The organism is Pseudomonas sp. B21-028, assembly GCF_024749045.1.
In the GTDB taxonomy this organism is placed as follows: Bacteria; Pseudomonadota; Gammaproteobacteria; order Pseudomonadales; family Pseudomonadaceae; genus Aquipseudomonas.
Genome location: NZ_CP087184.1, coordinates 1,832,665 through 1,890,335, shown reverse-complemented (window position 1 = coordinate 1,890,335; position 57,671 = coordinate 1,832,665). Strand labels below are relative to the sequence as shown.

Sequence of the window (57,671 nt, the reverse complement as noted above, 5' to 3'; positions counted from 1 at the left end):
AGCGGTGACCGCCTGTTCTCCACCGCCGGCATCCACCCCCACAGCGCCAGCGACTGGACCGCCGACAGCGCCCGGCATCTCAAGGACCTGCTCAAGCAAAGCCGCGTCCGTGCCGTGGGAGAATGCGGACTGGATTTCAACCGGGACTTCTCCCCTCGCCCACAACAGGAGAAAGTCCTGGAAGAACACCTCGCCCTGGCGGCGGAACTGCAACTTCCGGTCTTTCTTCACGAACGCGACGCCGACCAGCGCTTGCTGGAGATCCTGCGGGATTTCCGCGACCGTCTGCCGGCCGCGGTGGTGCATTGCTTTACCGGCGAGAAGAAAGCGTTGTTCAACTACCTCGACCTGGACCTGCACATCGGTATCACCGGCTGGATCTGCGATGAACGCCGCGGCACGCATTTGCATCCGCTGGTACGCGAGATCCCTCGCGGCCGGCTGATGCTCGAAAGCGATGCTCCCTACCTCCTGCCCCGCACCCTGCGTCCCAAACCCAAGAACGGTCGCAACGAGCCGGCCTACCTGACGGAAGTCTTGCGGGAAATCGCCTTGCATCGGGGCGAAACCCAGGAAGACCTGGCGTCTCATAGCACGGCATGTGCGCGGGCGTTTTTCGGGTTGCCCACGATCTCCTGAGCCCAGATCCCTTGTGGGAGCGAGCCTGCTCGCGATAGCGGTGTGTCAGCTTGCAAGTCAGTGGCTGACACTCCGCTATCGCGAGCAGGCTCGCTCCCACAGGGAATCCGGTCAGCCATCGGCTCTGTTGACCCACATCAAAACTCCAGTCGCCGAAATAGCGGCAGAATAATGGCACCTTGCCAAAACTGTTTCCGCTATCAGAGAAGACCTTCCATGGGTGCCTGGCTTAGCAATATCTCGCTGAAATACAAATTCTGGGCGGTCAACGCGGTCGCCTTCGTGACCACCTTGCTGCTCGTGCTCTACGCGGTGCAGCTTGAACAACAAGCTCGCAATCAGGCGGCCCGGGAGAAGACCCATGCCCAGGCGCGTCTGCTCAGTGCCTGGCCGGTCGGGCAAGCGCTGCCCAAGGCCGATCACCTGCTGGCTTTCCAGCAAGGCCAAGCGCCCACGTTCAACGATCAGTCATTACCTTCACTGGCGCAGGCGCGGGGCTGGGTCGATCTGGATCCCAAACCGCTGGTGGGCAATCAACCGTTGTTGGGCGCTGAAATCATCCAGCGCGGCGACGGCCAACAGCTCGCCGTCCTGGCCCAGGGTGCAAGCCTGGGCCAGGTATTCGGCGAGCGTTTCAGCCAATACGCCATGGCGGTGTTCGTGTTGATGCTGGCCATGCTGGGCGCTTCGCAATTGTTGATCCGCTTTCTGTTAAGCCAGCTCAACACCCTGAAGGACGTGATGCTGCATGTGGAGAAAACCGGCGATCTGTCCGCCCGCGTGCCCCTGTCCTGCGAGGATGAAGTGGGTCAGATGGCCGCCGCATTCAACGCCATGCAAGCCGGCTATCAGCGGGTGGTCGATACCGTGGCCAGCACCGCCCGCCAACTGGACAGTGGCGCGGCACGATTGGCCTCGAGCATGAGCGAGGTTCGCCACGGGATGCTTGGGCAGCAGAGTGAAACCGATCAGGCGGCGACGGCGATCAACGAGATGTCCGCCACGGTGTATCACATCGCCCAACATGCCGGCGCCACTCGCGACCTGTCGAAAGCCGCCGACACCCTGGCCGGCAATGGCCGCGAGGTGGTCAATCGGGTGGAGCAGTCAATCACCGGCCTTTCTTCCGGGGTGCAGCAGACCGCCGAAATGATCCAGCGCCTGGCCGAAGACAGTCAGAAGATCAACAGCGTGGTCAGTGTGATCCACAGCATCGCGGAGCAAACCAACCTGCTGGCCCTCAACGCCGCCATCGAAGCGGCGCGGGCCGGGGAAATGGGTCGGGGGTTTGCCGTGGTGGCCGACGAGGTACGCAACCTCGCCAAACGGGTGCAAGTCTCCACGGATGAAATCACCACCATGGTGTCGGCCCTGCAGGCGGGCACCCAGGACGCGGTGGACTTCATGCAGGAAAGCTCCTACAAGGCCGACGATTGCGTACAACAGGCCCGCGAGGCCGGCGAGGCACTGGCGCAGATCACCGGGGCGGTGGCCCAGATGCGCGAGAGCAACACCCAGATCGCCGTCGCGGCCGAGCAGCAAAGCCAGGTGGCGGAAGAAATGAACCGGGCGGTGGTGGGCATCCGCGACGTGACCGAAAACACCGTGCGCCAGACCGTGGATTCGGCCACCACCAGTCATGAACTGGCGACCCTGGCGGGCGAGCTGAGCAAGGCGATTGGACAACTCAGGCTCTGAAACCGTCGTCGCGGGCAAGCCTTGCTCCCACAAAGGGAATGTGGACCTGTGGGGAGGCAAGCCTTATTCCACAAAGGAAATGTGGACCTCTGGAGAGGCAAGCCTTATCCCACAAGGGAAATGTGGACCTGTGGAGAGGCAAGCCTCATCCCATAAAGGACACACATGAACCTGTGGGAGCAAGGCTTGCCCGCGATTGCTTCATCCGAAAACTGACACTATCGCTCCCATAGCCAACCGCGATTCGCCGCCCTGCCCCGCCATGCCTATTCTTGTATCAACAGATGTCAGGCATAAGGAGCAGCATCATGCACAAACGTCACCCCACCCTTAAAGGCTGGCAATGGCACGCCTTCAACCCGGCGTACCCGGCGTTGCACTTGATCGCCGTGCCCTTGCTCATCATCGCATCGCTGCTGATCATCTCGGGCACGCTCAACCTGAACCTGGCGGACATCAGCATTGGCATCATCGCAGTATTCGCCTCGCTGGGACTGCTGCGCCACCCTCACTGAGCGCCCACGTACCTCAGCCGAAAATCGTCACCGTCTGCCGGCTCATGGCGATCAGGCGGCCATCGGCGCTCCAGAACTTCGCGGCGACGTGACCGTAGCCGTCCTGGGCATACTCGATCTCGGCCAGGTACTTGCACCAGTCCAACGTCGTGAGCGCCAGCACCGGCTGGACGAATTCGATGGTCCAGGTCAGCGTGCTACCCGGCGCCATTTGTGTCAGGTGAGGCAGCAGCGCGGGCGGCCAGGCATCCACCAGTGCGAGGATATGGGCTTCATTGAGCGGCTCTTCCTTTACATCCCCACGCAACCGTACCCAGCCGCCCATGCTGCGGGACTTATTGCCGGTGAACGGCAGGCCGCCGACACTCCAGCACATCGCCAGGTGCCGCATGAATTCCGGCGTGCCGCCCTTGATGTAAGGCAGCTCCTGGCATTGCTCGACGCCTTTGAATTCAGGCGCGGGATCGGCCTGCACCGCCACCACGGAGGAGCGCGATGCACCGAAGCTGCCTTGCACCACCGTCACCACCTGGCCGTTCTGCACCGCGCGCCCCTGCACCTGGCTGACCGCCTTGCCTTCACGCAGCACCTCGACTTCAAAACTGACGGGCACGTCCGGTTCGACCGGGCCAACGAAGGTGATCGCCAGCGAACGCACCGGACGGTCCGCCGGCACTCGCGCACGCATCGCCTCATACTGCAGCGCCGCCACCAACCCACCAAAAGTGGCGCGTCCCTGGCCCCATTCAGGCGCGATGGTCACGGCGTCTGGCTGACGGCGCACGGCATCGATCAAATCGGAAAAGCGCATGGCAACCTCGAAAGCATGGGAGAAGGATGAAGGAATCTTAACCAGCCGGGATAAACGACACAGCGCTCATTCCGGCCAAAGAGGCTGACAGATAGGCCGCCGCGCTGGAATCTACGCACAGACCATTTGTGGGAGCGAGCCTGCTCGCGATGGCGGAGGGTCAGTCACATGGATGCAAGCTGACCCGACGCTATCGCGAGCAGGCTCGCTCCCACAGAGGGATAGGGCGTGGTGTTTTCAGGATTTCTCGAAGCAGCTCGCGATCAGCTTATCGAGGACCTTGTCAGCCTTGGCTTCGGCCTGGGTCATGGTGGTGCGCCAGATCGGCACACAGGGTTGCAGGTCATGCTCCTGTTCGGCCCGGGCCAGCCATTGCCAGCAGTCGTGCCAATCGCCGAGGGCGCCTTGGGCGGACTTGAGTCGTGGCATGGCTGCTTCCGGCAAGCGGTCGAGTTCCGGGTAGGCTTCGATCGCATAGCGCACGCGCTTGATCAGCAGCCGCAACCGGTGACGATCATGGGCCGGGTCACGCAACGCTTCACCGAGTTTTTTCCATTGTTTGTCCAGGCGCTTTTCAATGCGTTTGCGCAATCCCTTGAGCAGGCCCTGACGCTGGGCAGCGCGAATAAAGCGCGGATAGGCATCGAGAATCATCAACAGCTGCGCCAACTCGCGGCTGGCGGCCACGGCCGGATAAGCTTCGGCCATCTGCAGCTGGCGCCGTTGCGCCGCATCGGTGTTGCCGTGCTGCTCAAGGTAGGCCGCCAACACTTCCCTGTCACGTAACGGCGTGGTCAGGGTACCGACCGCCGAAGCAGCTGTTTCCAGTTGTTCGACACCTGGCAGGCCGCGCAACGGGCGAAGCAGGCTGCGCAAACGGCGAACCGTGGTCCGCAGATCATGCAGCGCTTCGCTGTCTGTGTGGGCATTCAAGCGGGCCTGACAGGCCAGCAGGCGGACTTCCAGGCCGAGGATCCGGGCCACCAGCCGATCAATCATGGGGGTCGTACTCCGTACGCAGATGCAAGCCTCAAGCTTCAAGCTGCAAGTAGAGGCGTGTCGCCTGCTTCTCTCTTGCAGCTTGTCGCTTACAACTTGCCGCTGCTTTTTTATCGTCCCGCGCGGGACTCGCGGATGTAGAAACGCGCCTTCTCGGCTTTCCTGGAGCAGCCTTCGAACGCTTCGAACTGTTGCTGGGTCTTGGCACCGGTCAGCAGCGACAGGGCCTTGGAGTAACTGACAGTACCGGCAAAGCCTTCGGCCTTGGCGAGGTCCAGTTCATGCCAGGCAGCATCGAGCTGGCTACCGCAGCTGTCACGATAAGCTGTTTTGCCTGCGCAACCGGCCAGGGCCAGAACCATCAGGGATGCTACTAGGGGCAGGCAGTTCCGGGCTTTCATCATTACACCTCAGTCAGGTCAAACAGTCGTGCTGGTAAGACGGTCGCAAAGGCGAAAAGTGCCTTGAGCCGAGCGCCTTAATTCAAGTGTGGGCGAGCATACAAAAATGTCACACCAGCGTGTCAAAAAACGACGCCTGTGCCACAACGATTGAGCCGGGCCCTCGATAAGTGCATTGTTGAAGTCTGTTCGACAAGAGGCCGGGTCATGACAAAACGTGTCGCATTGGTATTGGGTTCGGGCGGCGCCCGGGGCTACGCCCATATCGGGGTGATCGAGGAAATCGAACGACGCGGCTACGACATTGCCTGCATCGCCGGTTGCTCGATGGGTGCTGTGGTGGGTGGGATCTACGCTGCCGGCAAGCTCAGGGATTACCGCAACTGGATCGAAAGCCTGGATTACCTGGATGTCCTGCGGCTGGTGGATGTCAGTTTTCGCCTCGGTGCGATCCGCGGTGAAAAAGTCTTCGGGCAGATCCGCAAGATCGTCGGCGAACTCAATATCGAAGACCTGCGCATCCCTTACACTGCAGTGGCCACGGACCTGACCAACCAACAGGAAATCTGGTTCCAGGAGGGTTGCCTGCATCAGGCGATGCGCGCCTCGGCGGCGATTCCCAGCCTGTTCACGCCAGTGATGCAAGGCAACCGCATGCTGGTGGATGGCGGCCTGCTCAATCCGCTGCCGATCGTGCCAGTGGTGTCCAGCCACTGTGACCTGATCATCGCAGTCAATCTCAATGCCACGAACCAGCGACAGTACAGATTGCCGGTGATCCCACGTCCCGCCGCGTTCAGGAGCCGATTCGACAATCTCATCAGTTCCCTGGGGTCGAAATTGCCATTTAGGCGCAAGCAGGCCGAGCAATTGTTACTGCTGGAGCAGGAAGCGTTGAAGGCCGAAGCCGGCGAAATCAACCCGTGGCTCGAATCCGTAGAACCCGAAGGCCAGCAACCGGCTGCCGCGCCCGAGGCTGAAGGCGCACCGAAGTCCGCTACCGGTTCGTTCATCATCGACAACGTCGGCCCGGCCTCGTTGTTGGACTTGATCAACCAGAGTTTCGAAGTGATGCAGACCTCGCTGGCCCAATACAAAATCGCTGGGTATCCGCCCGATGTACTGATCAACGTGCCGAAACGGGTGTGCCGGTTCTTCGAGTTCTACAAGGCGCCGGAGTTGATCGCGTTGGGACGCGAGATTGCCAGTGACACCCTGGATCGATATGAGAGTGAGCAAAGCTGAAGCTACACCTAACCCTGTGGCGCCCGATTAGATTGGCGCATCAGCCTCACCTCCCAACAACAATATCCCCCGCCTCGGTCACAATGGACCGGGGACGAGTCGGGTCACACGTCAGATAGATAAGCAGCGCGACAGCCAGCAGCAATGACACCCGTCCGGGACATTCATGGGACTTCTCCGTCGTGCGGCGCCGCGCCGTGTGTGGAAGGAGCGATGGCCGAGCTCCAAGCTGACCGCGCTATTAGCCAGAACAGGGGTAGTATTGAACCACTGCGAGCAACCCTCGCTCATAAGTGATAGGCGTGGATTGGGTGAACGACACCCACTGGCCCGCCCTCAAGGAGAGTCCTATGCCCTGGTATGCCTGGCTGATTTTGATAGTTGCAATCGGCTCGATCGTCGGAGGCCTGATGATGCTGCGCGACACCGCCAACAAGGTCGAACTGACTGACGAGCAACGCAAGCGCGTGGCCGAGAGGAATGCGGAGATGGATGCGAAGGAGGCCAAGGATCGTTGATGGCTTGAGCTGCGCACCGCTTCCTGTGGCGAGGGGATTTAGCGGGACGGTGCGAAGTTTCGCTAAATCCCCTCGCCACAAAGGAAAGTGTTACTTTTCCCATTCCGCCTTGGCAATCTGCAAGCCATGCAACCCCTTGTAGGCCGCCCGCTCGGGCTGGCTCCAGCCTTCGAGCAACGCATCCTCCAACCGATAGATCTCCACCCCCAGGGGACGGCAGACGCTGAGCGGATCCTGAGCATCCGGTCCCCACATTGCCAACGACAGGTCACCGCCAGGGCAAGTGGACAAGGCGCAGAGCAGATCGATCTCGGCAAAAAACTCCAGGTAATCGCCCTTCTGCGCCGGACAGGCCTTCATGAAGTACATGTCGTCATGGTTGAGCCCGGTGCACTGGAAAATATTCAACACATCGTGCACGTCGAACTCCGTAAGACCATGAGGCAATACCGCGCGGGTCAGGTTCGAATGGCAGTGATGATGGAAATCCTCACCGGTCAGCATCCTGTTCACATACGGATCACAGCGTGTACCCAGCAGGTCATGCAGCCGTCCGCCATGCTCATCGATGCCGTAACCGGCCAGGCTGTCATCGGTGATGGTCACCAGCGGCCGCAAAAACGGCAGGTTCGACCACAACCGATCATGGGTACTTACGTGGGCGCCCTGAAGCTGACGAGTGCGGGCCGCCCATAAACGCTCCCGTGGATCATGAGCGTTCCAGACGTTGAAATCGCCTACCTGCGGACCTACCGGGGTGGTGACGCGAAACACGTGTCCGGCCGGCACATGCCAGGCACGGCCTGTGCGGATCGGCACTTCGAATTGCTCGATCAGCGTGCGTTTGTCCTGCTGGGTGCGGATCCGGTCGTAGAAGGGCTTGTCCACCTGCAAGGCTGAGCCTTTGCTGACTTGATAGGCGGCTGGGTAGTCTTTATACATGGCGCAGGTCCTTGATCAGTGTTTATTGACGGGAGTCAGCAACTGCAGAAGCATTTGCTCGGAATCGTCGAGATAGAGGCTCATCGCTTCATGCGCCGCCTGTTTGTCGCCTTCAGCCAGCCAGTCATGGATCTGCCGGTCGCGGGCCAGCCAGGGCGCCTGGAAACGTGGTTCATCAGGCGCCGAGAAAAACGCCAGGCGCAACTGCGCAACCACGCTGGTGAAAAACTCGTCGAGTAAAGGGCTACCCATCAACCCGACGACATGTTGATGAAACGCCAGGCTGTGGGTCCCCACCGCGCGCCAGTCCTCACGCTCCCGGGCCAGCTCGGCCGCCTCGAGCGCCTCGTGCATCCGGTTGGATCGATACACGCCCAATGGCTGACTGTTAAGGATCGCCTGAAGCTCCAGGGTGCGACGAACCTTGAACAGATCCCGCACATCGTCACCGCCCAACCTGCGGACCATCACCCCTTTATTGCGCACATAACGGGTCAACCCCTCCTGCCCCAAGCGATGCAATGCCTCGCGGATGGTGTTGCGCGAGGCGTTGTAGGCCGAGACCAGATCGTTTTCTACCAAGGCCATGCCAGGTAGCAAGCAGCCTCCGATGATGTCGGCGCGTAGCTCCAGGGTGATCTGGTCGGCGAGGGAAAGTCCCGTGTTCATGTTCAATGTCTCAGGATTGTTCAACAATCGGTTGGTAGTGAGTAATCATGATCTGTGCCAAGTTCCACGTTTTGTCGGATCGACGTCGAATCGTCGCCTTGGTTTCGTATCCGCCAGAATGCAAAAGGCCAGTCATTTGACCGGCCTTCCTCGCTATCTCACTTCAATTCACTTCCAGCTTGTCGAGATTCCTGTCCAGGATCGCCTTGCCAATTCCCTTGACCTCCAGCAATTCCTCGACCGAGGAGAACGCTCCATTTGCTTCCCTGTATGCAACAATCGCCTTCGCCTTGGCCTCGCCTATACCCGCCAGCTCGCGCTGCATCGTAGGGGCATCCGCCTCGTTAAGGTTCACTCTGGCGTCTTGCGGCTTCGCCGAGATGTCCATCGCTTGTGGCGGTGTCGGTGTCTCGGGTTTGGCTGAAGGTGCAGCAATGGCGGCAATAGAGGCGCTGGTCAGCAGGGCAAAGACCAGGGAGTAGAAATAGCCTGTACGCATAAGTGACGCTCCATGACATCGTTAAGAGAGAAGCAGCTTTTCCGAAGCTGCCTCTCAAACTTAGGCGATGATGAATCGCTGTCAAAAATGTGTACGTTACAGGTTATGTAATAATCAGGGCTCAAGGCGTCGTTGCTGGTAGATCCAGTCGACAATCTCACCGTCCGGGGCATACCCGCTGACAGTATCCCGAAGCAATTGGCGGACCCGGGTGTAGTCATCGTGCTCAATCGCGGCCAGCAGCTCAGCCAGCCTGGCCTTGAGCACATCCCAGGGAAGATGATCTTCATTGGCACTCATGATCATGGGATGCTGGGTGGCAACAACGTTGTCACCAATCAGCAACTCCTCGTAAAGCTTCTCACCGGGCCGTAGGCCCGTGAACTTGATTGAAATGTCGCCGTGGGGATTCTTCTCCGAGCGGACACTCAAGCCAGACAAGTGAATCATTTTCTCCGCCAGTTCGACAATTCTTACCGGTTCGCCCATATCGAGAACGAACACATCGCCACCCAGCCCCATCGAGCCTGCCTGAATCACTAACTGTGCTGCCTCGGGAATCGTCATGAAATAACGCGTGATCTTCGGGTGTGTAACGGTCAACGGCCCGCCGGATTTGATTTGTTTATGGAACAAGGGGATAACCGAACCGGACGATCCCAACACGTTGCCGAACCTGACCATGGTAAAACGAGTCTTGTTAACTCGAGATACATTGGCGTTGTCGCCGAACAATACGGGCGCCAGCTCACGACTGAGGGCCTGCAACGTCAACTCCGCGAGCCGCTTGGTACTGCCCATCACGTTGGTGGGGCGTACGGCTTTATCAGTGGAGATCAAGACGAAGTTCGATACACCTGCCTGCAATGCAGCCTGGGCGGTGTTCAACGTTCCGATCACATTGTTCAGAACGCCCTCGGCAATATTGTGCTCGACCATGGGGACATGTTTATAAGCAGCAGCGTGATAGACCGTATCGACATTCCAGGTCTTCATCACATCCAATAGCTTGGCCTGATCCCGTACCGAACCCAATATGGGCAGTAAACGAACAGACAGGGACTCCCGAGTAGTCCGTGGTTCAAGTTCGGACAAAATGCTGTAAAGGTTGAACTCGCTATGTTCATACAACAGTAGTGTGGTGGGTTTGAGGGCCAGGATCTGCCGGCAGAGCTCCGAACCGATTGACCCGCCTGCCCCGGTGACCAGAACCGACTGCCCGGTGATGCAATGCTCGAGCAAATCAGGTTGCGCAGGTACCGGGTCACGTCCGAGCAAGTCCGCGATATCTACTTCCTGAATGTCATCAACCTTGACGCGGCCACTGGCCAGGTCCATGAAACCCGGGACACTACGTACATGCAGCGGGAACCCCTCAAGCAAGGTCAAGATCTCTCGACGACGACCACGAGACGACGAAGGTATTGCCAGTAGGATTTCCTGCGCCCCCGTTGCATCGATCATCTTTTGAATCTGCTTGGGCTCGTAGACCTGAAGCCCGGCGATGACACGGTCTGCGATGCTGTTGTCATCGTCAATGAACGCGACTGGCCGCATTACCCGCCCCATGCGCAACGCTGCCACCAGTTGGTTTCCCGCGGCCCCGGCCCCATAAATAGCAACCTTGGGCAAGCCGTCGTTACGGTTGGTAAACGGGACATGCTGGGCAGCAGTGAACCAGTCTCCCAGGAAATACTGACGCATCATCAGCCGAAGGCCGCCAATCATGATCAGGCTCAACCACCAGTAATTGAAGATGATCGAGCGGGGTACGACCGTTTTATGGTTGCTGTACCAATACACCACCAAGGATAACAGCAGGGCAGAAAGGCTGACCGCTTTACAAATGGTAATCAATGCGTCGTTGCCGAAGTAACGCATGACGGCGCGGTACATGCCGAAACGGATGAAAATCGGAATGGCGACCAGCGGGGCGGATACGAAAAGCCAAAGGTGCGTTTCGATCGGAGTGGCTAACGCCTCGACTCCGAGACGAACCACAAATGCGAGCCATAGCGCGACCCAGACTAGGATTACGTCTGTAGCTACCTGAATCGCCCGCTTGTGGCGTCTTGGCAATCCCAGCAACGCTGTTCTTAATTTACCCATAAATCCTTCATGCACCACGGCCTCTCCTAAACCCAATCCGATCTCAATGGACGCGGCTCCGTCATCGAACGATGGACACCCCATAAACAAAAAATGCGAATTTTTACCTTTAAATCATGCCTTCTCAACACGCCAGCATGAGATGCTGACGGCCAGCAGTACCGAAGGCACGTAGGCAATGATTAAAGCCAACATTCTATCCACATTCCATAATACGACACATGCTGCCAGCGGCAACAACCAGAACATATTAATCGACGCCACCGCCGCCGTCACCGGTAGATGCCGACCATATTGGTGGGAGGCAAACTGATAAGCATGGATCCGATGAGCCTCGTAGATTTTTCGCTTCGTAGCAGAAGTCGTAATAAAGTAACAGTTGCATCGACAATAACGACATCTAGCAGAATCAACCAGACCCAAAGCAGCCTGGATGACACCCGAGCCGTCTGTAGCGCTAGCAGGCTTAGGAGAATGCCGACGAACGCGATCCATAAACCCCACCATCCAGCGTAAGACTTTAGTTTACCGTAGTATCTCTGGTGTCCAGTTCTACGGCAGCAATGCTTCGTAATCGGCCATCGACTGCGCATATGGCATGTCTTTCAAGTATGTGACGCAGTCACGACTAGAGGTTTCATTTATTGATACCAACAGCCCATCCGACTCTTGTTGTAGCTTCTGCTTGTCGCAGCTCTAAATATGTGACGAACGGCGTCAAAAAATTTTTTATATAGCAATAATTGTTTTGTTTTTTGGCTCGGCAGATACGGACCATTATAACGGTTTTCGTTGTGATGTTTGCCATAGACCTGAGCTATGCGATTACCAGACCAACGTTGCACATTAGCGTTGCGAAGATAAAGATAGGCGATAGCTTAAACGTGAATTGGAGCGCCGTGCTTTGCTGCGCTTGCACTCGAATCCATTTGTGGACGAGGTTTGCGTTAAGGTTATGGCTGAGGGCGATGCTGTCAATCGAGGCGCCGGGCTGGGCACACTCTTGAATGACCTGAGCCTTGAAGGATCTGGAATAGAAACGGCGTATTGGCTGCATGATATACCCGCTTAAAAGGCTAGAACTGGGTGCCCACTTAAATTTAAGTGCACACCATGTCCTCGCGTTGCGGGGTTGGATAGATGACTTGACCGGACGCATACAATCGTAAGTATGCTGGCGGCATTAATCTACGAATGAAAGGAGTCGCCAAAGAGTGGCGACTACTTCTGCAGAAATAAGAAAGTCTCTACATTTCATCGGTCGCCCATGTTTTGATCAAAAATTCTTTATGCCATTGGCACTTGGTATATATTGCACGTGCAAAACTAAAATTCATCTCTGCGTGGATCTTTCGCTTTTAACGAAAATAGCTGCCGCAAGGACCGCGGGCAGCATACCATCGCAACATAGCTTTTTGATGGCTTAACTGGCGTGCTCCTGCGGTAATCACGAGCTATTTTCGTACAGAGCTTAGACTCGCTTGATCGCGAAGATTCCCAGGCTTAGAGGCCGCGTAGATAGCCAACGCCGCGGGAAGCATCAAGTATGTAAAGTACTTCCCTACAATCAAAAGCAGTATTGATGTTGCGAGCAGTGAAATAGCAATATTTGAGTGGTGCGTTGAGCTACCAAAAATATAATTTACACACCCCTGAATGAGCGGAAGGAAAGCCAATAGAGTAAAGAATAACCCACCAACGACACCTGTTTCTTGCCATACCGACATTACATTATGAATATATCCGCCTTCTTCATATTCGCCGTACGCGCCAACTATAGGGCTATTAAATATTTTTTCCATACCTTCGCGAGCCATTCTATCCCGCTCGCTGTTCGAATTATCCTCTTCCAAGTTAACCAAAGTTGCAATTCTGCTCTCCGGAATGACAACACCACCAGTAGCCAGCATGACAGAAAGCAAACCTATAACCACTGCACCAATAATAACTGGAGTGAGCTTCTTCCTGTAAGAAAGAAACTCCAACAGCAAGGCAAAAAAAACGTAACCAGCAAACTCACTCCTGGCAGAGTTGATATATAAACAGGCTAACGCAACAACATGAACACCCATGCGTAGCTGACGATTTGTTACAGACCCAACAATGAATACTGTTGCAATGAAATAGCAAAGCGCAAACGTTTGATAGCTAGGAATCTGACCAACGTCATCGGCCATTGCTCGAAGCATGAATCGGCCATCTACGGTAAATGTAAGCATGCATATAGAAGCTGCCAACCAACAAAGCAAAATAATGCGAGAAGTTCCTACAGAATACGAGAAGACTCTTTTACACAACATAAATACCGTCAAACTTTGCAGAACTGAAACCAGATGCCAAGTCATAACGCTAGAATCACCAAACAGCCCATTCCAAATGACAATTGCGGTGAAAAACAATAAAAACAGCATATATGAAAACGCTACGCGCTCCACTCTCCCACCTCGCAGTACATTCCAAACGCTTAATGGAAACAGTATGAGCAATGACAGAACGCAAATTGCACCAAAGTAGCCACTAACAAGAGGAGGCATTACATGGCTTGTAACAGCGACATAATACAGAATAGTCCCTGGAAATAACAAGGCAAACAGATATTGCACAATCATTAAAAAGGGCGGCTTAATAATCATCAGTTATACATGCCTGTGTGTATCCTGGCGAATGAGACCTGTGCGAGAAGTTAAGTCATGGCCAAGCATCCGTTCCTCACACAACGTTTGCATCAAAGCTGTTCGTTGTACCCTTAGCTAGCGTTGGTACCCAGCGCACATAATTCGCGGCTCAGCTGCTGTCTGCCGGTTTCCCTGACAATGCTTCCCGCGTGGCTCGGGGCCGAGGTGTTTTGCCGCGACTCCTCTCATAGGTACTTCCACCATTTATCAACTGCCAGCTTGTTGACGTAGCAGTTGAGCGTAGAGTGTTAACTAAAGAACTTTATAAAGGCCTGAGATTTAAAAACTACCCATCCCTCAGTCGTTGCTGATATATACAATCCACGATTTCCCCTTGGGTGAGTATCCATTTATCAACTCTCGAAGCAATTGCCGAACACGCGAAAAACTCTTTACCTTCAACAACCTTGACGAGTAACGGATCATCTGGATAGATTGCATTTTCCAGCGGCGTGGCGCATGACCATTGTCAAGACGTCGCAAGTTTTGGCCATTTCGGCGTCCGTCAGCGTAGGATGAACCAAGAACATCAGGCTTGTTTCTCCAAGTCGCGCTGCCACTGGCAAGCTCTCCTCGGGTCGCCAGGGCGTATTGTCGAAAGCCTTCTCCAAATAGACCTCTGAACATGAACCCGAAAAGCAAGGCACGCCGCGAGCGCTGATCTCGCCAAGAATCCGGTCCCGATCCCACCCGTCTGCGAGTTGATCCGACTCTACGAAGACATAACACTTGTACGCTGCATGCACGCTGTCGCTGGGAATTTCAGGAACACGCAACCCCGGCAAAGCCTTGGCGCAATCCCAGATACGGCGAGCGTTAGCCAACCGCGACTGATGCCATTGAGGCATCCGTTTCAGCTGAATCCTGCCAATTCCGCCTTGTACCTCCAGCATTCTCCAGTTGGTGCCAAAGCTCTCGTGCAGCCAACGGAATCCTGGGGCATGCTGTCGCTCATACACGGCTTCCCAGCTCTTTCCATGATCCTTGAACGACCACATCTTGGCCCAAAGTTCACGATCATTCGTCGTAACCATGCCACCTTCACCGGCAGTAGTCATGATCTTGTCCTGACAGAACGACCAAGCACCGATATGGCCTATCGACCCGATCGCCTTGCCTTTATATCGGGCACCATGCGCCTGTGCACAGTCCTCAATTACTCGGACCCCGTGCTCAGTCGCCAAGGCCATGATGGGATCCATATCACAAGGCCATCCGGCAAGGTGAACGCAGATGATGGCTTTGGTACGAGGAGACAGGACTGCCTTGATGGTTGACGCATCAATATTCTGCGAATCCGCATTTACATCCGCAAACACAGGGATGGCACCGGCATTAACGATGCAGGAAACAGAGGCCAAAAAGGTTCGGGAAGTCACAATTACTTCATCACCAGCGCCAATATCCAGCGCCTGCAGCGCCAAGTCGAGCGCTACCGTACCATTGGCCACTGCGACCGCATAATCAGTCTCGGCCCAATCGGCAAACTCTCGTTCAAATTGGCGGCACTCCTCCCCGGTCCAATAATTTACCTTGTTGGACAGAATGATATCGCGAGCACAGTTTGCCTCTTCTTCAGAGAAAGATGGCCATGGAGAAAAGGGGGTATTCAACATTGACTAATCCTGATTCATCAAACTGGCGAGAATGCATATGGCTACAAAGTCTACCGTTGCATGGCCAAAATTGGTGGAATTATTTTAGAACCCGCGCCGGAACGCCAACCACTGTCAGACCCTCTGCCACATCTGCCACGACAGCAGCCCCGGCCCCCACTACCCCGGCGGCACCGATGGTCAGCATTTGCTTTACGCACGCACCTATGCCTACCCAGCTGCGATCTCCTGCCACGACCCCACCGGCGAGCCGGGCACCAGGGCTGATATGAACGAAATCACCTAGAACGCAGTCGTGATCGACACTACACCCTGTATTCAGAATCCCGCCCAGCCCCACTCTGGCACCGGCATTGAGAACAGCTCCAGCAAATATCACGGTACCCGCCCCTACCGTCGCGTGGCAGCTGACATAAGCGGAAGGATGGATCAGCGTCAGTAAAATAGCGCCACGCTGAGTGAGTGCAGCCTGCTTGGTCTGGCGAACAGCATTATTACCAATAGCTACAATTATCCCGTCAAACTCACGGACCCGCTCAAGTAACTGGCTGCAAGTACCAATCACAGCCCAAACGCCAATACTAGTGACGGAAGGCCATGCATCATCGAAGAAAGTAATATCTTCCCACCCGCAATATTCAGCGGTATCGGCGACCACTTTCCCATGCCCACTTGCACCAAGGATTGCAAGTTTTTTCATTACTTATTGCCCGTGAACTTTGACATAGTGGCCTCTCCACTAGCGCTAATACCATCTTTCTTCATAACTTTCTTAACCGTCAACGCGATGATTTGCAGATCTAGCCAAAAAGAACGATTTTCCACATACCAGACATCCAGTTCGAACTTCTCCGGCCAGCTTAAAGCGTTTCGCCCATTGATCTGTGCCCAACCGGTAACGCCTGGCCTTACTCTATGCCGAAGGTATTGTCGCTCGTTATAGAGCGGAAGATATTCCATCAACAGCGGTCTAGGTCCTACGAGGCTCATGTCGCCTTTAAGTACGTTCCACAGCTCCGGCAATTCGTCCAGACTGCTGGAACGTAGGAAACTACCGAACGGGGTCATACGCTGTGCATCGGGCAGCGGAACATTATTGTGGTCGTAAGCATCACGCATGGTGCGGAATTTGATCATCTTAAAAGGCTTACCCTCACGTCCGGGGCGAACCTGCCGGAATAACACGGGCCCTCCCAGCTTGTGCTTTATCAATATTGCCACGACTACTATAATCGGTGACAAAATGATCAAGCCCATAAGGGCTCCGGCAAAATCAACGACTCTCTTCATCTGCTGGTCTCACAGGCTTCATTCAAACAATGCGCCAAACTTCCTGCAAGCTTGTCGAAACCATGCTCGACTTCTACGTAGTGCCTTCCCGCATTCCCCATGGCCATTCGCTCGGCAGTCGTCAGACTGGACAGCCTGGTGACCGCGTCAGCTAGCGCCTTGGGGTTGCCTGGCTCGACCGTAAATCCGGAACCAGAATCTTCGATGGGGTTGTTGCCCGCATCACAGCAGAACAGAACCGGACGCTGGCCAGCCATGAAATCAAACAATTTGTTTGAACTGATTCCGTATTTGAACACTGGAGCGTTAATCAGGTTGAAAACAAACGCGTCCGCCTGCGCGGCCAACGCCGGTATCTCGCGCTTGGGAACAGGGTCTTCAAAACTGACGCGTTTGAGGCCCAGCTCTCCAGCCAAGGCAATCAATTCGGCCTTGCACGGGCCATTGCCAATAATCCGTAGCTGAACATGCGACATTTCGGGATTTTCTTCGATGATGTGTTGCGCACGTAGAACATTATCCAATCCATTGGCTGGACCATGAGCTCCGAAATACATAAGCGTGAACCCATCTCCGGCCACCTTATCCTCTGGACGAGGAAAATCCTGGAGATCGACGCCGTTGGGAATCCAGGCGATCTTCTTCGCATCAATGCCCATAGGCACTATGTATTCATGCGCCTTGGGCAGCAGCACAACAATCCGCTTCGCACGCTTATAAAGCCACTTCTCCAAAACACGAAGCGTCCGAGCGATCATGCTGTTGCGTCCCAACCGCCCCATATCGATCAGCGTTTCCGGCCACAGATCCCGCACTTCGAATACGAAAGGCACATTATGTCGCCAAGCAAGAATGGCTCCAGCGGCTGCTGCAAAAGGATGAACGCTAGATCCAATGATGACATCAGGTTTGTTCAGGGCGGAAAGCCTACCAGGCTTAACAACCTGCCAAGTGTATTCGAGCATGTTGCGCATTCGCGCGGTACCATTGCCCTTGTACTCAGACGTTTTTAGCCACAGAAACGGAATGCCAGCATACTCATCAAGCCTGACGGCTTCAGAAACGTCAAGACGCTGTCGGCCAGACTGATGCTCTACACTGGCAGCGATAATTGAAGCCTTCCAACCATAGGCAGGCAAATTTTTCGCCAGTTGATAGTGACGCGTGCCACCTGCGCCACCTGGTTCTTGCGCGTAGTGGTTAAAAATCCAGACATTCTTCATGCCGAAAGATCCTCAACAAGGCGCCGTACGATCAGTTCTGCCGCATTGCCTTCACCGTAAGGCTGGACAGCTTGGCCTTTAGTGCCCACCGCAGCACGGATAGCTGCTGCAACTTCTTGCGACGACTTCGATGATACCAGTCGATTCCATCCGGCTTCGACCAACTCCGTCCACTCAGTTTCATCCCGCAACGTGACGCAGGGGACGCCATAGAAGAATGCCTCTTTCTGAACTCCGCCTGAGTCAGTGGCAATAAGTGCGGCGTGCTTCTCGAGCTGAACCATATCCAAATAACCAACTGGGTCGATCAGATGCAGATTCTTAGGCATATCATCCAATTGTCCACGTTTATCCAAAACCGCTCTGGTTCGCGGATGCACTGGCCACACGATCGGTAAATCGGTAGACAGGTCACGGAATGCTTCGACGATCGAGGTAAGCCGAGCGGAATCATCGGTATTTTCTGCTCGGTGAACTGTCGCCAGTACAAAGCCGGCTTCTTTGAGGTCGAGCTTAGACATTACGCGCCCACGGGCGTCGACACGTCCGCCATGGAATTTCGCGACGTCGTACATGACGTCTCCGACTGGAACTATGTTGGCTGTACTCACACCTTCTTTTGTTAGATGCTCTGCCGCCGTTGTGGTAGGGGTAAACATCCAACGAGAAACCCTATCGGTCAGAATCCGGTTCACTTCCTCAGGCATCGCCATATTGAAAGATCGCAGCCCGGCTTCCACATGCGCGACGGGAATATGCAACTTCACGGCCGCCAACGCTCCCGCTAATGTGGAGTTGGTGTCGCCGTACACAAGTACAATATCAGGGTGTTCGAGAAGCAAAACCTTTTCAACTTCAATCAGCATCCGCCCAGTCATATCACCGTGACTGCCACCATGAATATCTAGATAATAGGCCGGAGCACTCATACCCAGCTCATGAAAGAACACATCAGACATATTAGAGTCAAAATGCTGCCCCGTATGAACGACAATTTCTTCAACTCCCGACAACGTGGAAATGAAATGAGAAACGACACTTGCCTTAATAAACTGGGGGCGCGCTCCAATAATTGTCAAAATCTTCATTAACTGCTTAACCTCTTAACAAATCGGAGTAAAATAGGCAAAGTTTTTTTGCCTCGACGCCCCAGTTATACTCTTCAAGAACAGCTCGCTGACCATTCCGCCCCATTTCTTCCGCTTCCGCAGGGTGCGCGACCAGATAGTCGATTGTCCTGGCTATCTCCTGAGGATTTAATGGATCAACACAAACGCCACACTTACTAGAGTCAATAATATTTCGCCAGAGAGGAAAATTAGAGGCAATCACTGGCAGCCCAACAGCCATATACTCGAACATTTTTACTGGCAACGCATCCAAATAGTTCGGAGCAGGATGAAGTGTCACGAGGCCCGCCACTGAACTATCGAGTACCTCTTTAACACCTTGGCGTTCCAGCCATCCGAGATGGACAACCTTGCGCCACCCTGGTTCGGTCTTAACTGCCGACTCAAAGCCAGGCTCAGTGAAAACGCCACCAATTGAAAGGGATACACTGGGCGAGGCTAACCCTATCGCTTTGACGATCTCCCGAATACCGCGAATTTCCCCAAGGCCGCCAATATAAACTACTTGCGCCTTTTTATTTGACCAGTCCACCTCGCCACTCGACAGCTCCCCTATAATGGGGTAATTATTGATGTCAAGTGTACGAACACCGATAGCCGAAAATTTATCGCGTATGTAGGGCGTCGCCGCCAGAACTGCATCCAGTTTTCGACATGCCCATACTTCGTAAGCGGAAAAGACTTTCGATATAAGAACCCTTGAAATTTTATTTAAATAAGGCTTACCCAATATCTGTTTGGGAACATCTTCATGCGCGTCGAAAACGACCCTTTTCCCAAGCGCTTTCAATCTCAGCCCGGCGGGGATGAGCTCAGGATCGTGCAAATGATAGACATCAGCATTAAGTCCCACTGCCCTTTTGCGAATAATTTTAGTCGTCTTAAAAACTCTATTTATGCGCCCCTGCAACCTTCCGACATCAATAAAATTAACGCCGTCCTTGACCTCATCACCCTTGCCATCCGCAACGAGAAAATATACTTCATACCCCTCTTCGACAAGAGTTCTGCATTGCTTTTGAAAGATACGCACATCGTAGCGAGAGTGGACGGATGACACATGAGCAATTCGAGCCATGTTATTTATCCTTCGACTCAAGAGTAAACATTTATGCGTCTACCCAGAATCCGCTGAACTACTCCCTGAAATTTTTTCATGCAACTTTGGCGCGAATCCCAATTATGAAAATCAGAGTAATCATGTATAGGCGCATTCATTAACACTTCAAATTCCGAAGTAGATATTCGCATTTTTTTACAAAAATACTCGATATCATACTGCAGCTCATCAACGGCATACAATGGTTGCGCCAGCCTCTCAAGAGCTTCTTTACGAGTCAGCTGACCAGAGAGGATCATACTGGAATAATGCAACTTTCGCTTATCATAACCAAACTTTTTGGGAAGATAATAATTTTGAAACAGCTTCGTAAAAATAGACTCTCCATGTTTATGGGCATAGGAGCGATAGCCAATCGTCTCCTGCAAATATAATTCCGCCTTAGACTTGTCATAATTCATGTAATTAAGCGGGCGTACAGTCCGCATACCTTTGACGAAGGGATACCAGAGGTAATACTCCAAAAAACTGATAGTTTTGTAATCTTGCAAAGGCCGCTCACCATATTTCTTATGAATTGCCTTGAGATTGATAGCGTCCATCGCACTACCATGCCAGGTATCAGGAAACACTGCTTCAGTCGCGAGGTTCCCACCACTCAAGATATATTTGATATTATTCTGCACGGCAAAATGGTACATACTAGAAAAATATGCGTGATCTTGCGGCACGTCTTGGTTAGCAACGGCGGCCTTCATATAAGACAATTGCAGATCGCGAACGTCTTCCCAGTTCATCACATGGGTATGCAGGTCATACCCGCAATACTTGATAACTTTTTCGATGTTACTGACAGCCAGCTCGCTATTCCAGCCTGCATCCACATGCACCACAAGGGGACGTAACCCGAAGTCCTTAACCCTCAGGGCCAAGTAGGAGCTGTCCACACCGCCGCTAAGACCAATGATGCAGTCGTACTCTTTTCCGGTCCCCTCGTTCTTGATCTGATCGACGATCTTCTGGAGGCGCTGTTCGCCGCTAGCATCAGCGAACAGTTGCTTGGATTGAACATTGTCGAACTTGTGGCAGTGATTGCACACTCCCGCATCGTCGAACACGATTTCAGAGTCGGATGTATCCATGACACAGCGCGAACAGACCTTTACCACTACCCACCTCCAAAACGTCTTCGTCGGCCTGCCTGACTGGGCAACCCAGCAGTAGGCTCGATTTGTATGACAATCAAAGCAGCGAAGAGCCTGTAAAGCCCAAGGGCCTCCAATAGACGCTGCCTTGAGAAATCTCAGTTTTGCTTATCCAGCACTCAACATGTTGATATCTGGATAGCTGATCAGTACGGCGCGATGCTTACCGTGGAAAACAAAAAGGCTGCCTGCCGCCACGGCAGAAATGCCAGTACGGTCAAAAAGCTCGATCAGATCCGCCGTGGAACCTGCACCACCACAAGCGATGACAGGTACGTGCACCTCCGAAACAACGCTTTCTACCAGCGCACCATCAAAGCCCTTTTGTGTGCCGTCACGGTCGACTGAATTCAGGAAGATTTCGCCAATCCCTGCCGCCTCAAGCGCTTGGGCCCATTCGACCGGAGAATGCTTGGTATCTTTCGTACCATTTTCCGAGTATACAGAATACCCGCCCCAGAAGCCCTTCCGGCAATCCATGGCCCCCACGACACTTTGCGACCCGAACTTGTTGGCGATTTGCCGGATCAGCGAAATGTCGGCGAATGCAGCCGTGTTAATGGAAATTTTCTCGATACCGAGGGCAAACACTTTCTCTGCATGCTCCAGAGTTTTGATCCCACCCCCATAGCAAATGGGCATGAAACACTCACCCGCTACCTCGGCGATCAATTCGTAGTTGGGCTCACGGTTGAGTTTCGAAGCTTCAATATCGAGCAACACCAGCTCATCGACTTCCTTCTCGTTGAAGATCCGGATGGCATTAATGGGGTCGCCGATGTACTTCGGTTCTTTGAATTTCACGGTTTTGACCAGGCCGCGATCCTTAAGCAACAAGCAGGGAATTACGCGCTTCCTGACCATCAGACCAACTCCACGAAATTCTTGAATAATTGCATACCAAATTTGTGGCTTTTTTCCGGATGGAATTGGAATCCCAAAATATTGTCCTTGACCACTGCGGCGGTAAACTGTTGGTCGTAGTTAGCGGTCAGCAAAGTGTTCTCCGCATGTCGCGGCAACATGTAATAACTGTGGACAAAATAGAAACGGCTCTGCTGGTTGATACCCGTCAGAATTGGGTGCTGCAACTGAGGAGCAACTTCGTTCCAACCCATGTGCGGCACCTTGCGCCCTTCACGCTTCTCGAAGCGGACAATGTCCATGTCGATCCAGCCAAGGCCAGGCTCGCAGCCCTCCTCAGAGCCATTGCCGAGCATCTGGCTGCCGAGGCATACACCCATTACCGGCTTTTGCTTGCGCAGCACCTGCTCATTCAACACCTCGATCAGGCCGCTTTTGCGCAGTGTCTGCATGCCAGCGTCGAAAGCGCCCACTCCTGGTAGGATGAGTTTGTCCGCCTGTTCGATATCCTCACGGCTGTTCGATGCCTTGGCTTTAGCGCCCACTCGCTTCAGCATGTTCAAGACCGAAGCGATGTTCCCTACACCATAATCAACAACAACGATCACTTGGCATCTCCCTTGGTGCAGTAGAAGGACATCCAGAAATAAATGAAATACATGATTGCATAGCCCATGGAGTAGAACCACAGCACCGAATCCACGGTATCCGGCAGGGTGAAACAGATAAACGTCAAGGCCAACAGGGTCAGTTGCCACACCAGGTCCAGATTCTGCCGCTGCGCGATATAGATCGTGTAGCTTAGGGGGCTGACGACGAACCGCATGTAGAACAGCGGAATCATCACCACCGCATAGCGCCCTGATTCAGCCCAGGCGTCGCCGAATATGAAACCGAACGCCCACTCACCTACGAACCAGAAAGCTACGAAGGGGGGGAGCGCCAGTACTGCGAGTAGCTTGAAGGTCTTGATGAAGATGCCACGGCAGTTTCCCGCTTCTCGATAGTCACGGGCAGCTTGCTCCTTGAAGACATCAAGTACCGAGGCGGCTAGCAGGGAAATAGGAGCGCCCATGATCTTCAGTGTTAAAGCGAACCAGCCCGCACTCTCCCCGCCGAACTTCGCTGCCAACAGCACGATCGGAATCTGGCTGGCGACCGTATTGATCAGATCTGCCGGCAAGGAATACTTGGGGAAGTTTATGTACTTCACCGCGTTTTGCCTCACCGTACGCCAAGGCGTCACGGCACAGGCTACGATCAACGGCTTACCAACCCAGATAGCTGCCAGCGCCGTGGCAACGATGACGCCGAACAATTGACCGTAAATAAGACCCGAGACACCGCCTGATAAATAAGCCGCGGACACTTGGGCGACCGCGATGCAGGCAGCAAGGCTGACGCGCGCGCCCCCCAGCCTGTTGAAGGACTGCTGGAAGGTAAGGAGAGACAAGACCAGTTTGTTTGCGCCTAAGCCCAACGAAACGATTGCCAGGGCCAACCAATAATCTTTCAGTACGGCTGGCAGTGAATCCATAAAAGGCACTGCCAGCACGAGACTGCCAGCTACCAAAATGGAAATTGACAGGACGAGTAGCAATACGAGCTTGATCACGGCATGAAAATCACCTTCCGCTTTAGTGGCGAAAATTGCCAACTCATATCGCCCGGTGACCATCACCGCAAAGATGGTAGCGAACGAAAGCCAGGCACTAAAAGCGCCCATTTCGGCTGGGGAATACAGGCGAACCAGCAGCAGGGTGACGCCGATGGTAATCAGTTGAGCGCCAAGCGTGCCCACCAGTACTCGCGCCACGCGTTTGATGAAGATTGCGCTCATCGCCTCACACTCCAAGATATCTTGAACGGGGAGGAGATAAGCACGGAGAATCGCCGAGCCTGCGAATCCCTCCGCCACACAGCCCCGCAGGCAAACGCCAGAATCAACAGATAGAGCCCGACATTGATAGACTTGTTGGCTGCGCCCATATACTCATGGAGAAAAAATATGTAATGAGTGTTTACCCACAGAGCAACGGCAAAGCGGGAGATAACCAAAACGGTATTCAGCAGGACAGACCTGTCGACCCGAGCGAGTATGCACATCCGTCAGCTCGTCAACGCAGCACAAATGGTATCGATGGAAGACTTGTCCAGATAGGGATGCATAGGCAGACTCATCACGCGAGTGGCAACCTTGTCACCAACTGGCAACGACGATGCTTCGTCCGCCACTGCAGGTTGCTTGTTCAGTGGGATCGGATAATGCACGGTAGTCGGAACGCCGGCGGCCTGCAGTCGTTTCTGCAACGCATCCCGATCGTCCACTTGCACAGTATATTGCGCGTAGGCGCTGATATTGCTTGCATCGATGAAAGGGGTAGTCTCGACGCCCGCCTGTTTGAGGGCCACATCGTACCAACCCGCCACTTGCTGACGCAGCGCAATCTCCTCTTCGAAGATTTCAAGCTTAGGCAGCAGAATAGCTGCTTGCAGGGTATCCAGCCGGCTGTTCACCCCAACCCGGATGTGGTGATAACGGCGATCCTGACCGTGCCGGGCAATCTGGCGAATAACGGTGGCCAACGCTTCATCATTGGTAAAGATCGCGCCACCATCACCATAGCAACCCAACGGCTTACTAGGGAAGAAGCTGGTGCAGGAAACGGTCGTAAGGTTGCACGAGCGCTTGCCTTTGTACGAAGCGCCAAAGCTCTGCGCCGCGTCCTCGATCACCGGAATGCCGTATTTGGCAGCAATAGCGTTGATCGCATCAAAGTCAGCACATTGCCCATACAGCGATACTGGAATAATCGCCTTCGTACGCGGCGTAATCGCCGCTTCGAGCAACTGCGGATCAAGGTTGTAGGTACGTGGGTCGATGTCCACATATACAGGCTTGGCCCCCAGCAGGGCGGCTGTTTCGGCAGTAGCAATGTAGGTGAAGCCCGGAGTGATCACCTCGTCGCCAGGGCCAATGCCCAGGGCCATCTGCACGATCTGCAGAGCGTCGGTGCCGTTGGCGCAACTGATGCAAAACGTGGCGCCGACAAAGGCGGCCAGGCGACCCTCCAGATCCTGCACTTCTGGGCCAAGAATGTACTGGCCGTGGCTCAAGACACGCTGGATGCCGGCGTCTATCTTGTCCTTGATACGTGCTTGCTGGCTTTTCAGGTCAATGAATTCAATCATGCTCAGGCATCCATCTTGTTCAAAAGTTTTCCGTTCAGCACGTAACGCGCCCCCGTATGCGAACAGAAGGCCTCGCCCTGCTCGTTCAACTGCAGTTGCTCGCCAAATTCGCTCATCCAGCCAATCTGCCGTGCAGGTACGCCCACCATCAATGCATAGGCTGGTACATCCTTGTTGATGACAGCGCCAGCACCGACGAAGGCATATTCACCAATGGTGACGCCGCAGACGATGGTGCAATTGGCGCCAAGCGTAGCGCCCTTTTTTACCAGCGTATCGAGGTATTGGTCCTTGCGCTCGATCAGCGAACGAGGGTTATAGACATTGGTGAAGACCATGCTGGGGCCACAGAACACGCCCTCCTCCAGCGTGACATTATCGTAGACTGATACATTGTTCTGGACCTTGCAGCGGTCGCCGATCACAACCTTGTTCCCCACAAACACATTCTGGCCGAGCGAAACGCCGGCACCGATCCGGGCCCCCCCGCAAACATGGACAAAGTGCCAGACACGGGAGTTTTCACCGATCTGCGCGCCCTCATCGACAATCGCGCTTGGGTGCTGATAGTAGTTCATTGCTTCAGACTCACATTGGACTGAGGTTGATCGAAAGCACGCTGCAATTGCTCGGCAGCATAGTGCCCATAACGACTTGCACCTACCTCGTTGAGGTGGTGGCTGTCACGGTAGATGAGCAAGCCTTGCTGATAAGGCGCAGCGGCAAAGAAGCTGCTGTTGGAAAAGTCCAGGAAACGCACGCCAGGCGTCCGGTCGACAATGGCCTGAACTTGCTGGTTGGCAACTTGCCACTCGCGATTGAATCTCAATGGCGCCGACAGGCCAATCTCGGTAAAGCGCCTTACCCGCTGTACGTCTGTTTCAAACATTGGCACCTGGGCAAGTACCACGATGCGTTTATGGGCTCCCGCAGTATTGACGAGAAACTCAGCAAACGCCTTGGCGAATGTTTGGCTCTGCATCTGGTACTGCCACATACCTGCGACGATTACCCGCTCCACCTTTGGCAACTCACGGGCGACGGCCTCGATCTGCGCGCGACAAGGTTTTTGCGCCCAGGCTGGCAGGCGTTCAAAGTCGAAGCCGGGGATAGGCACGCAACTGCTGGCAGTGATCACGCGGTAAGCAACACCCTGCTCTTCCCCCACCCGGTCGAAGAAGTAGTTCAACTGGGCAGCATGACTATCGCCAATTACCAGGACGGACACTTCGGCATCTGCCTTGCCTCGCTTGCACGCGCCCACCTGGGTGCCATGGCAAATCAGTTCTGGAGCAGCATAACGGGTGAGCTCCACAGGCAGAGGAGCGACCAGCGAGGCGTTCACACGTTGCCCGCCCCACACCACCAGCACGACCACTGCACCGGCTACAGCCCACTTGGGCACCTGGCGCATCATGCCAGAAGCGTTTCTGGCGGGTGTTTCGACCAAGCGATAGGAAAGCCATGCCAGCAGTACAGAGCTGACCACGAAAGCCGGCAACCAAGCGGCCGTTAGCTCGTACTGCCCTGTGTAGTAGCGAATGAACGCCAGCACCGGCCAATGCCACAGATATAACGAATAGGAAATGCCGCCGAGCCAGACCATCGGTCGAGTGGCCAGCAATGCGTTGACCAAACCACGCCGGGCGGAGATGAGTAGCCCTGCCCCGATACAAGGCAGGATGGACCAGAAGCCTGGGAAGTGTTGCTTATCGATAGCCAGCACCGCCCAAGCAAGCAGGGTTGCTCCCAGCCCACCGAATACGCTTGCAAGTAATACGGGTAGCTCGCGCTGGCGCATCAGCAAGGCAACGATGGCACCGACCATGAACTCGGGAATCCGTGCCGACAGGGCAAAGTACAACCCATCTTGCGATTCACCCAATACACGGTAGCCGCTCCAGACAAATAGGCTGGCGGCTAGTAAGGCAAATGCCATGAGACGCCATTGCTTCGGCAAGCAAATGACCATCACCGGGAAGAACAGGTAGAACTGCATCTCGATGGCCAAGGACCAGGTATGCAAAAGCGGCAACTCATCGGCCCGCGGCGCGAAATAACTGCCGAAGTCAGCGAAGTACTGGTTGCTGGTAAACAGCGCCGAGGACTTCAGGCTGGCGAGAAAGAATGCGAAGTCATCAGGCAGAAACAAAATCGCGGATAGCGTGCACACCACCACCAACATGACGAAATACGCCGGTAGAATGCGTTTGATACGGCTGGCATAGAATGAAACGAGATCGACCTTATCGCTTCGCTCGGTCAACAATGCCGTTATGATGAAGCCAGAGATGACAAAAAAAATGTCGACGCCAACATAGCCGGCTTTCAGCCAATCACTATTGGTGTGATAAAGCATGACCGCCAAAACCGCGACTGCACGCAAACCCTGAATATCGAAACGAATACTGCGCGCGTGGCGCATCGCACCCGCTTCGTTTGGCTTGTTGAAATTATCGTTCGACACCCTGGCTCGAGATCCTGCTTGGGAAATATGAAAACAGGTGGCGCAAGGCCACCCGTGCTACCTCGTTCTGTCAGCGAGAAAGAGCCTGGACGAACGGATGCGCTTCGCTGTCCACTGCCGCGACGACGGCCGCACTGCGAATGGTATTGACCGTCTCTACGCAGTGGCGAGCATCCTCGATGCCATAGCCACGACCAGCCAGGATTTCCTCATAGCTGGTGGTGTGCAGGTCAGTGAACCCCTCGGAGAACTCCATTTCCTCGCCGTTGACGGTAATCGAACGGTAAGTCGGCTTTTTGCCCTTCACCGATTCCGGCAGGTCGTTGGCGTCGACCGACAGGAACCAGCGTACGCGTGCTTTTTCGTACTCCAGATAACCTGCTGCCTTGTGTTCGGAAGTGAAGTGCACGACGTTACGCTGCAGCTTGCCGAAAATGAAATGCAGCATGTCGTAGAAGTGCACGCCGATGTTGGTGGCTACGCCGAACGATTTGCGCGGGTCCCCTTTCCAACTTTGCAGGTACCACTTGCCGCGGGAAGTGATGTAAGTCAAGTCGACTTCATACTTGTGCGGGTTGTTCTCGCGGGCAACCTTGTCCTTCAGGGCAATGATTGCCTGATGATGGCGCAGTTGCAGAATGTTGAACAGCCGCTTGCCGGTTTCCTGCTCGATCAGGGCCAATTGGTCCAGTTGCTGCGGGGACGGTACCAGCGGCTTTTCGCAGATCACGTCACAGCCCAGGCGCAGGCCGGCGGCAATATGCGGGTGATGCAGGTAATTGGGCGAGCAGATCGAAACGTAGTCCAAGGCGGTCGCCGGATCGCGCTTGAGGCAGTGGGCGTGATCAAGAAAGAACTCGAACTCGGTGAAGAATTCGCTTTGCGGCGAAATGCTGTCGATGATGCCTACCGAGTCATTGATATCATAGGCTGAAACCAAAGTATTATCAGTATCCTTGATAGCACGCATATGACGTGGCGCAATATAACCAGCAGCGCCGATTAGAGCAAAACGTTTCATCTAAAACTCTCCTGTCATCAGGCTTTGATAATATTCGATTGAGGGGCGCGGTATTTACCACGACTATCGATTATCAACTGAGCGTGCTGACCAATAAGCTCATAATCGAATTTATCGTGATCTGTAGCCAAGATGACAGCATCATAAGCCCTTAGAACTTCAGCGGTCAGAGGCTCACTAGAAAGATCAAAATGGTGTTCGCGCATTTTCGGAAATTTCAAAACATGCGGATCACTATAGCCGACAATACCTCCCTTGGCCTCGATCAGTTCCATAATTTCAACGGATGGAGACTCACGCATATCATCCACATTTTTCTTATAAGCGATACCAAGCACTAGAACTCTACTGCCTTTTAGAGGCTTGGCACGCTCATTCAAACCATCCATCAATTTGCTTAGAACGTATTCCGGCATCGCTTGATTAACCTCACCCGAAAGCTCGATGAAGCGCGTGTGCAAACCATACTCACGAGCCTTCCAAGTCAGGTAAAACGGATCAATTGGGATGCAATGGCCGCCGAGACCTGGGCCTGGATAATAGGCGGTAAAGCCAAATGGCTTGGTTGCAGCTGCATCGACCACTTCGAAAATATCGATACCCATGCGGTCCGCGACCACCTTCATCTCATTCACCAAGCCAATGTTGACTGCACGGTGAATATTTTCCAGGAGCTTGGTCATCTCGGCGGCTTTGGTCGAGCTTACCTGCACGACTTGGTCGATTGCATGTTCATAAAGAGCAACACCTACCTCAAGACATTGGGGCGTGTGGCCACCAATGACCTTCGGAATTGTACGGGTCTCAAAGTTTGGATTCCCCGGATCTTCGCGCTCCGGGGAATAAACCAGAAAAATCTCCTCTCCTACGCGCAACCCCTTCTCTTGTACACGTGGTAACAGCTCTTCTTCTGTCGTGCCTGGATAAGTAGTACTTTCAAGAGAAACGACCTGCCCCGCCCTTAGGTATGGCTTGATTGCATCAGTGGTATTTATCACGAAACTCATATCCGGCTCGCGATACTTGTTTAACGGTGTAGGCACACAGAGAATGAGCGCATCACACTCAGACACACGAGTGAAATCAATCGTCGCCTCAAATCCACTTTGGCGAGCGACCTCAATTTTTTCGCTTGGAATGTGTTCAATGTAGCTTTTACTTGAGTTCAATAAATTGACTTTTGAACTGTCGATGTCGAGCCCAATCACTTTAAATCCAATAGCATTGTAACGTAGCATCAAAGGCAGGCCGACGTATCCAAGACCGACGATACCGATAACGGCCTTTTTTTCTTTGAATTTGGCGACGCTCGCCTGCTTTATGCTCGACATCCAACTCTCCATTTAACTTATCAAAATCACTAATTGTTAGAGGCCTGATCCAGGCTTAGCCGTTATCGGCCGTCAAAGCCTATCCCAACCCATGGAACGGGCGCTGAACGCTGTCACCTCATTTCTTCCTATTGCTACCAGATCTCGCAAATGGTAGAGGCGCCCCAGCAGGTACAGTTACTTGAGCTCAACGCTCATCTCAGCGCAGCAATGGCTTGTCACCGACACCACTAGCACATGATCATCACCACCACAGATCGCCATTATGCCCGTTACGTAATAAAATGGCTTTCTGGATTGCACATTTGCGAGCGCCTAACCCCCTTTCACTGGGTTTTTTCATTAGTCAACCCAACGCGCGCCACCATTATGATATCATCATCAAGCCCCCCGTTGCGCCTTCAGCAAGTCCTTGCACCGCCCTGACGCTTGAATGAGACATCCATCAATCTTACTGACAGCCTGAAAACCTACGCGGAACACCATGCTCCTTTCTACCGATAGGTTTATTCTCCCATCAACAAAAAGCCCACCCTTACAAAGATACCTTTATAAAGACGGGCTCAAGAAGCGTGTTCGGTGACGAACTGTTACCAAGGAATATCTAATCGTTACTGATCATCCCAGCCTAACGGTCTGCTGTTGCTCCTTATTTCGAATAACAACAATTCGGATCAAGGCTATGAAACCGCCCAACAGACCACCCACAATGATGCCCAGAAACAAAATCAAGCTTTTTCTTGGTTTAATCGGACTCTCTGGCACCTCAACACTACCATCCTGCCGATAAACCGAAAGACGCTCAGGATCAATATTCAACTTACGATAAAAGTTATAGCGCATTTGCAGTGATCGCAGATCTGATATAAATGCATCATCAGAAGTCCTCGACTCCAGCGCATTGACTTCCGCCGTCAGTGCCTTGCTGCCTCGCTGATAATCCATCTTGCTACCTGTATCTACGGTAATATCGACTGCAGCAGAAGAGTTTATGGTCGGAGTTGTCAAACCAATCGCTTCGGCAATCTTTAGTGCCTCACGCAGTTGCTGAATCCGATCCTCACGCAGCCGCTGCGCGGTTTCACGCAAGCTAACGATCCGCTGCTCGATATTGCGCGCTCTTACCGAAGCCTCCGTTCTAACGTTCTTGATAAGCTCCGACTCGGCGGCCTCACTAGCGCGCTCGACATAGGCCTTAGCCCATTCTGTCGCCCGGACAGGATCGCCGCCTTGAACGGTTACCGAGAAGCGATCAGGAGTATCCTTACCCGGCCCCTTGACCACCAGCTCTCGAGAGAAACGCTCATATACACGATCAAGCGCTCCCTTTCGCCGGGACTCATCAAGAGAAGGAAGATAAATTTCATTGAAGAATTTTTGGCGAATAGACTCCGCCTGAAGATTCCGAGCAAACACATCATAGACATATTTAATGGAATAGGTATCGAGATCAGTACTCTTGCCACGCCCATAATTCAACTCAGCAATTCCATTCTGAGTAGGCGGCATAATGAAAAGCTTTGCTTCGTAAACTGGCTTACTAAAAAATGCGTAAGCGGCGGCGCCAATAGTAACCAACAGCGTCACACCCAAGATCAACCACTTCTGAGCCCAAAGCCCGCGCACAAGCTCTATCAGATCTATCTCATCAGAGCCACGCACTTCACCACGGTCATTTTGCATGCAGGGCCTCGCCTCCTATGTCTGACATCACGCTTGCGAACAAACTGAACGCACGAAGAGACAGGACAGCAGGCAAAGTCCCGATAAGCAGCAGAGCAAACTGAATTAAATTAAGCACAAACAAGAACACCCGTAGTCATAAAAATTATTGGCAGCGATCCTTACTCCAAGACTACCAGGCTCCCACACTCCATTATTTCAGCCGTCGCCGCCCCCCAACGAACCACGTTAGCAACGGACCGAATACCATACCCATCAGCAGCGCCAGCAGCACGAAAACCGAAACTGGAAGCTGCGGAGCCGACCAGCCGAAAAACAGCAGACTAACAGGCTGATTATTTTCGAGCACGAAAAGGACAATGACCGCAGCCACAAGCAGTGTTACTGCGACAAGCGCCAGACGCTTAAAGTTCCCCATGAACACCTCTTTATTTTTGATGCGCTGTCAAAACTCGTCCCCCTCCTCCTCATTCACGCGATCCCTGAGCTCCTTGCCCGGCTTGAAATGAGGTACGAATTTGCCGTCAAGGCTCACGGACTGACCGGTCTTAGGATTACGCCCGACCCGCGGAGCACGATAATGCAGGGAAAAACTGCCGAAGCCACGGATCTCGATACGATCTCCGGTCGCCAGGCATTGGGACATTTGTTCGAGCATGGTCTTGATAGCCAGCTCCACATCCTTGGATGAGAGTAGCCCTTGATGGGTGACAATACGTTCGATCAACTCCGACTTCGTCATATTTTTCCCTTCTTTTTCAAGCAGCTAGGAAAATCGCTTGAAAAGGTTTTAGCATGGTCGAAGGGATTTGAACAGCCCAAGTATTGACATTCTTCTTCATTCCCCTGTTGCTCTTCCCGCACAGATGGCGGGACCTTCCTCAGGCTATCGACACATGACCAACATCGTCCGCGTCAGATAACCCGCAGGATTGAAACCAAAGGGATACGAGTCCTCATCTTTCGCGTCGTCGGATCGGGTAATCACTTTATAACCCGCGCCCTTGCACTCCCTGGCAGCCCGCTTATGACACTTATCCCAACCGGAGCCCAACCCTGAGCAGTCGATCTCAATGCCACTGACACCGCGTACTGCGTGGGTCTTGGCACTTGTGGAGCAACCTGCCAGCGTCAATACCACCAACACAAGAAAGAGTCTGTTCATTCAAGTCCTATAGGCAAGAGGCCATCCAGTTCCAAAACAACCCCTGATTGCTATATAGATAATTGATCCACTTAACAAAAGAGACCGCTCTATCAAGGAATTGGTTTCGTCATGCCCCCCTTGGCGAGTCATGCCCAGGCGGAACGTAGAAATGAATGGAATCGCAGGCACAAAAAAGGGCGACCGAAGTCGCCCTTTTTTTACAGAAAATCAGAACTTAGTTCTGTTTTTCCGCTTGTGCAGCACGCAGCAGGTCACCCAGGGTGGTGGCTACTGGAGCATCCGAGGCAACTGGCTTGTCGCGCAGGCTCTGGATGGCTTCTTTCTCGTCTTCAACGTCTTTCGACTTGATCGAGAGCTGGATTACACGGCTCTTGCGATCAACGCTGATGATCTTGGCTTCTACTTCTTCGCCTTCTTTCAGAACGTTACGTGCGTCTTCAACGCGGTCACGGCTGATTTCGGAGGCTTTCAGAGTCGCTTCGATATCGTCGGCCAGGGTGATGATGGCGCCTTTGGCGTCAACTTCTTTCACGATGCCCTTAACGATTGCGCCTTTGTCGTTCTCTTGGACGTACTCGGAGAACGGATCGCTTTCCAGCTGCTTGATACCCAGGGAGATGCGCTCGCGCTCTGGGTCAACCGACAGGATAACGGTGTCCAGCTCGTCGCCCTTCTTGAAGCGGCGTACGGCTTCTTCGCCCACTTCGTTCCAGGAGATGTCGGACAGGTGAACCAGGCCGTCGATGCCGCCGTCCAGACCAATGAAGATACCGAAATCGGTGATCGACTTGATGGTGCCGGAGATCTTGTCGCCCTTGTTGAACTGGCCAGAGAAGTCTTCCCATGGGTTGGACTTGCACTGCTTGATACCCAGGGAGATACGACGACGCTCTTCGTCGATGTCCAGAACCATGACTTCCACTTCGTCGCCGACTTGTACGACTTTCGAAGGGTGGATGTTCTTGTTGGTCCAGTCCATTTCCGAAACGTGTACCAGGCCTTCAACGCCTTCTTCCAGCTCAGCGAAGCAGCCGTAGTCGGTGAGGTTGGTAACACGAGCGGTGACGCGGGTGCTTTCTGGGTAACGGGCTTTGATAGCGACCCATGGATCTTCACCCAGTTGCTTCAGGCCCAGGGAAACACGATTGCGCTCGCGATCGTACTTCAGAACCTTGACATCGATCTCGTCGCCAACGTTGACGATTTCCGAAGGATGCTTGATACGCTTCCAGGCCATGTCGGTGATGTGCAGCAAGCCATCGACGCCACCCAGATCGACGAATGCGCCGTAATCGGTGAGGTTCTTGACGATACCCTTGACCTGTTGGCCTTCCTGCAGCGATTCCAGCAGAGCTTCGCGCTCGGCGGAGTTTTCGGCTTCCAGGACACTGCGACGGGAAACGACAACGTTGTTGCGCTTCTGGTCCAGCTTGATGACCTTGAATTCCAGCTCTTTGCCTTCCAGGTGCGTGGTATCGCGCACTGGACGGACGTCAACCAGGGAACCTGGCAGGAACGCACGGATGCCGTTAACGTCGACAGTGAAGCCGCCTTTAACCTTACCGTTGATAACGCCCTTGACCACTTCCTCAGCTGCGAAAGCCGCTTCCAGAACGATCCAGCATTCAGCGCGCTTGGCTTTTTCACGGGACAGCTTGGTTTCACCAAAGCCATCTTCAACCGAGTCCAGAGCAACGTGAACTTCGTCACCGACGTTGATGTTCAGCTCGCCAGCATCGTTGTAGAACTGCTCAAGCGGGATGAGTGCTTCAGACTTCAGACCAGCGTGAACGGTTACCCAGCGAGCTTGGTAATCGATATCAACGATAACACCGGTGATGATGGAGCCTGCCTGAAGGTTCAGGGTTTTCAGGCTTTCTTCAAAGAGTTCCGCAAAGCTTTCGCTCATTTTAATTCCTGTTGATTAGGGCGAAGAATACGCCCGCCTCCACACCCCAGACGATGTGGGTTAGTTTCATATAGAAGAAGCACCGCAGGACTATGACTGGTCCCCTGCGGAGCTTCCTGTCACCCGGCGATATCGCGAATGGCGATCTCGCTCATGATGCGTTGCAACACCTGATCGATGGACAACTCCGTGGAATCCAGCTGTATCGCGTCAGCCGCCGGCTTGAGCGGGGCTACTGCGCGCTGGGTGTCACGTTCATCACGTGCACGGATCTCATCTAGCAGACTCGACAGACTAACATCCTCGCCTTTGCCCTTCAACTGCAAATATCGGCGACGAGCCCTCTCCTCCGCGCTGGCGGTGAGGAAAATCTTCAATGGTGCGTCCGGAAAGACAACCGTGCCCATGTCGCGACCATCGGCCACCAGCCCCGGCGGCTCCTGGAATGCGCGCTGGCGCTGTAGCAACGCTTCGCGCACCGCCGGCAGCGCGGCGACCTGGGACGCCCCGGCACCAACGGTTTCAGTGCGGATGACGTCACTGACTTCGTCGCCTTCCAGGACGATTCGCTGCAATTGACCGTCGGTCGCCGCAATGAACTGCACATCCAGGTGCGCAGCCAGGGCCTTGAGCAACTCTTCGTTGGTCAGGTCCACGCCATGGTTGCTGGCCGCAAATGCCAGCAGGCGATACAGGGCCCCCGAATCGAGCAGGTTCCAGCCCAGTTGCCTGGCGAGGATCCCGGCGACGGTGCCCTTGCCCGAGCCGCTCGGGCCATCGATGGTGATGACCGGTGCCTTGATGTTCACGACTGTGCCTCTTTTGCCACTCGAATGCCGACCTGCTCGCACAGCGCCAGGAAGTTCGGGAACGATGTCGCGACGTTGGCGCAGTCATGGATGCGAATCGGCGCGTTCGCCCGCAGGGAGGCAACACTGAAGGCCATGGCGATGCGATGGTCACCGTGACCATGAACTTCGCCGCCGCCGATCTGGCCGCCGTCGATGATGATGCCGTCCGGCGTCGGCTCGCATTTGACGCCCAGCGCCAGCAAGCCATCCGCCATCACCTGGATACGGTCCGACTCCTTGACCCGCAGCTCTTCGGCGCCGGTCAGCACCGTCCGTCCTTCTGCACAGGCGGCAGCCACGAACAGCACCGGGAACTCGTCGATCGCCAGGGGAACCAGCGCCTCGGGAATCTCGATACCCTTGAGTTTAGCCGCTCTGACGCGAAGGTCCGCCACCGGCTCGCCGCCCACTTCACGCTGGTTCTCCAGGGTGATGTCGGCGCCCATCAGGCGCAGGATATCGATCACGCCCGTACGGGTCGGGTTGATGCCGACGTGCTCGAGCACCAGCTCGGAGCCTTCGGCGATGGATGCGGCCACCAGGAAGAACGCCGACGAAGAGATATCGCCCGGCACTTCGATGTGGGTCGCGGTCAACTTGCTGCCCGACTCAACGGACGCGGTAGCCCCGTTGACCGTGACCGGATAACCGAAGCCGCGCAGCATGCGCTCCGTGTGATCGCGGGTCGGCGCCGGCTCGGTGACGGTGGTCTTGCCTTCGGCATAGAGACCGGCCAACAGCAGGCAGGATTTTACCTGGGCGCTGGCCATCGGCATGGTGTAGGTCAGGCCCTTGAGCTTGTTGCCACCACGGATGACCATCGGCGGACGACCTTCGGCGGCCGTCTCGATGACCGCGCCCATTTCCCGCAGCGGGTTGGCCACGCGGTTCATTGGCCGTTTGGACAGCGACGCGTCGCCGGTCAGGGTGCTGTCGAACTCCTGCGCGGCCAGCAGACCGGACAACAGGCGCATCGAAGTGCCGGAGTTACCCAGGTAGATCGGGCCCGGCGCAGGCTTGAGACCATGCAAGCCGACACCGTGGATCGTCACGCGGCCGTGGTGCGGCCCTTCGATGACCACCCCCATGTCGCGGAACGCTTGCAGCGTCGCCAGGGCGTCTTCGCCCTCGAGGAAGCCTTCCACCTCGGTCACGCCTTCGGCCAGGGAGCCGAGCATGATCGAGCGGTGGGAAATCGATTTATCGCCCGGTACACGAATACGCCCGCTCAGGGAGCCACCAGGTTGTGCCAGGAAAATCAGATCGTTGGAATTCATAGCGTCCACATAGGCCCGACGGGCCAGGATTTTACTGAAATGCTCGCGGGCCACCCTGGCGCGTGTGAAAACGCCCAGCAATTGGTGCCCGTCCCCTGCATCGACCGCGTCGCGCAAAGCGTCGAGGTCGCTGCGAAATGTATCGAGTGTGCGCAGGACAGCTTCGCGGTTGGCGAGGAAGATGTCGTGCCACATGACCGGGTCACTACCGGCGATTCTCGTGAAATCGCGGAAACCGCCGGCAGCGTAACGGAAGATCTCAAGATTTTCATTGCGTTTGGCCAATGAATCCACCAGACCGAACGCCAACAGGTGCGGCAAATGACTGGTGGCGGCCAGGACTTCGTCGTGACGCCCGACCTGCATGTGCTCGACATCGGCACCCAACTCGCGCCACAAGCGGTCCACCATCGCCAGCGCAGCCGGATCGGTCTGCTCCAGCGGCGTCAATATGACCTTGTGACGGCGAAACAGCCCGGCGTTGGAAGCTTCCACACCGCTCTGCTCGGAACCGGCAATCGGATGACCCGGCACGAAGCGCGCCGGCATCCCGCCAAAGGCTTCGGTGGCCGCGCGCACGACGTTGCCCTTGGCACTGCCGACATCGGTCAGGATCGCCTGCCCCAGGTCCATGGTCGCCAGCCGCGCCAGGAGTTTTTCCATGGCCAGGATCGGCACTGCCAACTGAATCACGTCAGCGCCCTGGCACGCAGCCGCCAAGTCATCTTCGCAGCGGTCCACCACGCCCAGCTCCACCGCCAGCTTGCGCGACTGCGGATCCAGGTCGACGCCGACCACCTCGCGGCACAGGCCGCTTTCGCGCAAGCCCTTGGCGAACGAACCACCGATCAGTCCCAGACCGACCACCACCAGGCGACCGATCATAGGTGCAGCAGGTTGCAGTGAAGTGACATCAACCACGAGCCAGGACCTTGCTCAACGCCTCGAGGAAACGGCTGTTTTCCGCTTGCAGGCCGACGGTGACGCGCAGATGGTTCGGCATGCCGTAATTGGCCACCGGACGCACGATCACGCCTTCACGCAACAAGCCCTGGAATACAGGCGCAGCAACACGACCCAGGTCGACGCAGATGAAGTTGCCTTTCGACGGAATCCAGCCCAGGCCCAGCTCACGGAAGCCGGCCTCCAGCTGCTGCATGCCAGCCTCGTTCAGGCGACGGCTCTGCGCCAGGTACTCTTCATCCTGGAGCGCAGCGCAGGCAGCGGCCAGGGCAAAGCTGTTGACGTTGAACGGCTGGCGCACGCGGTTCAGCACATCGGCCACCACGGCGGTAGACAGGCCGTAGCCGACCCGCAGCGATGCCAGGCCATAGGCCTTGGAAAACGTGCGCGAAACCAGCAGATTCGGATACGCCGCGAGGAAGTCCAGGCCATCGGGCAGGTCGCTGCCTTCGGCATATTCGATGTACGCCTCGTCCAGCACCACCAGCACGTGCTCCGGGACGTCCTGCAGGAAGTCGTCCAGGGCCTGGGCATCGAACCAGGTACCGGTCGGGTTGTTCGGGTTGGCGATGAACACCACCCGGGTATTGGCATCGATGGCCGCCAGCATGGCCGGCAGATCGTGCCCCCAGTCCTTGGCCGGAACCACGTGGGCGTCGGCACCGACCGCCTGGGTGGCGATCGGATAGACCGCAAACGCATGCTCGCTGAATACCGCATTGAGGCCCGGCGCCAGGTAAGCACGTGCCACCAGTTCGAGAATGTCGTTGGAGCCGTTGCCCAGGGTCACCTGGTTCAGCTCGACACCACAGCGCTCGGCCAGCAGGCTTTTCAAGGCAAAGCCATTGCCATCGGGATAACGGGTCAGCTCGGCCAGTTCGTCACGGATCGCCGCCAGCGCCTTGGGACCGGCACCCAGCGGGTTCTCGTTGCTTGCCAGTTTGACGATGCTGGCCGGATCCAGATCCAGCTCGCGAGCCAGTTCGTCCACGGGCTTGCCCGGAACGTAAGGCGAAAGTTGTTGCACGCCTGGCTGTGCCAGGGCGAGGAAGTTGCCACTCATTTGCTATCCGCCCTTAAAGAACTGCCTTGGGGTAGGAACCCAGCACCTTGAGTGCCACTGCTTCCTGACTGATTTTCTCCAGCACACCTTTTACCAGCGGATCGCGGTGGTGGCCGACGAAGTCGATGAAGAATACGTAGGTCCATTTACCGCTGCGCGACGGACGAGTCTCGATCCGGGTCAGATCGATGCCATTGTCGTGGAACGGCACCAGCAGTTCATGGAGCGCACCGGGTTTGTTGCTCATGGAAACGATGATTGAGGTCTTGTCGTCACCGGTCGGTGGCACTTCCTGGTTACCGATCATCAGGAATCGCGTGGAGTTGTCCGGACGATCCTCGATTTTCTCAGCCAGGCGGGTCAGCCCGTAGAGGCCGGCCGCCATGTCGCCGGCGATCGCCGCCGAGTTCCACTCCCCCTTGACCCGCTTGGCCGCCTCGGCGTTGCTCGATACCGCCACGCGCTCGACATTTGGATAATGGGCGTCCAGCCACTTGCGGCACTGGGCCAGGGATTGGGCGTGGGAATAGATCCGGCTGATGCTGTCGGTCTTGGTGTTCTCGCCCACCAGCAGGTGATGGTGGATGCGCAGCTCGACTTCGCCACAGATCACCATGTCATGCTCGAGGAAGCTGTCCAGCGTGTGGTTGACCGCGCCTTCGGTGGAGTTTTCCACCGGCACCACGCCAAAATTCACCGCGCCGGCCGCGACTTCGCGGAAGACCTCGTCGATGGCCGCCATCGGCTTGCTGATCACAGCATGGCCGAAGTGCTTCATGGCGGCGGCCTGGGTGAAGGTCCCCTCAGGGCCCAGGTACGCCACTTTCAACGGTTGCTCGAGAGCCAGGCACGACGACATGACTTCGCGGAACAGCCGCGCCATTTCTTCGTTGCTCAGCGGGCCCTTGTTGCGCTCCATGACCCGCTTGAGCACCTGAGCTTCACGCTCGGGGCGATAGAACACCGGCACTTCACCCTCGGCAAGGGAGGCCATTTTCACCCGAGCGACTTCCTGGGCGCAGCGCGCGCGCTCGCTGATCAGCTCCAGGACTTTTTCGTCCAGGGCATCGATGCGCAGGCGCAGCGCCTTGAGTTCTTGCTCTGACATCAGCCGTGTTCCTTCTCGAACTCTGCCATGTAGGCGATCAGTGCGTTGACCGCATTGATGTCCACGGCGTTGTAGATGGAGGCGCGCATGCCACCGACCGAGCGATGGCCCTTGAGGTTCAGCAGCCCGCGCTCGTCGGCGCCCGCCAGGAACGGTTTGTCGAGACGGTCGTCGGCCAGCCGGAACGGCACGTTCATCCAGGAGCGGTCGGTCTTGTTGATCGGGTTGCTGTAGAGGCCGCTGGCATCGATGAAGTCGTAGAGCGTGCGCTGCTTCACTTCATTGAGCTTGCCGATGGCTTCGACACCGCCCTGCTCTTTCAGCCACTCGAATACCAGGCCCGACAGGTACCAGGCCAGGGTCGGCGGCGTGTTGTACATCGAGCCGTTGTCGGCCGCGACCTTGTAGTTGAGCATGGTCGGGCACACGGAACGGGCATGCCCAAGCAGGTCTTCACGAATGATGCTGACCAGGATACCGCTCGGGCCGATGTTCTTCTGGGCGCCAGCGTAGATCATGCCGAAACGGGAGATATCCACGGGGCGCGAAAGGATGTCCGAAGACATGTCGGCCACCAAGGGCACGTCGCCGGTTTCCGGGATCCAGTTGAATTCCAGGCCGCCGATGGTTTCGTTCGGTGCGTAATGAACGTAGGCCGCGTCCTTGGACAGGTTCCACTCGTTCTGGCCGGGAATGGCGAAATAGTCGTAGGGCTTGGCGGTGGCGGCAACGTTGACGTGGCCATAACGCGAGGCCTCTTCAATGGCTTTCTGCGACCAGATACCGGTGTCGATGTAGTCGGCCTTGCCGCTTTCCGGCAGCAGGTTCAACGGGATCTGGGCAAATTGCTGGCTCGCGCCGCCCTGCAGGAACAACACCTTGTAGTTGGACGGGATGTTCAGCAGATCGCGCAGGTCCTGTTCGGCCTTGGTGGCAATGGACACGAACTCATCGCTGCGATGGCTCATTTCCATGACGGACAGGCCCTTGCCATGCCAGTCGAGAAGTTCACCCTGGGCACGCTTCAGGACCGCTTCAGGAAGCGCCGCCGGGCCGGCACAGAAGTTATAGGCTCTCTTGCTCACATCCAATCTCGCTCTGATCTGGTGGTCACACATTAATACGGTATCAGCGGGTGCCCATTGTGGGAGCAAGGCTTGCCCGCGATTACAGACTTGCATTCAACATGAATGTCGACTGATCAATCGCTATCGCGGGCAAGCCTTGCTCCCACAGCTCGCTCCCACAGTTGAGCTGTCATGCACAGTCTCGCAAATTTTCAAAAGGGACAAACAACAAGGGGGCGAATCTTCATCCGCCCCCTGCGTGTCCGCTTATTCCTGCGGTTCTTCTTCGTCTGCGGCAGCGTCGAGCGATTGATCCTCGCCGGTCATGTCGTCGACATCGGCACCCAGGGTACCGTCGAACGCCACGCCATCATCCTCGCCTTCCAGCTCTTCGCCTTCGACTTCAGACGGCTCCTGCACCCGCTCAAGCCCCACCAGCGTTTCATCGCTGGCCAGCTTGATCAGCGTCACGCCCTGGGTGTTACGGCCCAGGCTCGACACTTCGTCGACCCGCGTACGCACCAGGGTGCCCTGGTCGGAGATCAGCATGATCTCTTCGCCATCGAGCACCTGGACCGCGCCGACCAGACGGCCGTTACGCTCGTTGCTGACCATGGCGATCACGCCCTGGCCGCCGCGCTTGTACTCTGGGAACTCGCTGATGGCGGTACGCTTGCCATAACCACGCGCCGAAGCGGTGAGGATCTGGCTGCCTTCTTCGGGAATCAGCATGGAAATCAGCTTCTGGCCTTCCGGCAGGCGCATGCCGCGCACACCGCGGGCGGTACGGCCCATGGCGCGAACGTCGGACTCCTTGAAGCGGGTAACCTTGCCACCGTCGGAGAACAGCATGACCTCACGCTCGCCGTCGGTGATGGCGGCGGAAATCAGCACGTCGCCTTCGTCCAGCTCCAGGGCGATCAGGCCCACGCTGCGCTGGCGGCTGAAGGATTCCAGCGGGGTCTTCTTGACGGTGCCGTTGGCGGTCGCCATGAATATGTAGTGGCCTTCGGTGTATTCCTCGACCGGCAACATGGTGGTGATGTACTCACCGTCGTCCAGCGGCAGCAGGTTGACCAGCGGACGACCACGTGCGGCGCGGGACGCCTCGGGGATTTCGTAGGTCTTGAGCCAGTACACCTTGCCCTTGCTGGAGAACAGCAGCAGCGTGGTGTGGCTGTTGGCAACCAGCAGGTGGGCGATATAGTCCTCGTCCTTGACGCCAGTAGCCGACTTGCCTTTGCCGCCGCGACGCTGGGCCTGGTAGGCCGCCAGCGGCTGGGTCTTGGCGTAGCCGCCGTGGGAAATGGTCACCACGCGTTCTTCTTCCGGGATCATGTCGCCCAGGGTCAGGTCCAGGCGCGCATCGAGGATCTCGGTGCGGCGCACGTCGCCGTATTCGGCGCGGATCACTTCCAGTTCTTCGCGGATCACTTCCATCAGGCGCGTGGCGCTGTTGAGGATGCGGATCAACTCGCCGATCTGGTTGAGGATCTCCTGGTACTCGGCCAGCAGCTTCTCGTGTTCCAGGCCGGTCAGGCGGTGCAGGCGCAGCTCCAGGATGGCTTGCGCCTGTTCCGGGGACAGGAAGTACTTGCCGTCGCGCAGGCCGTATTGCGGATCGAGGTTCTCCGGACGGCAGGAATCGGCGCCGGCACGCTCGACCATGGTCATCACCGCGCTGGATTCCCAAGGCGTGCTGATCAGCGCTTCCTTGGCTTCCGACGGCGTCGGCGAGGCCTTGATCAGGGCGATGACCGGGTCGATGTTCGACAAGGCAACGGCTTGGCCTTCCAAGATGTGACCACGCTCACGGGCCTTGCGCAGTTCGAACACGGTGCGGCGGGTGACCACTTCGCGACGGTGACGCACGAAGGCTTCCAGCAGGTCCTTGAGGTTCAGGATCCGCGGACGGCCATCGATCAACGCGACAATGTTGATACCGAACACGCTTTGCAGCTGGGTCTGGGCGTAGAGGTTGTTGAGGATCACCTCGGGCACTTCGCCACGGCGCAGCTCGATCACGACGCGCATACCGTCCTTGTCGGACTCGTCCCGCAGCTCGGTGATGCCTTCGAGCTTCTTCTCCTTGACCAGCTCGGCGATCTTCTCGATCAGACGGGCCTTGTTCAGCTGGTATGGGAGTTCGGTGATGACGATCTGCTGGCGGCCACCGACCTTGTCGATGTCCTCGACCGTCGAGCGGGCGCGCATATAGATGCGGCCGCGACCGGTGCGATAGGCCTCGATGATACCGGCACGACCGTTGATGATCGCGGCGGTCGGGAAGTCCGGACCGGGGATGTATTGCATCAGCTCATCGACGTTCAGCTCGGGGTTGTCGATGAGGGCCAGGCAACCGTCGATGACTTCACCGAGGTTGTGCGGCGGGATGTTGGTCGCCATGCCCACGGCGATACCGCTGGAACCGTTGACCAGCAGGTTCGGAATACGGGTCGGCATGACCGCCGGGATCATTTCGGTGCCGTCGTAGTTCGGCACCCAGTCCACGGTTTCCTTGTGCAGGTCGGCCAGCAGCTCGTGGGCGAGCTTGGTCATGCGCACTTCGGTGTATCGCATGGCCGCGGCGTTGTCGCCGTCCACGGAGCCGAAGTTGCCCTGGCCGTCTACCAGCAGGTAGCGCAGGGAAAATGGCTGCGCCATCCGGACGATGGTGTCGTACACGGCAGTGTCGCCGTGGGGGTGATACTTACCGATCACGTCACCGACGACACGGGCGGATTTCTTGTACGGCTTGTTGAAGTCGTTGCCCAGCTCGCTCATCGCGAACAACACGCGCCGGTGCACGGGCTTCAAGCCATCGCGCGCATCCGGCAGCGCCCGCCCGACGATCACGCTCATTGCGTAGTCGAGGTAGGACTGTTTCAGCTCGTCTTCGATATTGACCGGGAGGATTTCTTTGGCCAGTTCGCCCATGAGAAGCCTGATTCCTTTTTCTGGTGAAACCTCGTCACATCCAGACGGGACGAACGAAGCTCGCCGCTACAGGACAAGTGCCGTGCAGCGACTTACGACAAATCAACGAGTTATGCCATGGATCTGCGCAGTAAAGACCGCTTCGTGAAGCGGCCCTGGAAACCGCCGGATGTTATCACAAGAGCCGCCACGCACCTATCCCCCTGATGCGCATGGAGCATAGTTAGTTGACCGGTGACAGGCTGAAATGGGACGAGAGGGGCTTAGAAGCGCTGCGGCTGGAGAAATTGCACTCAAATGCAAGAAGATTCGCAGGTTTCAAGGGCCTCATCGCGAGCAGGCTCGCTCCCACGGGAGTGCTTTGTATGCCCAGGGTTACTGGCACACCACAATTCCCTGTGGGAGCGAGCCTGCTCGCGATGGCAATGCACCAGACAAACACTGTCTCAATGCAGGCGCTTGCGACACATCAATTGTGCCATCTTCGCGGTATCCGGACGCTCGACGATACCCTTCTCGGTGACGATGGCATCGATCAGGTCCGCCGGCGTGACGTCGAACACCGGGTTGAACGCTTCCACATCAGCGCCGACCCGCTTGCCGCCGACTTCCAGCAGTTCGCGCCCGTCGCGCTCTTCGATCGGGATGTCCTCGCCGCTGGCCAGGCTCATGTCGATCGTCGAGCTCGGCGCCACCACCATGAAGCGCACGCCGTGGTGCATCGCGCAAACCGCCAGTTGATAGGTGCCGATCTTGTTCGCCACGTCACCGTTGGCGGTGATGCGGTCGGCGCCGACGATCACCCAGGTCACGCCCTTGGTCTTCATGATGTGGGCGGCAGCGGAGTCGGCGTTGAGGGTCACCGGGATGCCCTCGTTGGCCAACTCCCACGCGGTGAGGCGCGAGCCCTGCAGCCATGGACGGGTTTCGTCGGCGTAGACCCGCTCGACCATCCCCTCGATGAATGCACCGCGAATCACCCCCAGGGCCGTGCCGAAGCCACCGGTGGCCAGGGCACCGGTGTTGCAATGAGTCAGGATGGCCTGGGCATTGCCCTGGTGCTTGCGGATCAGGTCGACGCCAAGTTGGGCCATGGTCAGGTTGGCTTCACGGTCACTTTCGTGAATGGCGATCGCTTCGGCCTCAAGGGCGGCCAGCGGCTCGGCATGCTCTTTCAAGCGCGCCAGGCGGTCACGCATCCGGTCGAGGGCCCAGAACAGGTTCACCGCCGTCGGCCGGGACTCGGCCAGCAACGTGAAGTCAGCTTCCAGCGCCGCTCCCCAGTCCCCGCCCTCGGCCACCCTCGCCCGGGCGGCCAGCACTACGCCATAAGCCGCGCTGATGCCGATGGCCGGCGCGCCGCGCACCACCATCGTACGAATCGCCTCGGCCACGCCAGCCGCGCTGGTGTAGGCGATCCAGTTTTCCTCGAACGGCAAAACACGCTGATCCAGCAGGTACAGGGCGCCATCCCGCCAATCGATGGCCTTCACCTTCTCCGCAGCCAACAGTTGATCGCGCATCCTACACTCCGCACTCTTGAACAAAGCCGCCGATTATAGCGATCCCTGCGTGATGACGCTCGGGTATACTTCGCCATCCTTTATAACCCATGGAACCGATCCACGATGCCCAAGCCTGCCGTTGCGCTCGACTTACTATTGCTGCCGACCTGGTTGGTGCCTGTCGAACCCGCCGGTGTGGTACTCAAGGATCATGGCCTGGGTATCCGCGACGGTTGCATCGTGTTCATCGGCCCACGGGCCGAAGCCCTGAAATGTGAGGCTGCCCAGGTTCGCGAGCTGCCGGGCATGCTGCTCAGCCCGGGCCTCATCAACGCCCACGGCCATGCGGCGATGACGCTGTTCCGCGGCCTGGCCGACGACCTGCCCCTGATGACCTGGCTCGAACAGCATATCTGGCCGGCCGAGGGCAAATGGGTCGATGAGGACTTCGTGCGCGACGGCACCGACCTGGCGATCGCCGAGCAGATCAAGGGCGGCATCACCTGTTTCTCTGACATGTATTTCTACCCCAAGGTTGCCAGCGAACGCGTCCATAACAGCGGCATCCGCGCGCAAATCGCCATTCCGATCCTCGATTTCCCGATTCCCGGGGCCGCCAGTGCCGACGACGCCATTCGTCAGGGCATCGAATTATTCGGCGACCTCAAGCACCATCCGCGGATCAAAGTCGCATTCGGCCCGCATGCGCCCTACACCGTGGGCGATGAGAACCTGGAGAAAATCCGTGTGATTGCCGAAGAGCTGGACGCGGCCATTCATATGCACGTTCACGAAACCGCCTTCGAAGTGCAGCAGGCTGTGGAGAACACCGCTGAGCGGCCAATGGCTCGCCTGGGGCGGCTTGGCCTGCTGGGGCCGCGTTTTCAGGCTGTGCACATGACTCAGATCAGCGATGAAGACCTGGCCTTGCTGGTAGAAAGCAATTGCAGCGTGATCCATTGCCCGGAATCGAACCTGAAGCTGGCCAGTGGTTTCTGCCCGGTGGAGCGCTTGTGGCAGGCCGGCGTCAATGTAGCGGTCGGCACCGATGGCGCGGCGAGCAACAACGACCTGGACCTGCTGGGGGAAACCCGCACCGCCGCCCTGTTGGCCAAGGCTGTCGCCGGCTCGGCCACAGCCCTGGATGCCCATCGGGCGCTGCGCATGGCCACGCTCAATGGCGCCCGGGCGCTGGGCATCGAGGCCACCGTCGGCTCCCTGGAAGTCGGCAAGGCCGCCGACCTGGTGGCCTTCGACCTGTCGGGACTGGCCCAGCAACCGATCTACGACCCGGTGTCGCAGCTGATCTACGCCACCGGCCGCGATTGCGTGAAACACCTGTGGGTGGCCGGCAAGCCGTTGCTTGAAGACGGCCGGCTGACCCGCCTGGATGAACCGCAACTGACCGCCACGGCCCAGGCCTGGGGTCGCCGCATCAGCGGTCACGACGAATAACCCTGCCTCTTGAGCCACGGCTCGGGGCCACTGATTTTTTCAAGTTTTTCGAGGATCTGCACATGAGCAACGTCGACCACGCCGAAATCGCCAAATTCGAAGCCCTGGCTCACCGCTGGTGGGACCGCGAAAGCGAGTTCAAGCCGCTGCACGATATCAACCCGCTGCGGGTCAACTGGATCGACGAGCGGGTCAACCTGGCCGGCAAGAAAGTGCTCGACGTCGGCTGCGGCGGCGGCATTCTCAGCGAAGCCATGGCCCAGCGCGGGGCAACGGTGATGGGCATCGACATGGGCGAGGCGCCGCTGGCGGTGGCGCAGCTGCACCAACTGGAGTCCGGCGTCAGCGTGGAGTACCGGCAGATCACCGCCGAAGCCCTGGCCGAGGAAATGCCCGCTCAGTTCGACGTGGTCACCTGCCTTGAAATGCTCGAACACGTGCCGGACCCATCCTCGGTCATCCGCGCCTGCTTCCGCATGGTCAAGCCCGGCGGCCAGGTGTTCTTCTCCACCATCAACCGCAACCCGAAGGCATACCTGTTCGCCATCATCGGCGCTGAATACATCATGAAGCTGCTGCCTCGGGGCACCCACGACTTCAAGAAGTTCATCCGCCCCTCCGAGCTGGGCGCCTGGAGCCGCGCGGCGGGTCTGACCGTCAAGGACATCATCGGCCTGACCTACAACCCGCTGACCAAGCACTACAAGCTGGCCGCCGACGTTGACGTCAACTACATGATCCAGACCCTGCGCGAGGAATAAGTCGATGCGTCTCAAAGCAGTTCTCTTCGACATGGACGGCACGCTGCTCGACACCGCGCCGGACTTCATCGCCATCTGCCAGGCCATGCGCGCCGACCGTGGCCTGCCACCGATGAACACGCAGCACATCCGTGACGAAATTTCCGGCGGCGCCCGTGCGATGGTCGCGGTGACCTTTTCCATGGACCCGGAATCACCGGGCTTCGAGGAGCTGCGCCAGGAATTCCTCGATCGCTACCTCAAGGGTTGCGCGGTGCACAGCCATCTGTTCGACGGTATGGCCGAGGTTCTGGCCGATATCGAAGCCGCCAACCTGATCTGGGGCGTGGTCACCAACAAACCGGTGCGCTTCGCCGAGCCCATCATGCAGCAACTGGGCCTGGCCGAGCGCTCGAAGGTGCTGATCTGCCCGGATCACGTGAAAAACAGCAAGCCGGATCCGGAGCCATTGATCCTGGCGTGCAAGATGCTCGACCTGGACCCGGCCAGCGTGCTGTTCGTCGGCGACGACCTGCGGGACATCGAGTCCGGGCGTAGCGCCGGCACCAAGACCTGCGCGGTGACCTACGGCTACATCCACCCGGACGACAACCCCAAGCACTGGGGCGCGGACGTGGTAATCGATCACCCGTTGGCGTTGCGCGAAGTGCTGGATAATGCGTTGTGCAGTTGCTGAGCCGACGACTCCGTGTGGCAAGGCAATATAAGTAGATTTTTTTTTGTGGAGAGGGGATTTATCCCCGCTGAGGTGCGAAGCGCCTCCAAGAAATATCTGTCACTGCGGTGTATCAAGTAATACGCAGGGGGTCGCTTCGCGACCCAGCGGGGATAAATCCCCTCGCCACAGATCAAGTCCCGTCGCCACACCGTGCATCACCACGCATCGTTATGTTTCGTGAGGTTTTTTATGTTTGATTATTCCGCCCGCCCCGACCTGCTCAACGGCCGGGTCATCCTGGTGACAGGTGCCGGTCGTGGCATCGGCGCGGCTGCCGCCAAGGCCTACGCCGCCCATGGCGCCACCGTGCTGCTGCTGGGCAAGACCGAAGCCAACCTGACCCAGGTCTACGATGAAATCGAAGCGGCCGGCCATCCTCAGCCGGCGGTGATCCCCTTCAATCTCGAAACCGCCCTGCCCCATCAGTACGACGAACTGGCGGCCATGATTGAAACCGAGTTCGGTCATTTGGACGGCCTGCTGCACAACGCCTCGATCATCGGCCCGCGCACGCCGCTGGAACAACTGTCCGGCGAAAATTTCATGCGGGTGATGCAGGTGAACGTCAACGCCATGTTCATGCTCACCAGCACCTTGCTGCCGCTGCTCAAGCTGTCCACGGATGCGTCCGTGGTGTTCACGTCCAGCAGCGTGGGTCGCAAGGGTCGGGCATACTGGGGCGCTTATGGCGTGTCCAAGTTTGCCACCGAGGGGCTGATGCAGACCCTGGCCGACGAAGTCGATACCGTCGCGCCGATGCGTGCCAACAGCATCAACCCCGGCGCCACCCGTACCAGCATGCGCGCCCAGGCCTATCCTGGGGAAAACCCGCTCAATAATCCGACGCCAGAAGAGATCATGCCGGTCTATCTGTATTTGATGGGGCCGGACAGCAAGGGCGTCAACGGCCAAGCGTTCAACGCACAGTAGGCACCGCCCCTCACATCGCGGCGGTTTACCGTCGCGATGCTCACCCGCTTCAACGCCGAGCCAGGCGAACCGCCAAACCCATGTCGCGCGAAATCGGCGTGCCATGCGCGAGGTGTTTTCACTTCATTGATTTTCAATGGCTTTTATAAAAGTGAACGCACTGGCACGACTTTCGCTCTAACCCCTTCTAAACACGCCATGTCCGGCGGGTAACGGAGGTTGATACGAGGCCTGCGTCAGCCAGGGAAAGCAGACTAGACTCAAATCAGCGTCCTACGGGATTGACGGGCCAGTACGATACCCAGCCCAAAGCCACCTCATCCAGCCTGCCAGGACAGATTCTGCTTAGGGGCTCACGCCAAATGAAAACGCCCATCCAGACCAACGCGATTGATTTCGACAGCGCCAAACTGCAGCGCCTGGGCTTCGGTCAACCGTCACCGCTCGTCGCACGGTCCGCCAGCCTTTCGCAGCTGCGTCAGCAATTGAGTCAGCAATTGCAGACCAGCCTGGAACCACAGCGGATCCTGGGCCTGTTTTTCCGTGAAGTTCAACGACTGGTGCCACTGGATGCGCTGGCCTATCAGCACAAGCCCAGCGACCTGCGGCTGGAATTCGGTCAACGCGGGCATCATCTGCTCAGTTACAACCTCAGCCATGAAGACGAACATCTGGGTGAGTTGGTGTTCCGTCGCAATCAGCGCTTCAGCGACGCGGAGCAGAGTGATCTCGAGTCAGTGATGTCCACCCTGTTGTTTCCACTGCGCAACGCCCTGCTCTACCGCGCCGCCACCCAGAGCGCCCTGCGCGATCCATTGACCGGAACCGGCAACCGCATCGCCATGGACCAGGTCATGGAGCGGGAAATCGACATGGCCAGGCGTCATATGCAGCCGTTGTCGCTGCTGATGCTCGACATCGATCACTTCAAGCGCATCAATGACACCTACGGCCATGGCGCCGGCGATGAGGTACTCAAGGCCGTTGCCGAGTCGATCAAGGATCAATTGCGCAACGTGGATATGGTGTTCAGGTTCGGCGGCGAGGAGTTTCTGATCCTGCTTTCCAATACCAGCCGGGAAGCCGCTGCCACGATTGGCGAGCGACTGCGCTATGCGGCCCAGTTGCAGGATTATTTCGCTGCCGGCGTCAGGATCGAGCTGACGGTCAGCCTCGGCTGCGCGACGCTGCTGCCGGGTGAGTCCATGGAAAGTCTGCTGCGCCGGGTCGACAGCGCGTTGTATGTGGCCAAACGCGAAGGACGGAACCGGTTGGCGATGGCGGGTTGAATCAAGATTGGCATGCCAGGCCGAGTGTGGGAGCGAGCCTGCTCGCGATAGCGATCCGGCAGCCAACCTCCCCGTTGGCTACCGGACCGCTTTGCGAGCAGCTCGCTCCCACATCGGTCAGCTAGGCATCAGCTCCCGGCCAGTGCCAGGCGCTCGCGGGGGGATGCCGATTTTCCGGCCGCCTCCGACTGTTCCAGCTGCATGCAACGCTCAAGAAACAGGTACATGTAGTCGTAGCTTTTGCACACGGCCTGGCGCAGTTCGGTCTGCAAGGCCTGGCTCGGATTCATGCCCCCCAGCGTACAGATGATTTCCAGCGCTTCCCACGGGTGGGCGTCATCGTACTGGGCGTGCATCTTCAGCCATTTCATGGCGCGCTTGCGGTCTTCCTCGGCGAAGGCCGCCGCGTAGATGCCATTGGAACACACCAGCGCCGACCACTCCCCGGTCGCGCCTTCAATGGCATAGTTGGTCGCTGCGATTGCCACGATCAGCGAGTCAGAAGAGCTGGTATGCCAGCACCAATGGCTCAAGGCATGGAGTTCGGGCGGTACCTGCTGTGCCTGCAGATCCTCCAGCGTCACACCGTGGGCGGCGCTCCAGTTCACCCAGTAGTCGGCGTGGTTGAGTTCGACACGGATATTGCGCATCAGCCAACGACGGGCCATGTCCTCGCCGGGATGGCGGGCAAAGCGGGTCTTGGTGAGGTTCTGTGCCATGTATAAGGCGAACTGTTCAACAACCGGCCAACCACCGATGAGGTAGTGGCGCATGGTCTTGGCGCTGAGCTTGTTGTCGCGCATGCGTTGATACAGCTCGTGTTCGACAACCCGGCGCTTGCTCTCGCCGCAATCGGCAATGAGCTGCTGTGCCCATTGTGGATAGCTTTTGGCGTCCATGAGCGGGCCTGTTCGGTTGAATGTGTCGATCACTGTCGGGCTCCTTTTGATTGTGATTTTTTTCCGGATCAACAAGAGGCTCAGCGGAACGTGCCGGGGGCCTTGAATAACAATGGCTGGGGCCGGGCCGGCCTGCATTGCAAGGTGTCACAGGTAAACAACTGCGGGCGCTCGATGACATACCCCTGAGCGTAATCCACTCCAATCTCCAGCAATGCCTGCTCGATCTGGGCAGTTTCCACAAACTCGGCAATGGTGCGCTTACCCATGACGTGGCCGATGTGGTTGATCACCTCGACCATTGCACGGTTAATCGGGTCGTCCAGCATATCCTTTACGAAACTCCCGTCGATCTTCAGGAAGTCTACAGGTAAATGTTTCAGGTAAGCGAATGAAGACATTCCGGCGCAAAAGTCATCCAGCGAAAAGTAACAACCCAAGCTCTTGAGTTCATTGATAAAGCGAATGGCACTGCCCAAATTCGAAATAGCGCTGGTCTCTGTAATTTCAAAACAAATCATTTCCGGCGGAATCGAATACGCCGCGAACTGTTTACGCAGGAAGTCGAGGAATGCCTGGTCTCCGATAGTCGTGCCTGACAGATTGATCGCACACATGGCCATGGGGCCCTGCCGCGAATCGTTCAGGCACTGGCGGATGATCTTGAAGACGTTCTCCACCACCCAACGGTCCAGGGACGTCATCAGGCCATAGCGCTCCGCCGCAGGGATGAAGCTGTCCGGCAGAATCATCCGGCCGGCTTCATCGTGCAGGCGCAACAGGATCTCAATGTGCCCGCCGCCATGGTCGCCCGGCCCCAGCGCGGCAATTTCCTGGGCATAGAGGCAGAAGCGGTTTTCCTCCAGGGCCATGTGCAAGCGCTGGACCCAGGCCATCTCACCGAAACGCAGGGACAACTCCGAATCATCGGCATGGTAGACCTGGACTCGGTTGCGCCCCTTTTCCTTGGCCATGTAGCAGGCCATGTCGGCGGCGCGCAGGGACGCCTCCAGGGTCGTCGGATTCTGGGCAATGTGCACCAGACCGATGCTCACGGTGGTCACGAACGGCCGGCCTTTCCAGACAAAGTGCAGGTTCTGCACGGTCTGGCGCAGCCCTTCGGCGATTTTCTCGGCGGCCTCCGGCGAACAATTTTCCAGCAAGATACCGAACTCATCCCCGCCCAGCCGGGCCAGGGTGTCGTTTTCTCGCAGTCCCGATTGCAGCAATGCGCAGATGTGCCGCAACAATTCGTCACCCGCCGCGTGGCCGCAGGTGTCGTTGACCAGTTTGAACTGGTCCAGGTCGAGGAACATCAAGGCATGGCGCCCGGCCTGGCGCGCCAGGTTATGCAGGGCCTGCTCGAGCCGGTATTCGAATTCCCGGCGGTTCGCCAGGCCAGTCAGCGCATCATGGGTGGCCTGCCATGACAGGTTGGCAATGTACTGGCGCTCCTGGGTCATGTCGTGCAGGACCAATACGGCGCCGCTGACCTTGCCCGCATGGCGGATTGGCGCCCCCACCAGCGTCACCGACACCGTGCTGCCATCCAGGCGCTGGATCAGTTTGGAATGTTCGCTACCGCCACCGAGCCGCCCGCTGAGGATGTGTTCGATCAGCGTCAGGCCTTCGGTCTGGGCATTGTCGTCGAGCAGATTGAACAGCGCGGCCAGGGGCAGGCCGGTGGCATGCTCGGCTTTCCAGTGGGTCATCGCCTCGGCGGCGGGATTCATGTAGGCAATGGCGCCTTCGACATCGGTGGTGATGACCCCATCGCCGATGGATTGCAAGGTGATCTGCGCCCGCTCCTTCTCCAGTTGCAAGGCGTTGGCGAACACCTGTCGCTGGGCCAGCAACTTGTGGGTACGCAACAAGGCCAGCACGATCAGCCCCAGAGCAGTGGCGAAGTTGGTCACCAGCAACAGGCGCAGGATAAAGCGCGAGCCCTCGCCCAGAGCGTCGCTGAAAGCCTTGGCGGCCGGGGTCACGGAGTCGTTGATGGCAAAGATCCGAGCCTTCCAGCCGCGGATATCGGTCTCTGAAGCGGTCCCCTCGGTAATGCTGTCGTGCATCTGCCGGGCGACGTTATCCAGCTCGATCAGATAGCCGTCGCCCACCGTCCACAGATCGATGGCCTCTTCCAGGTAACTGAAATGACGGAAATTCAGATAGAGCCAGATCAGGCTGGACACGTCGTCCGGGTGGTTTCCTCCTTGAAGGATGCCCGCCCGTGCCGCTTCCAGGTCCGGTGGCTGACGATCCAGCGCCACCCGCAGATCATGTCCGCCCTCGGGCACGGCAATGGCTTGCTGGTATTTGCGGAAGATTGTCTCATCACGGCTGTCGGCATAGAGATTGAGGTAGTAAATGGCGTCTTTCTGCCCCTTGGACCAGAGGCTTTCCCCCGCGACATAGCCGCGAACCGCCGACAATACATAGAGGCTGACACCTCCAAGCAATGCCTGAAATAGCACAACGGCAATGAAGGGCCAGACGATGCCCAACAACCGAGGCGTTCCGAGAGTCCGCTTTTGCTTCATGAGGTCCCTTGCACAGGCATTACCAATGAGCACCCGGGAGAAATCCGCTTCTGATTCCAGAGCCTAGGCCAGTTTTCGATCCTTGGAACGACTGGATCGAAGGATCGACAGGCTTTGGGTGGAAATTCGAAGAAATCGGGGGCGTTTGGCTGATTTTTTTGGATACTAAGCGCAGAAAATCACAGGAAACTCAAGGCTGCTGTATCTGTTGCAAATGACCGTAGAGTCGAGCGTACAGTCCACCCTCGGCAATCAACTGCAAATGGTCGCCGTCTTCGGCGATTTGCCCCCCGTCGAACACCAATACCCGATCCGCCTGTTTCACGGCGGATAACCGGTGGGCGATGATCAGCGTGGTGCGCCCGTTCAGGAAACGCGACAGGGCTTGATGAAGGTTGTACTCGGTGGCGGCGTCCAGCGCGGAGGTCGCTTCGTCAAGGATCACCACCCGCGGCTCGGCCAAAACCATGCGGGCAATGGCCAGACGTTGACGCTGCCCGCCGGACAGCCGCACCCCGGAACGCCCGACCACGCTCTCCAGCCCCTGGGGCAACGCGCGCACCGTGGCATCGAGCTGGGCGATGGTCAATGCCCGCCAGCAGGCCTCGTCACTGCAGTCGCGGCCCATGGAGAGGTTGGCCCGCACCGTGTCGTTGAACAAAGCAGGATGTTGCAGCACCACCGCGACATTTTCGCGGATGGTGTCCAGGCCGATCTCCTGCTGCGTGGCGCCGCCAAACCGGATGCTGCCCGACTGCGGCGTGTACAGGCCCAACAACAGCTGCACCAGGGTGCTCTTGCCGCCACCGCTGGCGCCAACGATGGCGACCTTTTCGCCGGGGGAGATGGACAGGTTCAACTGGTCGAGTACCAGCTCTTCGCCATAACCGAAGCTCAAGCCCTGGATGTCGATGCCCACGGTATCGTGGCCCTTGAACGGGTCGACACCGCCGGTGTACTGCGGTTCGTCGGCCCGGGCCAGGAGCTCGTTGATCCGGCTCAACGCGCCTCCGGCCGCGTAATAGGCGTACTGAAGATTCAACAGCTGTTCCACGGGACCGATCATGAACCAGAGGTAGCTGAACACCGCCAGCATCTGGCCAATGGACAGGTCGGAAAACAGCACGGTGAGCATCGCCGCCGCACGGAAAATGTCGATGCCGAACTGGAACAGCAAGCCGCTGGCGCGGCCCGACGCATCGCTTTTCCACTGGGAATTGACCGCATAGTCGCGCACCTCCCGGGCGCGCTGGCCCAGGCGTCCAAGGAAAAAGCCCTGGCGGTTACCGGCACGCACTTCCTGGATCGCGTCCAGGGTTTCGGTCAAGGCCTGGGTGAAGCGCGAGGTGCTGTCGTTCTCAAGTTTTTTGAGGTGCTTGACCCGCTTGCCCAACTGCACCGTGGCATAGATCACCAATGGATTGAACAACAGGATCAGCAGCGCCAGTTTCCAGTGCATCCACATCAGGATGCCGGCGGTGCCCACCAGCGTCAGCATCGCTACCAGGAAACGGCTGAGGGTTTCGCCAACGAATTTATCGAGGGTGTCCAGGTCGGTGACCAGATGAGCGGCCACGGTGCCGCTGCCCAGGCTCTCGTATTCCCCCAGGGAAATACGCTTGAGACGCTCGATCAGGCGGATACGGATGCGATAGACAATGTCTTTGGCGAGCCTGGCAAACAAGCGTGCCTGTAGCACGTTGAACAGCAACGCCCCGCATCGAAGGGTCAGGGTCACCAGCAGCATCAGCCCGATATAGCCGGCCGCACTTTGCCAAGCCGTCGGCAAGGCGTGGTTCATCACCTTCAAGGCGGCGTCGCCACGCCCCAGCAATACTTCGTCCACCAACAATGGCAACAGCAAGGGGATCGGCACGCTGCACAGCGTCGCCAGCACGGCCACGCCGTTGGCTATCCACAGGGCTTTCTTATGTTTGAGGGCCAGGCGACGGATTTCCGCCCAGCTCAATCGATCGACGCGCTGTGGCTCCGAGTCGCCATCCGGCAGATCAGGCACAGGCCGCCCGCTCCAGCCAGCGGCCAAGCAATGGAGACAGTTGACTCAAGGGCTGGTAACCGTTGGTAAGCAGGGCCAATTGGCCGTCGCGCTCGGCCAGTAGCGTGGGGAACCCGGCAATGCCGAGATCCTGCACCCAGGTGAAATCCGCCGCAGTGGCCGCATGTTGCTCGGCGCTGTCGAATGCCGCGGCAAACTCGATGCGTGGCAGGCCGGCCTGTTCGGCCAGTTCCACCAGAACGCTGGCATGGGTCACGTCGCGACCTTGCACATAAAAAGCTTGCTGGATCAGTTTCAGCAGCTTCCAGGCCAAGTCCGGCGCCAGGCTACGGGCCGTCACCACCGCCCGGCAGGCCGGCTCGGTGTCATAGACGAAACCGTCCGGCAACGCGCCCTCCAGCTTGAACGGCTGGCCCGTGGCCTGGGTGACAGCCTGCCAGTGCTCAAGGATGTAACGCCGGGTAGTGGGCTCCAGGGCCGAACCGCTGCCCGTGCGCAAACCGCCCACCACCAGATGCAGCTCCACGCCCTGGGCCCGCGCCTGCTCGACCAGTGCTTCGGCCACCGGCGCGAAGCCCCAGCACCAGGAACACATCGGGTCCATGACATACAGCAGGCGTGGCGGCATGATTCAGGCCTCGGAGGATGATTGCTTGTAGTTGTAGCCGATCGGGTGCGGCATGTTGCGAGCCTTGGCCAATTCGATCTGCTTTTGCCGGTCGATGGCACTGCGGCGGGTCTTCTCGCTCAGCTTGTCCCAGCAATGCGGGCAACTGATGCCCGGCACATAGTGCTCCGAAGCGCGATCTTCCACGCTCACCGGTGTACGGCACGCATGACATTGATCGTAGTCGCCTTCGCTGAGATCGTGGCGAACGGTCACACGGTTATCGAACACGAAGCAGTCGCCGCGCCATTTGGTTTCCTCCCGGGGAACCTCTTCGAGGTATTTCAGGATGCCACCCTTGAGGTGGAAAACTTCGTCGAAGCCCTGGCTGAGCATGTAGCTGGAAGCTTTCTCACAGCGGATGCCGCCGGTGCAGAACATCGCGACCTTCTTGTGCCTGGCCGGGTCGAAGTTGGCCTTGATGTAGTCGGGGAATTCGCGAAAGCTGGTGGTCTTGGGATCAATTGCGCCTTCGAAGGTCCCGATGGACACTTCGTAATCGTTGCGGGTATCGATCAGCAACACTTCCGGATCGCTGATCAGCGCGTTCCAGTCCTGGGGTTCGACATAGGTGCCGACCTGCTTGTTCGGATCCACGCCCTCGACGCCGAGGGTGACGATTTCCTTCTTGAGCTTGACCTTGGTGCGGTAGAACGGCTGCTCGTCGCAGTACGACTCCTTGTGATCGATGTCGATCATGCGCGGGTCGTTCTTGAGCCAGGCCAGCAAACCGTCGATGCCTTCG

Annotated in this window: 52 protein-coding genes (2 of these 52 only partly in view); 10 read left to right on the top strand and 42 right to left on the bottom strand. The window is 57.0% G+C overall.

Features of this window, described 5'->3' with window-relative positions:
* The 3 genes from LOY35_RS08620 to LOY35_RS08610 form a co-directional block, all read left to right on the top strand.
* Positions 1-639: the 3' portion of a TatD family hydrolase gene (locus LOY35_RS08620; protein ID WP_258631945.1), read on the top strand. Its footprint begins 168 nt before the window's first position; only the last 639 of its 807 coding nucleotides appear in the window; its start codon lies beyond the left edge, outside the window; it ends in the stop codon at positions 637-639.
* 216 nt (positions 640-855) lie between these two features.
* The gene (locus tag LOY35_RS08615; RefSeq protein ID WP_258631944.1) at positions 856-2,337 is read left to right on the top strand and encodes a methyl-accepting chemotaxis protein; all 1,482 of its coding nucleotides are present in this window, start codon (positions 856-858) and stop codon (positions 2,335-2,337) included.
* 308 nt (positions 2,338-2,645) lie between these two features.
* Positions 2,646-2,852 carry a hypothetical protein gene (locus LOY35_RS08610; protein WP_258631943.1) on the top strand — a complete coding sequence of 69 codons (207 nt, stop codon included), beginning with the start codon at positions 2,646-2,648 and terminating at the stop codon, positions 2,850-2,852.
* A 13-nt stretch (positions 2,853-2,865) separates the two neighbouring features.
* On the opposite strand, the gene LOY35_RS08605 is transcribed toward LOY35_RS08610, so the two are convergent.
* The 3 genes from LOY35_RS08605 to LOY35_RS08595 all read right to left on the bottom strand — a co-directional run bounded on the left by LOY35_RS08605 (position 2,866) and on the right by LOY35_RS08595 (position 5,063).
* Positions 2,866-3,663 (bottom strand): acyl-CoA thioesterase II, encoded by a 798-nt coding sequence (locus LOY35_RS08605; protein ID WP_258631942.1) that lies wholly within the window; start codon positions 3,661-3,663, stop codon positions 2,866-2,868.
* A gap of 237 nt (positions 3,664-3,900) precedes the next feature.
* Positions 3,901-4,662, bottom strand: coding sequence for a CHAD domain-containing protein (locus LOY35_RS08600; RefSeq protein WP_258631941.1), 762 nt, complete (start codon positions 4,660-4,662; stop codon positions 3,901-3,903).
* A gap of 110 nt (positions 4,663-4,772) precedes the next feature.
* A complete protein-coding gene (locus tag LOY35_RS08595; RefSeq protein ID WP_258633524.1) occupies positions 4,773-5,063 on the bottom strand; it encodes a hypothetical protein in 291 nt (96 codons plus the stop codon).
* Positions 5,064-5,270: 207 nt separating this feature from the next.
* On the opposite strand from LOY35_RS08595, the gene LOY35_RS08590 reads away from it, so the two are divergent.
* Positions 5,271-6,308 carry a patatin-like phospholipase family protein gene (locus tag LOY35_RS08590; RefSeq protein WP_258631940.1) on the top strand — a complete coding sequence of 346 codons (1,038 nt, stop codon included), beginning with the start codon at positions 5,271-5,273 and terminating at the stop codon, positions 6,306-6,308.
* A gap of 350 nt (positions 6,309-6,658) precedes the next feature.
* The gene (locus LOY35_RS08585) at positions 6,659-6,826 is read left to right on the top strand and encodes a DUF2897 family protein (RefSeq protein WP_003183831.1); all 168 of its coding nucleotides are present in this window, start codon (positions 6,659-6,661) and stop codon (positions 6,824-6,826) included.
* A 90-nt stretch (positions 6,827-6,916) separates the two neighbouring features.
* Here LOY35_RS08585 and LOY35_RS08580 read toward each other — a convergent pair whose 3' ends face one another.
* From LOY35_RS08580 to mtnA, 34 genes are all read right to left on the bottom strand, one after another.
* Positions 6,917-7,768: a DUF1989 domain-containing protein gene (locus LOY35_RS08580; protein WP_258631939.1), complete on the bottom strand. Its 852-nt coding sequence runs from the start codon at positions 7,766-7,768 to the stop codon at positions 6,917-6,919.
* Between the two features lie 15 nt (positions 7,769-7,783).
* Positions 7,784-8,437, bottom strand: a complete 654-nt coding sequence (locus LOY35_RS08575) for a GntR family transcriptional regulator (protein WP_258631938.1) — start codon at positions 8,435-8,437, stop codon at positions 7,784-7,786.
* Positions 8,438-8,600: 163 nt separating this feature from the next.
* Positions 8,601-8,936, bottom strand: a complete 336-nt coding sequence (locus LOY35_RS08570; RefSeq protein WP_258631937.1) for a helix-hairpin-helix domain-containing protein — start codon at positions 8,934-8,936, stop codon at positions 8,601-8,603.
* Positions 8,937-9,050: 114 nt separating this feature from the next.
* Positions 9,051-11,045 (bottom strand): nucleoside-diphosphate sugar epimerase/dehydratase, encoded by a 1,995-nt coding sequence (locus tag LOY35_RS08565; protein ID WP_258633521.1) that lies wholly within the window; start codon positions 11,043-11,045, stop codon positions 9,051-9,053.
* Positions 11,046-11,159: 114 nt separating this feature from the next.
* Positions 11,160-11,540 (bottom strand): hypothetical protein, encoded by a 381-nt coding sequence (locus LOY35_RS08560; RefSeq protein WP_309475900.1) that lies wholly within the window; start codon positions 11,538-11,540, stop codon positions 11,160-11,162.
* Between the two features lie 322 nt (positions 11,541-11,862).
* On the bottom strand, positions 11,863-12,102 hold the full coding sequence (locus tag LOY35_RS08555) for a transposase (protein ID WP_258631936.1): 240 nt from the start codon (positions 12,100-12,102) through the stop codon (positions 11,863-11,865).
* 397 nt (positions 12,103-12,499) lie between these two features.
* A complete protein-coding gene (locus tag LOY35_RS08550) occupies positions 12,500-13,678 on the bottom strand; it encodes an O-antigen ligase domain-containing protein (protein WP_258631935.1) in 1,179 nt (392 codons plus the stop codon).
* Positions 13,679-14,142: 464 nt separating this feature from the next.
* Positions 14,143-15,336, bottom strand: coding sequence for a DegT/DnrJ/EryC1/StrS aminotransferase family protein (locus LOY35_RS08545; RefSeq protein ID WP_258631934.1), 1,194 nt, complete (start codon positions 15,334-15,336; stop codon positions 14,143-14,145).
* 79 nt (positions 15,337-15,415) lie between these two features.
* A complete protein-coding gene (locus LOY35_RS08540) occupies positions 15,416-16,036 on the bottom strand; it encodes an acetyltransferase (protein ID WP_258631933.1) in 621 nt (206 codons plus the stop codon).
* A complete protein-coding gene (locus tag LOY35_RS08535; protein WP_258631932.1) occupies positions 16,036-16,626 on the bottom strand; it encodes a sugar transferase in 591 nt (196 codons plus the stop codon). The genes LOY35_RS08540 and LOY35_RS08535 overlap by 1 nt, the downstream gene beginning before the upstream one ends.
* The gene (locus LOY35_RS08530; protein WP_258631931.1) at positions 16,623-17,849 is read right to left on the bottom strand and encodes a glycosyltransferase family 4 protein; all 1,227 of its coding nucleotides are present in this window, start codon (positions 17,847-17,849) and stop codon (positions 16,623-16,625) included. Before LOY35_RS08530 ends, LOY35_RS08535 begins: the two co-directional genes overlap by 4 nt.
* Positions 17,846-18,937, bottom strand: coding sequence for a non-hydrolyzing UDP-N-acetylglucosamine 2-epimerase (gene wecB, locus LOY35_RS08525; RefSeq protein WP_258631930.1), 1,092 nt, complete (start codon positions 18,935-18,937; stop codon positions 17,846-17,848). Before wecB ends, LOY35_RS08530 begins: the two co-directional genes overlap by 4 nt.
* A gap of 7 nt (positions 18,938-18,944) precedes the next feature.
* The gene (locus LOY35_RS08520; protein ID WP_258631929.1) at positions 18,945-20,057 is read right to left on the bottom strand and encodes a glycosyltransferase family 4 protein; all 1,113 of its coding nucleotides are present in this window, start codon (positions 20,055-20,057) and stop codon (positions 18,945-18,947) included.
* A gap of 17 nt (positions 20,058-20,074) precedes the next feature.
* Complete coding sequence (locus LOY35_RS08515; RefSeq protein ID WP_258631928.1) at positions 20,075-21,208, bottom strand: N-acetyl sugar amidotransferase; 1,134 nt, start codon at positions 21,206-21,208, stop codon at positions 20,075-20,077.
* Between the two features lie 144 nt (positions 21,209-21,352).
* The gene (locus LOY35_RS08510) at positions 21,353-22,108 is read right to left on the bottom strand and encodes an AglZ/HisF2 family acetamidino modification protein (RefSeq protein ID WP_258631927.1); all 756 of its coding nucleotides are present in this window, start codon (positions 22,106-22,108) and stop codon (positions 21,353-21,355) included.
* Complete coding sequence (gene hisH / locus LOY35_RS08505; RefSeq protein WP_258631926.1) at positions 22,108-22,716, bottom strand: imidazole glycerol phosphate synthase subunit HisH; 609 nt, start codon at positions 22,714-22,716, stop codon at positions 22,108-22,110. The genes LOY35_RS08510 and hisH overlap by 1 nt, the downstream gene beginning before the upstream one ends.
* Positions 22,713-23,948, bottom strand: a complete 1,236-nt coding sequence (locus LOY35_RS08500; RefSeq protein ID WP_258631925.1) for a lipopolysaccharide biosynthesis protein — start codon at positions 23,946-23,948, stop codon at positions 22,713-22,715. Before LOY35_RS08500 ends, hisH begins: the two co-directional genes overlap by 4 nt.
* Before the next feature lie 269 nt (positions 23,949-24,217).
* Positions 24,218-25,300, bottom strand: coding sequence for a DegT/DnrJ/EryC1/StrS aminotransferase family protein (locus LOY35_RS08495; protein ID WP_258631924.1), 1,083 nt, complete (start codon positions 25,298-25,300; stop codon positions 24,218-24,220).
* Positions 25,301-25,302: 2 nt separating this feature from the next.
* Complete coding sequence (wbpD, locus tag LOY35_RS08490) at positions 25,303-25,878, bottom strand: UDP-2-acetamido-3-amino-2,3-dideoxy-D-glucuronate N-acetyltransferase (protein WP_258631923.1); 576 nt, start codon at positions 25,876-25,878, stop codon at positions 25,303-25,305.
* Entirely contained in the window at positions 25,875-27,725 is a 1,851-nt protein-coding gene (locus tag LOY35_RS08485) for an acyltransferase family protein (protein ID WP_258633518.1), read from the bottom strand. Before LOY35_RS08485 ends, wbpD begins: the two co-directional genes overlap by 4 nt.
* 112 nt (positions 27,726-27,837) lie before the next feature.
* On the bottom strand, positions 27,838-28,788 hold the full coding sequence (wbpB, locus tag LOY35_RS08480) for a UDP-N-acetyl-2-amino-2-deoxy-D-glucuronate oxidase (RefSeq protein ID WP_258631922.1): 951 nt from the start codon (positions 28,786-28,788) through the stop codon (positions 27,838-27,840).
* A 17-nt stretch (positions 28,789-28,805) separates the two neighbouring features.
* Positions 28,806-30,119, bottom strand: a complete 1,314-nt coding sequence (wbpA, locus tag LOY35_RS08475; RefSeq protein ID WP_258631921.1) for a UDP-N-acetyl-D-glucosamine 6-dehydrogenase — start codon at positions 30,117-30,119, stop codon at positions 28,806-28,808.
* 618 nt (positions 30,120-30,737) lie between these two features.
* The gene (locus LOY35_RS08470) at positions 30,738-31,802 is read right to left on the bottom strand and encodes an LPS O-antigen chain length determinant protein WzzB (protein WP_258631920.1); all 1,065 of its coding nucleotides are present in this window, start codon (positions 31,800-31,802) and stop codon (positions 30,738-30,740) included.
* 193 nt (positions 31,803-31,995) lie between these two features.
* Entirely contained in the window at positions 31,996-32,220 is a 225-nt protein-coding gene (locus tag LOY35_RS08465; RefSeq protein ID WP_258631919.1) for a LapA family protein, read from the bottom strand.
* A gap of 27 nt (positions 32,221-32,247) precedes the next feature.
* Positions 32,248-32,544: an integration host factor subunit beta gene (ihfB, locus tag LOY35_RS08460; protein WP_003183877.1), complete on the bottom strand. Its 297-nt coding sequence runs from the start codon at positions 32,542-32,544 to the stop codon at positions 32,248-32,250.
* A gap of 144 nt (positions 32,545-32,688) precedes the next feature.
* The gene (locus tag LOY35_RS08455; protein ID WP_258631918.1) at positions 32,689-32,967 is read right to left on the bottom strand and encodes a hypothetical protein; all 279 of its coding nucleotides are present in this window, start codon (positions 32,965-32,967) and stop codon (positions 32,689-32,691) included.
* Positions 32,968-33,184: 217 nt separating this feature from the next.
* The gene (gene rpsA / locus LOY35_RS08450; RefSeq protein WP_024778729.1) at positions 33,185-34,879 is read right to left on the bottom strand and encodes a 30S ribosomal protein S1; all 1,695 of its coding nucleotides are present in this window, start codon (positions 34,877-34,879) and stop codon (positions 33,185-33,187) included.
* A 119-nt stretch (positions 34,880-34,998) separates the two neighbouring features.
* On the bottom strand, positions 34,999-35,688 hold the full coding sequence (gene cmk / locus LOY35_RS08445) for a (d)CMP kinase (protein ID WP_258631917.1): 690 nt from the start codon (positions 35,686-35,688) through the stop codon (positions 34,999-35,001).
* Positions 35,685-37,892, bottom strand: a complete 2,208-nt coding sequence (locus LOY35_RS08440) for a bifunctional prephenate dehydrogenase/3-phosphoshikimate 1-carboxyvinyltransferase (RefSeq protein WP_258633516.1) — start codon at positions 37,890-37,892, stop codon at positions 35,685-35,687. Before LOY35_RS08440 ends, cmk begins: the two co-directional genes overlap by 4 nt.
* A gap of 28 nt (positions 37,893-37,920) precedes the next feature.
* Entirely contained in the window at positions 37,921-39,033 is a 1,113-nt protein-coding gene (gene hisC / locus LOY35_RS08435; RefSeq protein WP_258631916.1) for a histidinol-phosphate transaminase, read from the bottom strand.
* Between the two features lie 13 nt (positions 39,034-39,046).
* Positions 39,047-40,141, bottom strand: a complete 1,095-nt coding sequence (pheA, locus tag LOY35_RS08430) for a prephenate dehydratase (protein ID WP_024778725.1) — start codon at positions 40,139-40,141, stop codon at positions 39,047-39,049.
* Positions 40,141-41,226: a 3-phosphoserine/phosphohydroxythreonine transaminase gene (serC, locus tag LOY35_RS08425; RefSeq protein WP_258631915.1), complete on the bottom strand. Its 1,086-nt coding sequence runs from the start codon at positions 41,224-41,226 to the stop codon at positions 40,141-40,143. Before serC ends, pheA begins: the two co-directional genes overlap by 1 nt.
* Positions 41,227-41,475: 249 nt before the next feature.
* Positions 41,476-44,145 (bottom strand): DNA gyrase subunit A, encoded by a 2,670-nt coding sequence (gyrA, locus tag LOY35_RS08420; RefSeq protein WP_258631914.1) that lies wholly within the window; start codon positions 44,143-44,145, stop codon positions 41,476-41,478.
* Between the two features lie 446 nt (positions 44,146-44,591).
* Complete coding sequence (gene mtnA / locus LOY35_RS08415) at positions 44,592-45,668, bottom strand: S-methyl-5-thioribose-1-phosphate isomerase (RefSeq protein WP_258631913.1); 1,077 nt, start codon at positions 45,666-45,668, stop codon at positions 44,592-44,594.
* Between the two features lie 105 nt (positions 45,669-45,773).
* Between mtnA and LOY35_RS08410 the strand changes: the two genes are divergently transcribed.
* The 5 genes from LOY35_RS08410 to LOY35_RS08390 all read left to right on the top strand — a co-directional run bounded on the left by LOY35_RS08410 (position 45,774) and on the right by LOY35_RS08390 (position 50,803).
* Positions 45,774-47,105 (top strand): TRZ/ATZ family hydrolase, encoded by a 1,332-nt coding sequence (locus tag LOY35_RS08410; RefSeq protein WP_258631912.1) that lies wholly within the window; start codon positions 45,774-45,776, stop codon positions 47,103-47,105.
* 62 nt (positions 47,106-47,167) lie between these two features.
* Entirely contained in the window at positions 47,168-47,866 is a 699-nt protein-coding gene (gene ubiG, locus LOY35_RS08405) for a bifunctional 2-polyprenyl-6-hydroxyphenol methylase/3-demethylubiquinol 3-O-methyltransferase UbiG (protein WP_024778720.1), read from the top strand.
* A gap of 4 nt (positions 47,867-47,870) precedes the next feature.
* Positions 47,871-48,542 (top strand): N-acetylmuramic acid 6-phosphate phosphatase MupP, encoded by a 672-nt coding sequence (gene mupP, locus LOY35_RS08400; protein WP_181288831.1) that lies wholly within the window; start codon positions 47,871-47,873, stop codon positions 48,540-48,542.
* 231 nt (positions 48,543-48,773) lie between these two features.
* Positions 48,774-49,514, top strand: a complete 741-nt coding sequence (locus tag LOY35_RS08395) for a YciK family oxidoreductase (RefSeq protein WP_055127310.1) — start codon at positions 48,774-48,776, stop codon at positions 49,512-49,514.
* 362 nt (positions 49,515-49,876) lie between these two features.
* Entirely contained in the window at positions 49,877-50,803 is a 927-nt protein-coding gene (locus LOY35_RS08390; protein WP_258631911.1) for a GGDEF domain-containing protein, read from the top strand.
* 128 nt (positions 50,804-50,931) lie between these two features.
* Here the strand turns inward: LOY35_RS08390 and LOY35_RS08385 are convergent, their stop codons facing one another.
* From LOY35_RS08385 to LOY35_RS08365, 5 genes are all read right to left on the bottom strand, one after another.
* A complete protein-coding gene (locus tag LOY35_RS08385; RefSeq protein WP_408981194.1) occupies positions 50,932-51,702 on the bottom strand; it encodes a TenA family transcriptional regulator in 771 nt (256 codons plus the stop codon).
* Positions 51,703-51,782: 80 nt separating this feature from the next.
* Positions 51,783-54,242 (bottom strand): EAL domain-containing protein, encoded by a 2,460-nt coding sequence (locus tag LOY35_RS08380; RefSeq protein ID WP_258631909.1) that lies wholly within the window; start codon positions 54,240-54,242, stop codon positions 51,783-51,785.
* Positions 54,243-54,432: 190 nt separating this feature from the next.
* Complete coding sequence (locus tag LOY35_RS08375) at positions 54,433-56,259, bottom strand: ABC transporter ATP-binding protein (RefSeq protein ID WP_258631908.1); 1,827 nt, start codon at positions 56,257-56,259, stop codon at positions 54,433-54,435.
* On the bottom strand, positions 56,252-56,854 hold the full coding sequence (locus LOY35_RS08370; protein ID WP_258633513.1) for a DsbA family protein: 603 nt from the start codon (positions 56,852-56,854) through the stop codon (positions 56,252-56,254). The genes LOY35_RS08375 and LOY35_RS08370 overlap by 8 nt, the downstream gene beginning before the upstream one ends.
* A 36-nt stretch (positions 56,855-56,890) precedes the next feature.
* Positions 56,891-57,671: the 3' portion of a rhodanese-related sulfurtransferase gene (locus LOY35_RS08365; RefSeq protein WP_258631907.1), read on the bottom strand. Its footprint extends 161 nt past the window's final position; 781 of the gene's 942 nt are visible here — the last part of the coding sequence; its start codon lies off the right edge, out of view — the gene reads right to left on this strand; the stop codon is at positions 56,891-56,893.

Excerpts from the sequence above, each read along its gene's own strand:
- LOY35_RS08440 (WP_258633516.1), bottom strand. The coding sequence starts at position 37,892 with ATGATCGGTCGCCTGGTGGTGGTCGGTCTGGGACTGATCGGTGGTTCG.
- wecB (WP_258631930.1), bottom strand. The coding sequence starts at position 18,937 with ATGAAGATTTTGACAATTATTGGAGCGCGCCCCCAGTTTATTAAGGCA.
- LOY35_RS08495 (WP_258631924.1), bottom strand. The coding sequence starts at position 25,300 with ATGATTGAATTCATTGACCTGAAAAGCCAGCAAGCACGTATCAAGGAC.
- LOY35_RS08605 (WP_258631942.1), bottom strand. The coding sequence starts at position 3,663 with ATGCGCTTTTCCGATTTGATCGATGCCGTGCGCCGTCAGCCAGACGCC.
- LOY35_RS08520 (WP_258631929.1), bottom strand. The coding sequence starts at position 20,057 with ATGGCTCGAATTGCTCATGTGTCATCCGTCCACTCTCGCTACGATGTG.
- mtnA (WP_258631913.1), bottom strand. The coding sequence starts at position 45,668 with ATGCGCGATCAACTGTTGGCTGCGGAGAAGGTGAAGGCCATCGATTGG.
- LOY35_RS08470 (WP_258631920.1), bottom strand. The coding sequence starts at position 31,802 with ATGCAAAATGACCGTGGTGAAGTGCGTGGCTCTGATGAGATAGATCTG.
- LOY35_RS08610 (WP_258631943.1), top strand. The coding sequence starts at position 2,646 with ATGCACAAACGTCACCCCACCCTTAAAGGCTGGCAATGGCACGCCTTC.
- gyrA (WP_258631914.1), bottom strand. The coding sequence starts at position 44,145 with ATGGGCGAACTGGCCAAAGAAATCCTCCCGGTCAATATCGAAGACGAG.
- wbpB (WP_258631922.1), bottom strand. The coding sequence starts at position 28,788 with ATGAAACGTTTTGCTCTAATCGGCGCTGCTGGTTATATTGCGCCACGT.
- LOY35_RS08580 (WP_258631939.1), bottom strand. The coding sequence starts at position 7,768 with ATGTATAAAGACTACCCAGCCGCCTATCAAGTCAGCAAAGGCTCAGCC.
- LOY35_RS08540 (WP_258631933.1), bottom strand. The coding sequence starts at position 16,036 with ATGAAAAAACTTGCAATCCTTGGTGCAAGTGGGCATGGGAAAGTGGTC.
- pheA (WP_024778725.1), bottom strand. The coding sequence starts at position 40,141 with ATGTCAGAGCAAGAACTCAAGGCGCTGCGCCTGCGCATCGATGCCCTG.
- hisC (WP_258631916.1), bottom strand. The coding sequence starts at position 39,033 with ATGAGTGGCAACTTCCTCGCCCTGGCACAGCCAGGCGTGCAACAACTT.
- LOY35_RS08575 (WP_258631938.1), bottom strand. The coding sequence starts at position 8,437 with ATGAACACGGGACTTTCCCTCGCCGACCAGATCACCCTGGAGCTACGC.
- LOY35_RS08500 (WP_258631925.1), bottom strand. The coding sequence starts at position 23,948 with ATGAGCGCAATCTTCATCAAACGCGTGGCGCGAGTACTGGTGGGCACG.
- LOY35_RS08550 (WP_258631935.1), bottom strand. The coding sequence starts at position 13,678 with ATGATTATTAAGCCGCCCTTTTTAATGATTGTGCAATATCTGTTTGCC.
- LOY35_RS08380 (WP_258631909.1), bottom strand. The coding sequence starts at position 54,242 with ATGAAGCAAAAGCGGACTCTCGGAACGCCTCGGTTGTTGGGCATCGTC.
- LOY35_RS08565 (WP_258633521.1), bottom strand. The coding sequence starts at position 11,045 with ATGGGTAAATTAAGAACAGCGTTGCTGGGATTGCCAAGACGCCACAAG.
- LOY35_RS08615 (WP_258631944.1), top strand. The coding sequence starts at position 856 with ATGGGTGCCTGGCTTAGCAATATCTCGCTGAAATACAAATTCTGGGCG.
- LOY35_RS08485 (WP_258633518.1), bottom strand. The coding sequence starts at position 27,725 with ATGCGCCACGCGCGCAGTATTCGTTTCGATATTCAGGGTTTGCGTGCA.
- ubiG (WP_024778720.1), top strand. The coding sequence starts at position 47,168 with ATGAGCAACGTCGACCACGCCGAAATCGCCAAATTCGAAGCCCTGGCT.
- LOY35_RS08370 (WP_258633513.1), bottom strand. The coding sequence starts at position 56,854 with ATGTGTTCCTGGTGCTGGGGCTTCGCGCCGGTGGCCGAAGCACTGGTC.
- LOY35_RS08390 (WP_258631911.1), top strand. The coding sequence starts at position 49,877 with ATGAAAACGCCCATCCAGACCAACGCGATTGATTTCGACAGCGCCAAA.
- LOY35_RS08585 (WP_003183831.1), top strand. The coding sequence starts at position 6,659 with ATGCCCTGGTATGCCTGGCTGATTTTGATAGTTGCAATCGGCTCGATC.
- ihfB (WP_003183877.1), bottom strand. The coding sequence starts at position 32,544 with ATGACGAAGTCGGAGTTGATCGAACGTATTGTCACCCATCAAGGGCTA.
- LOY35_RS08595 (WP_258633524.1), bottom strand. The coding sequence starts at position 5,063 with ATGAAAGCCCGGAACTGCCTGCCCCTAGTAGCATCCCTGATGGTTCTG.
- LOY35_RS08555 (WP_258631936.1), bottom strand. The coding sequence starts at position 12,102 with ATGCAGCCAATACGCCGTTTCTATTCCAGATCCTTCAAGGCTCAGGTC.
- LOY35_RS08395 (WP_055127310.1), top strand. The coding sequence starts at position 48,774 with ATGTTTGATTATTCCGCCCGCCCCGACCTGCTCAACGGCCGGGTCATC.
- wbpD (WP_258631923.1), bottom strand. The coding sequence starts at position 25,878 with ATGAACTACTATCAGCACCCAAGCGCGATTGTCGATGAGGGCGCGCAG.
- rpsA (WP_024778729.1), bottom strand. The coding sequence starts at position 34,879 with ATGAGCGAAAGCTTTGCGGAACTCTTTGAAGAAAGCCTGAAAACCCTG.
- LOY35_RS08545 (WP_258631934.1), bottom strand. The coding sequence starts at position 15,336 with ATGTTGAATACCCCCTTTTCTCCATGGCCATCTTTCTCTGAAGAAGAG.
- LOY35_RS08465 (WP_258631919.1), bottom strand. The coding sequence starts at position 32,220 with ATGGGGAACTTTAAGCGTCTGGCGCTTGTCGCAGTAACACTGCTTGTG.
- LOY35_RS08385 (WP_408981194.1), bottom strand. The coding sequence starts at position 51,702 with ATGGACGCCAAAAGCTATCCACAATGGGCACAGCAGCTCATTGCCGAT.
- wbpA (WP_258631921.1), bottom strand. The coding sequence starts at position 30,119 with ATGTCGAGCATAAAGCAGGCGAGCGTCGCCAAATTCAAAGAAAAAAAG.
- LOY35_RS08570 (WP_258631937.1), bottom strand. The coding sequence starts at position 8,936 with ATGCGTACAGGCTATTTCTACTCCCTGGTCTTTGCCCTGCTGACCAGC.
- LOY35_RS08590 (WP_258631940.1), top strand. The coding sequence starts at position 5,271 with ATGACAAAACGTGTCGCATTGGTATTGGGTTCGGGCGGCGCCCGGGGC.
- LOY35_RS08455 (WP_258631918.1), bottom strand. The coding sequence starts at position 32,967 with ATGAACAGACTCTTTCTTGTGTTGGTGGTATTGACGCTGGCAGGTTGC.
- mupP (WP_181288831.1), top strand. The coding sequence starts at position 47,871 with ATGCGTCTCAAAGCAGTTCTCTTCGACATGGACGGCACGCTGCTCGAC.
- LOY35_RS08510 (WP_258631927.1), bottom strand. The coding sequence starts at position 22,108 with ATGGTCAGGAAGCGCGTAATTCCCTGCTTGTTGCTTAAGGATCGCGGC.
- LOY35_RS08410 (WP_258631912.1), top strand. The coding sequence starts at position 45,774 with ATGCCCAAGCCTGCCGTTGCGCTCGACTTACTATTGCTGCCGACCTGG.
- LOY35_RS08530 (WP_258631931.1), bottom strand. The coding sequence starts at position 17,849 with ATGAAGAATGTCTGGATTTTTAACCACTACGCGCAAGAACCAGGTGGC.
- LOY35_RS08600 (WP_258631941.1), bottom strand. The coding sequence starts at position 4,662 with ATGATTGATCGGCTGGTGGCCCGGATCCTCGGCCTGGAAGTCCGCCTG.
- LOY35_RS08560 (WP_309475900.1), bottom strand. The coding sequence starts at position 11,540 with ATGGATCGCGTTCGTCGGCATTCTCCTAAGCCTGCTAGCGCTACAGAC.
- LOY35_RS08535 (WP_258631932.1), bottom strand. The coding sequence starts at position 16,626 with ATGAAGAGAGTCGTTGATTTTGCCGGAGCCCTTATGGGCTTGATCATT.